Raw genomic sequence first — 56,569 nt, forward strand, 5'->3', positions numbered from 1 at the left:
CCGGGGCGGGGGGGGCGCGGGGGGGGGGGCCGCGGGGGGGGGGGCCCCCCCCGGCGCTCCCGGCTGTGCCGGCCCGGTGGGTGCGGCCGGCCCGGGCTCCCGTTGCGCGGGTCCTCGCCGTAGGGGCCCGGCGCAGAGGCCCCGGCGCAGAGGCCCCGCCGCAGAGGCCCCGCCGCAGGGTCCTCGCTACAGGCCGAGCGACTTCGCGACGATGCTGCGCATGACCTCGCTGGTGCCGCCGTAGATCCGGAACACCCGGTTGTCGGTGTAGAGGCGGGCGATCGGGTACTCCAGGATGTAGCCGTAACCACCGTGCAGCTGGAGGCACTTGTCGATCACGCCGGAGGCCGACTCGGTGCAGAACAGCTTGGTCGCCGCCGCGTCCGCGACCGTCAGCTCGCCGCTCTGGTACAGCTCCAGCGCGCGGTCGACCATCGACTGCTGGGCGACCACCTGGGCCTCGCAGTCGGCCAGCGTGAACTTGGTGTTCTGGAACTCGGCCACCGCCTTGCCGAACACCTTGCGGTCCTTGACGTACTGGACCGCGAACCGCACCGCCGCCGCGGAGGCCGCGTAGGCGCCGACCGCGATCGCCAGCCGCTCCTGGACCAGGTTGTGGGTCAGGTAGGAGAAGGCCTTGCCCTCCTCGCCGAGCAGGTTCTCCACCGGCACCTTGACGTCGCTGAAGGCCAGCTCGGCGGTGTCGGAGGTGCGCAGACCGATCTTCTGCAGCTTGCGGCCCACGGTGTAGCCCGCGGAGGCCGTGTCCACGCAGAGGATGGAGAGGCCGGCCCGGCGGTTCTCCGGGTCGTACGGCGCGGTCCGGCAGATCACCAGGACGAGGTCGGCGAGCACGCCGCCGGTGATGAAGGTCTTGGCGCCGTTGAGGACGTAGTGGGTGCCGTCCTCGGAGAGCCGGGCCGTGGTGGTGATGCCCGCGAGGTCGGAGCCGGCGCCCGGCTCGGTCATCGCGATGGCGGTCATGATGTCGCCGGAGACGAAACCGGGCAGCCAGCGCTGCTTCTGCTCCTCGGAGGCGTACTCCAGCAGGTACGGCAGCACCAGGCCGGTGTGCACGCCGGAGGAGCCGAAGCTGACGCCCGCCCGGGCGGTCTCCTCGGCCACCACGGCCTGGTACTTGAAGCCGCTCTCGCCCGCGCCGCCGTACTCCTCGGGGACCTCGATGCCGAAGACGCCGAGCGCGCCGAGCTGGCGGTAGAAGTCGCGCGGCGGGTGGCCCTCGGCCTCCCAGCCCTCGTAGACGGGAACGACCTCGTTGGCGATGAAGTCCCGGATGGTCTCCCGGAAGGCCTCGTGGTCCTCGGTGAACACGGTGCGGCGCACGACGGCGCTCCCTTCGGTGGTGCCAGGCGGTGCGGGCCGGCACGGGCGGCTGCGGGCCGGTGGACAGCTGATCGCCCCACAAGTTAATCCCGGGTAGCTTCGACTTGTCCAGGGTCGGCGCGGCGGTCTCCGTACCGTGACCGAGCCCGCTGTGACCGGCTCCGGCCCCCCACAAGTGAATCCTTGCTAGCCTACGGTCGGCGGGTGGCGCCCCGTAGTCCGCTCCGCTCCGCTCCGACCGCGGTGCGGGGCCGCGGCGCCGCGGACCTCGTGGGCCGGCACCCGGGCGAGGTGCCCGTCATACGGGCCGGCGAGGGCGAGGAGCGACGTCATGGTGGTACGACGGCCGCCCGCGCGATCCCGGCAGGCGCAGATCCTCGCCGTGGCCGCCGAGCGCTTCCACCGCAGCGGTTACCACCAGGTCTCCATGACGGAGGTCGCCGCCGGGGTCGGCATCACCGCGCCGGCCCTCTACCGGCACTTCCGGGGCAAGCCCGAACTGCTGGACCGCACCCTCCGGTTGGGGCTGGACGAGCTGTCCGGCGGACTGCGCGCGGCATCGACCACGGCTGACATCGGCGCCGCCCTGGCCGCCGTCGCGGTCGGGCACCGGCCGCTCGGCACGCTGGTGCAGCGGGACGCCCGGTTGCTGCCGCCGGTCCGACGGGCCGGACTGCGCCGCGAGCTGCGCGCGGACGTCGCGCTGATGGTTGGGGTGCTCCGGGCGGAGCGCCCGGAACTCGGTTTTGCCGAAGCCGAGTTGCTCTGCTGGTCGGCGCTCTCCGCCGGAGCCGGCCTCTCCTACCAGTCGGCCGTGCCGCAACCGCGCCGGGCCGAGCGGCTGCTGCGCGAGCTGGTGGCGGCGATCCTGGCGGTGCCGCTGGGCGACACCTCGCCCGATCCGCAGGACTGCCCGGCGGCCGCGCCGGTGGCCCGGGCGCAGTCCCGCCGGGAGGAACTGCTCGCGGCGGCGGTGCGGTTGTTCCACCGGCGCGGGTTCGACAACGTCAGCACCGACCAACTCGGCGCCGCCGTCGGCATTTCGGGGCCGAGCGTGTACCGGCACTTCGAGAGCAAGGCCCAGCTGCTGGCCGCCTCACTGGTGCGCAGCCGGGAACGGCTCTGGCACGAGGTCGAGGGCGCGATCGCCGTCGCCGACGAGCCCGGGCCGGCCCTGGAGGCCGCGCTGGCCGCCTACGTGGGCTTCGCCCGGCGCAACAGCGACTACCTGGGCGCGATGCTGAGCGAGACCGAGCGGCTGGCCGCGCCCGACCGGCGGGCCGCGGTGGACTTCCGCCGGGACTTCCTGCGGACCTGGGTCGAACTGCTCTGCCAGGTCCGCCCCCAGTACGACACGGCCCAGGCCAGGATCCGGGTGCACGCACTGTTCGCTCTGGTCAACGACGGGGTGCGGAACCGCCCGTACTGCGAACGGCCGGACCTCGGGGACTGCCTGCGGCGACTCGGCCGGGCCGTCCTGGGCCTCCCCGGGCCCGCATAGCGACGGCCGGGTGCCCGCCCCCGAGGACGGTGGGGGCGGGCACCCGGCCCGGCGTCGCGGCGCGGTGGATCCGGTCGGGCCGCGAGCGCCCTGGTGCGCGGTCCGGGTCCTCGCCGCCGGAGCGGAAGCGGCGGCGAGGAGGGCCGGGACTAGAAGAAGATGTGCGGGTGCACGTCGGCGGCGAGGTTGCCGTTGCCCTGGAGGGCGCCGACGTTGCCGGCGTTGCCGGCGACCGCGAGGCCGTTGTTCTGGTTGCCGGCGCCGGAGCCGGTGGCCGTCTGCTGGGTGCTGACCAGGTTGCCGGTCACGTTGCCGAGCACGTTGCCGGAGCCGTTGTTGTTCACGACGCTGCTGTTGGAGTGGTCGTTGGCACCGGCGCCGTTGTCGGCGTACGCCGTGGCGGACCCGAGACCGACCAGGAGGAAGGCCCCGAGGGCGGTGACGGCGGCGGCTGCGCGGATACGGGACACGCTGATCTCCCTGAGAGAGTGCGAAAAAGTGGCGCGTTCCGGGGTGGCCGCCCCGCAGCGCCGGTTCCTGACGTCGCACGACCAGCATTCACCAGCACCTGGGCGAACTCCACCGAATGGGTGGCAATTCGCCCGATGGTGTCATGAAGGCGACGAACCGGGAGAGCGGGGAGGAGCCGCGCGCGGTCGCGCGGAGAGCGTCAAGTTCCCTCGAAGGAGGGCGGATTGGGTCCGCCGGACGGCGGCTTCGACGGGACTGCACTGTCAATGCCGGGTTGACCGGTCCTCCGGTGTCAGCCCGGTGCCAGGCCAGTGTCAGGCAGAGCCCCGGTCGATCCCGAACCGATTCCGGGCCGGCCTCAGAAAGAAATGGTCGCCGGATAGTCGCACTGGCACACTGAGGACCCATGTCTGATGGTCTCCCGCCCGACCCCGTGCCCACCGAGGATCTGCGTACGACCGAGGTCGATCTCGGCGGACTGGTGAACGTCCTCGCCACCCACCTCTACTCCACCCCGCTGGTGGCCCTGCGCGAACTCGTCCAGAACGCCCACGACTCGCACACCCGGCGGCTCCTGGAGGACCCGGACGGCGGGCACCGCCCGCTGATCCGGGTACGCGCCGACGCCGTCCGGCGCACCGTCGGCATCGAGGACACCGGCGCGGGCCTCACCGAGCCGGAGATCCACGCCTACCTGGCCACCGTCGGCACCGGCTACACCCGGATGCTGCGCGAACTCACCGGCAACCAGGAGCTCATCGGCGCCTTCGGGCTCGGCTTCCTCTCCGCCTTCTCGGTGGCCGACGAGGTCACCGTCACCACCACCTCGCACCGCGAGCCGCTGCTCGGCCACCGCTACCGCAGCTTCGGCGGCGAGCAGTACAGCGTCGAGCGGGTGCCCGCCCGGCCGGCCCCCGGCACCCTGGTCGAGCTCGCGCTGAAGACCGAGCACGCCCACCTCGCCGACGAGAACGCGTTGCGCGAGGTGCTCGGCCGGTACTGCGTCCTGCTGCCGATCCCGGTCTACGTCGGCGACGACGAACAACCCGTCAACGCCGTTCCGGTGCCCTGGCGCCAGGCGGTCGACGGCGACCCGTACGCCGCCCGGATGCGGTTCGCCGGCGCCTTCGGCCGCCGCTTCGAACCGCTCACCGCGTTCCCCGTGCAGCCCGTCGAAGGCGGCAGCGACGCGGTCGGCCTGCTCTGGGTCCAGGACGGCGGCACCTACGGCAGCAGCGACAACCGCGACCTCGCCGTCTACCTGCGCGGCATGCTGCTCGCCGAGGACGCCCGCGACCTGCTGCCCAGCTGGGCCGGGTTCATCGGCGGCGTGGTCGAGTCCAGCCGGCTCACCCCCACCGCCAGCCGCGAGGACCTCCAGCGCGACGAGCACTACCGGGCGCTCCAGCAGGCCCTCACCGACGCCGTGGTGGAGGGCCTCTACGAGACCGCCCGGCTGCGCCCCGCCGTCTGGCGCCGCATCCTCGCCCGGCACGGCCAGGACCTGCTCGGCGCCGCGCTCTGCGACGACCGGCTCTTCACCCTGCTCGCCGACGACGTCCCGGTGCCCACCTCGCAGGGCGACCTGACGGCCGGTGCGCTGCGGGCCGCCGGCGGCGGCGCGGTGCACGTCGCGCTCGGCAGCGGCGGCGGCTTCGAGGAGATGCTGTACCGGGCGATGCAGGTGCCGATCGCGCGCGGCGACCGCTACGCGGTGCTGCCCTTCCTGCGCCGCTACGCCGCACTGCGCGACTGCCGGATCGTCGAACTCGGCAGCGAGAACGGGAACCGTGAGCTGTTCCGCGACCCGGAGCGGCCGCTGCCGGCCGAGGAGACCGCCTGGCTGACCGGCGCCCTGGCCGACCCCGGCGAGCAACTCGTCCCGGCCCGGTTCGACCCGCCGGGCCTGCCGCTCGTCCTCGTCCCGGACCGCGAGGCCGAGCTGAAGGCGCGGATCGAGGACGACCAGGCGGATGCCCGGATCCCGTCCGCCGCACTGCGTCTGGCCCGGGCCTTCACCGCGCGGTCCGGCGGCGAGGTGAAGGCCCGGCTCTACCTCAACCTGGCCTGCCCGGCCGTCCAGGACCTGCTCACCGCCTACCGCGGCGGGCACACCGGCAGCGCGACCGCGGCGGGGCTGCTCCGCTCGCTCAAGGTGATCATGGCGGCGGCCTCGGCCGGGTCCGCCGGGTCCGCCGGCTCGGGCTCGGGCGGTGGCGACCTGGGCGGCGCGCTGGCGGGCATCGGGACGGCGGTCTCCGCGCTGACCGCCGCCGTGCCGGCCGGGCTGGGCACGGTGCCGGACAGCCCCGGCGAGCTCGGGGAACCGGGCGGATCCGGTGACCCGGGGGGCCTTCGCGACCGGGGCTGAACGGCGCCGGCCCCCGAGGCCCGCCCGGGGGCCATGCCCCGCACCGCCCGTTCGGGACCCGGCCGGCGGGGACCTGTTCGTCCGGAACCTGTTCGTCCGGGACCCGCCCGTCCGAACCCGTCGGACGGATTGTCAGAGGTGGTCAGCACACTGTCCACCAGCACAGCGCACCACCCGCAGGGGGAGACGCAAGCAGTATGAGCACCGACATCTGGGCCTGGGTGCACGACACCCACCAGCAGCTGGCCGAGGCCGGCCACCGGCGGCTGGCCGACGCCATCTACGAACTCCCCGGCCACGCCAACGAGGGGCGCAACGACCAGCTCGACGCCGTCTACCCGGAGGCGGTCGCCGCCGCCCGGGCGCTCGGCCTGCCCTGGGTCGAGGTCTACCTGCGGCACTGGCGGATGCAGAACCTGCTGAACAAGCGGCACCAGGGCGAGCAGGCGCTGCCCGAGGCGGTCGACCTGCTGGAGTTCGCGCACCGCGAGGAGACGGCGGGCTGCCCGCAGTCCGTCTGCGTGGTGCAGGACTTCGCGATCTGCCACGCCCGGGTCGACGGTCCCGGCTACGTGCCCGAGCGGCTCGCCGTGCTGAGCGAGACGCTGGAGCGGATCGAGCCCGCCCGGGCCTGCTTCGACTGCCTCTCCCGGGAGTACTCGGACGCCCTGGAGGACGACGGCCGGCCGGCCGAGGCGCTCAGCCACCTCGACACCGCCGCCGCCCGGATGCAGTCCGCCGGCCAGCGGCTCTCGCTGCACTTCCACCACTCCCGGGCCGGCACCCTGCACCTGCTCGGCCGGCACGAGGACGTACTGGCCCTGCTCGACACCGCCGAGCAGGCCGAGCGCGGCCGGGGCCGTGAGATCGACGAGAGCGACCGGCGCTGGGGCGCCGTGCTGCGCGCCCGCGCGCTCGCCTCGCTCGGCCGCACCGACGAGGCGCTGGCCCTGCTGCCGAGCCTGGCGGACGCCGAGCGCCACGCCGACATCCGGGCCGCCTGGACGGCGACGGTCGAGCTGCTGGTCGCCGCGGGCGCCCGGGAGAACGACGCCGAGCTCGGCGCCGCGCTGGCCGGCTGGGTCGGGTACCTGGACGGCACCGGTTCGCACCGCCCCTGCGTCGACCTGCTGCTGGCCGCCGGCCGGCTGGCCGTCGCACGCGGCGCCCGGACGATCGCGCTCACCCTGGCGGCCTTCGGCGAACGGAAGCTGTCCCGGCTGCGCCGCACCGACGGCGTCGCCGAGCAGGTCGCCCGGCTGCGCGCGGACGCCGAGGCGCTGCCCGTCCCGGAGCTGCCCGTCCCGGCGGCCGAGCTGTCCGCGTTCCTCGGGGAGGCGCAGGTGCCCTACGAGGCCGGCGCCGACCTGCTCGCCGCCGCCCTGGACGAGTACCGGGGCGAGCCGGCCGGCGCCACCGGGCTGGCGCTCGACCTGGCCGCGGTGCTGGGCGGCCTCGGCCACTCCCGGGCCGCCGCGGACCTGCTCTGGGACCGGCTGGACGCCGACCCGGCGAGCGAGGGCCTGACCGCGATGCTCGGCAGCGCCCTGATCGACGCCGGGGACGACGAGGGCATCCGTCGGCTCGCCGACCGGATCACCGGGACCAACCCGTCCGGCGGCCACTGGATCCGGGCGCGCTGGGCCGCCGCTGAGAGCCGCTGGGCCGACGTGGTGGAGCAGTGCGAGGCGATCCTGGCCCTGCACCCGGACCGGATCAACACCCGCCGGCTGGCCGCCGCCGCGGCCACCGAGCTGGGCGACCACGCGGCCGCGCAGCGGTACTACCAGGAACTGCTGGAACACGCGCTGCCTGCCGAGGGCACTCCGGACGAGCAGCGGCACCGCACCGTCCAGGAGCCCGACCTCTGGCACCTGATCACCGCGGCCACCGTCAACCGGGACTGGGCGACGGTCCGCTCGACCGGCGCGCTGATAGGCATGGAGTTCGACGAGGCCGAGGGCCCGGTCGACGAGGAGTGGCACATCGTCACCGTCCGGGCCACCCGGACCAACGGCGCGACCGCGGACCTCCCGGCCGTCCGCACCGGCCCGGCCACCGCCCGCATCCTGCCGGTGCTCGGCGACGACCTCACGCTCAACCACGGCGACGTGGTGGTCTTCGCCCCGGCCCTGCTGGAGGAGCCGCCCGGCGAGGACGCCCCGGAGGAGGAGCGGCGCCGCCACCGCCCGGTGTTCGGACTGCTGACGCTGCTCGACCCGGCCGGCTACACCACCTTCTGGATCGACGGCGGCTGGCCCGGCGACGAGGCCTGGGCCCGGCTGCGCGAGGAGCTCGGTCAGGCCGGGTACGCGGTCTGGGCCTACAGCGGGGAGCAGTACAGCGTCACCGACCCGACCGACGAGGACGAGGTCCTGCCCGGGATCTACGCCGCCGTCGGGGTGCCGCCCACCGAGCGGGCCGCCGACGCCGACGCGCTGCTGCGCCGCCTCACCGCGGCCTGGCCGCACCCGCCGGCCTGGCTCGACCTGGCCCGGGCGGCGGGCACGGACACCGCCCGGCACGAGGAGATCATTGAGCGCTACGGGCTGTAGCGGGCCGCTGGTAGCGGGCCCGAGCCCGAGTTCCGACCCCGAGTTCCGACCCCGAGTAGCGGCCCGGAGTCTCGACCCCGAGTAGCGGCCCGGAGTACTGCCCCCGGCGCGGGGCAGGGACTCCCGGATCAAGAGGTTCTTGGCAAATGCTTTACTATTTCATTGCCAAGACTCGACCTCCAGGAGTGCCTGCCCCGTGACCAGCCTCGCCCTCGGCCCGTCCTGGCTCGATCCGACCACCCTGATCTCCACCTTCGGGCCGCTCGGCATCCTCGCCATCGTCTTCGCCGAGTCCGGTCTGCTGATCGGCTTCTTCCTGCCCGGCGACTCCCTGCTCTTCACCACCGGCCTGCTGATCGCCGACGGCACCTACCTGCACCTGCCGCTCTGGCTGATGTGCGTGCTGATCGTGGCCGCCGCCGTGGCCGGGGACCAGGTCGGCTACCTCTTCGGCCGCAAGGTCGGACCGGGCCTCTTCCGGCGGCCCGACTCCCGGGTGTTCAAGCAGGAGAACGTGGAGAAGGCGGCCGCCTTCTTCGACCGGCACGGACCGAAGGCGATCGTGCTGGCCCGCTTCGTGCCGATCGTGCGGACCTTCACCCCGATCGTCGCCGGGGTGAGCAGGATGAACTACCGCACCTTCGTCGTCTACAACGTCGTCGGTGGTGTGCTCTGGGGTGCCGGCGTCACGGTGCTCGGCTACTTCCTCGGCCAGATCCCCTTCGTCCGGGAGCACATCGAGGCGATCCTGGTCGGCATCGTGCTGGTCTCGGTGGTGCCGGTGGCGGTCGAACTGCTGCGGGCCCGCCGGTCCGGCCGGTCCGTCCCCGCCCGCCACCGCGCCGGGTAGGCACCCGCGCGGGCGGCCGCCCGCCGCGACGTACATGTGCGTCCGGCAGTTCGATCAGGCAAGGTGTAACCCGTGATCGAACGGCGCCGGGCCCACCCGGCGCCATCAGGGGCGGCAAGGAGCGGAAGTGCCTAAGCGGGGCCGACCGGGCGGAGGCAAGCGGGCCAGGGGCGGCAGGGTGGCCCGTCAGGCGCGACAGACACGCCCGGGTCCGGAGCCGCGTCCGCTCCACCCCTCCGAGGCCCCGCCCACCGAGGGCCTGCTCGGCCACCCCGCCCCGACCGTCGAACCCGCCACCGTGATCCCGCTGGTCACGCCGGTCCGGGAGACCAAGGGCCTGCTGAACCCGGAGCCGGCCGCCGAGCCCTCGGAGCCGGAGCTCTTGGAGGCGGAGCCCCAGCCGGGGCCGGTCGGTGCGGCGGGCGCGGTCGTCGCCGAGGGCGTCGTCGCCGGTGCCGCTGGTGCCGCTGGTGCCGCTGGTGCTGCCGCGGCCGCCGCGGCCGCCGGGGCCGCCGGGGGGCTGGACGCCGACAGCGTGCCCGGCAGCCGTCGGCGCTCGGTCGCCGAGGACACCCTCACCCCCGAGGAGTGGCGGGCCGCCGGCTACACCCCGCCCGACGGCATCGCCATCCCCACCCTGACGGCGGGCGCGCCCGGCGAGGCGCCCTGGCCGGACCGGATGCGCACCCTGCTGCGCACCCCGATGTCCGAGCGCCCGGCCTTCGAGCGGACCCCCCGTGAGCTGCACCCCTCCGCCGGCCGGAGCGTCCCGCGCATCCTCGACCTGACCCTGCGCATCGGCGAACTGCTGCTCGCCAGCGGCGAGGCCGCCGAGGACGTCGAGGCGGCCATGCTCGGCATCGCCCACGCCTACCGGCTGGACCACTGCGAGCCGCAGGTCACCTTCACCCTGATCGGGATCTCGCACCAGCCCTCGCTGGTCGAACCGCCGGTCACCGCGGACCGGGTGGTGCGCCGCCGCACCTCGGACTACACGCGGCTGAACGCGGTGTACGAGCTGGTCGCCGACATCACCGCCGAGACGGTCTCGGTCAACGACGCGTACCGCCGCCTCGCGCTGATCCGCCGCAACCGGCACCCGTACCCGACCTGGCTGCTCGCGCTGAACACCGGACTGCTGGCCGGCGCGGCGACCTTCCTGGTCGGCGGCCGGATCGACGACAAGGCCTGGCTGGTGTTCGCCAGCGCGTTCATCGCGGCCGTCCTCGGCGACCGGCTGGCCTCACTGATCGCCCGGCGCGGGCTGCCGGAGTTCTACCAGTTCGTGCTGGCCGCGATGCCGGCCGCGGCCTCCGGCATCATCCTCTCGTTCAACACCTTGGGCCTGCGCGGTTCGGTGGTGATCACCGGCGGGCTGTTCGCCCTGCTGCCCGGCCGCGCCCTGGTGGCCGCCGTCCAGGACGGCCTGACCGGTTTCTACATCACCGCCGCCGCCCGGCTGCTCGAAGTGATCTACCTGGTGTCGGGCATCGTCATCGGCGTGATGCTGATCCTCTACCTGGGGGTCGGCTTCGACCCCCAGCTCAAACCGGACGAGAGCCTGGCCGGGGCGAACTACCCACCGGTCCAGATGATCGCCGCCCTGGTGCTCACGCTGGCCTTCGCGATGCTGCTGCAGACCGACCGCCGCTCGCTCGCGCTGGTCACCCTGAACAGCGGCATCGGCTGGGCCAGCTACGGCGTGCTGGTCTACAACGCCGGGGTCTCCCCGATCGCCGCCACCGGAGTGGCGGCGGGCCTGGTCGGCCTCTTCGGCCAGCTGATGGCCCGTTACCGCAACGGCTCGGCGCTGCCCTACGTGACCGCTGCGATCGGCCCGCTGATGCCCGGTTCGGCGCTCTACCTCGGGATGCTCTCGTTCACCCAGGGGCACGCCAGCGCCGGTCTGGTGCAGATCACCCGGGCCGCCGCGATCGCCCTGGCGCTGGCGATCGGGGTGAACCTCGGGGGTGAGATCGCCCGGCTCTTCATGAAGCTCCCGGCCGGCGCGGAGCGGCCGGAACCGTACCTCGCCGCCCCCCGCCGGGCGGCCAAGCGCACCCGCGGCTTCTGACCGCCCGCACCGACGCGCACCCCGGCCTCCGGGCTCCGGCCCCCGGGTCTCCGGCCCCCGGGTCTCCGGCGCCGCGTCGGTGGGGGTGGTGGGCTCGTTGGGCCGGTGTTGGCCCCCGGGTCATGTCGTGGCAGGACGTACGCAGGACCAGGAACGAAGGTAAGACGCATGACCACACTGCTGGACGGCTACCGCGAGCACATTGTCGCCGCGCACAAGCAACCGCTGTTCCTGCTGTTGGTCGGATTCATCACCTCCTTCGTTCTGATCCGGTTCAGCGTCCGGATGATCCGAGCCAAGGTCCGCTGGTGGCCCGGCAATGTGACCCCCGGCGGCCTGCACATCCACCACATGGTCTTCGGTCTCGGCTTCCTGCTGACCGGCGGCATCGGGGTGTTCGCGACCTACGGCGGCCACCCGTGGATCGATGTGTTCGGACTGCTCTTCGGCATCGGCTGCGGCCTGGTGCTGGACGAGTTCGCGCTGATCCTGCACCTGGACGACGTCTACTGGAGCGAGCAGGGCCGCAAGTCGGTGGACGCGGTGATCTTCGGCATCCTCTGCACCTCACTGCTGCTCGTCGGGTACGTGCCGCTCGGCGTGGTACCCAGTCAGGAGACGAGGTGGGGACTGGTCACGGTGATCTCGGTGAACGCCCTGGTCTCGGTCATCACCCTGCTCAAGGGCAAGATGTGGACCGGACTGCTCGGCATCCTGGTGCCCGGCCTCTCCTGGATCGGTGCCATCCGGTTGGCCCGCCCGAGCAGCCCGTGGGCGCGCTGGCGCTACGCGACCCGTCCGCGGCGCCGGGCCCGCGCGCTCCGGCGTGAGCGACGACTGCACCGGCGTGCGGACATCGCCCGTACCTGGCTTTTCGACCTGATCGCGGGCGCCCCCGACAAGGTGCCGGCCGGCCACCCCGCCGCTCACCGGGTCGCTGAGCGGATGGCCGCCCGGGCCTCCGCCCACCTGGACGCGCACGCCGCCCGCGCGCTGGCCCGGCGTTCCGCCCGGCTGGCCGACCGCCGCTCGGCGGCGACGCCGGGGCCGGGGGGCAGGCAGCGCCCCGGCCCCGGCGGGCCCGCTCCCATCGGGCCCGAGCCCGGCCCCCGGCCGCTCGCGCAGCAACGCCGCCGCACCGTCCGGGCGGGCCGTAACCGCACCTACGCGGTGCGTCCGACCGGTCTGGAGCCCAGGCCCGACCGACACCCCCGACTGAGGCCGCACACCCCTCGGATCCATCGGTAGTTCGTATACCCTGAGCCCCTGGCTGATGGTGATTTCCGGTCAGATCATCTGATGGGTCACCCGGCCGGCGGTGCGGGCTTGGGGTGTGAAGGCCGTCCGGCTTGAGAATATGGCGATGAGTGACCGACTTGTCACGGGATGGAATATTTCGCCAGATTCGCTGGGTGGTCGGGGTGACCAGGTCCGCCTGGGGCTCTCCGAAGGCCCACGTCCGACACCTGAGAAGGGATGTCCCGTGGTGCGCAGGCTCCTGCCGACCCTCCTGTTGTCCCTCACCGCTCTGCTCGGGCTGCTTCCCGCCGCCGCGGCAGTCCCGGCGGACGCGGTCGATGACGCGGCGTCCGGGGCCGCAGCCGGTTCCGCGTCCGGGGCCGGTTCCGCGTCCGGTTCTGCAGCGGGGGCGCCGGCCGATGGGGCCTACCCCTCCGCCGACGGGGCCTACCCCTCCGCCGAGGAGGTCGACCGCTCCCGGGTCGAGGCCGACCGCCGGGCCGCCTCGGTCTCCACCATCGAAGCCGGGCTCACCGCGGCGACCGCCGAACTGGACCGGGCCGCCCGCACCGTCGAGCAGGCCGTCGAGGCCTACAACGGCGCGCAGGTCGCACTCACCCGCGCTCGCACCGAGGAGTCCGCCGCCGCCGGACGGGCCGCCACCGCCGAGGCGGCGCGGACCGAGGCCGCCGAGGACGCCGCCCGGCTGGCCGCCGAAACGTACCGTCAGGGCACCAGCGCCGAGCTCTCCGCCGTCAACGCCCTCATCGGCGCCCATGGGCCGCGCGAGGCCGGCGACCAGGTGGCGGTGGTCGGCGTCGCCAGTGACCGCACCCGGCAGATCCTGGACGCGGCCACCTCCACGGCAGCCGCCGCGGCCCGCGCCTCGGCCACCGCCCGCACCGCCGCCGAGGCCGCCGAGAAGGCCGCCGCCGAGGTCGGTGCGGCCCGGGGCCGGGCCGAGGCGCGGCTGGCCGCGCAACAGGCGCAGGTCACGGCGGTCGGCCTGCGCCGCGAACAACTGCTCGCCGATCTCGCCGCCGCCCGCCACACCACCGTCGAGCTGGAGCGGCAGCGGCGCGAGGCGCTGGAGGCGATCGCCGCCCGTGAGGCCGAGGCCGCGGCCCAGGCGGCCGCCGAGAAGGCCGCTGCCGAGAAGGCGGCGGCTGAACAGGCGGCAGCGGAGAAGGCCGCGGCGGAGAAGACGGCAGCCGAGGCGGCGGGCACCGCGATGGCGCCGGCTCCGAGCTCGCCCCCGGCTGCCCGCCCGTGGTCGGCCGAGGGCGCGGCCGCCGCCGTGGCCTTCGCCCGTTCCAAGATCGGCCTCCCCTACGTCTGGGGCGGCGAGGGCCCCGGCGGCTACGACTGCTCGGGGCTGACCATGATGGCCTGGCGCCAGGGCGGCAAGCAGCTGAACCACTTCGCCGCCGACCAGTACGCGCAGAGCACCCCGATCGGCTACCGCCAGCTCCGCCCCGGCGACCTGGTCTTCTGGACCGACACCGGCCGGGCCGCCGACATCCACCACGTCGGCCTCTACATCGGCGACGATCAGATGATCGAGGCCCCCCGCCAGGGCATGCCCGTCAAACAGGCCAGCCTCTGGATCATGGGCACCCCGGACTTCTACGCCCGCCCGTAGCGGATACGGCCCCGGGGGGAGGTGCCACTTCTCGCGGACGACGACGAGGTGACGCGCAGCGGTCTGCGCACGTTGCTCGCGGTGCAGCCGGGCATCGTCGTGGTCGGGGAGGCCGCCGACGGCGTCGAGGCGGTCGAGCAGGCGCGGCTGCTGCGGCCGGACGTGGTCCTGATGGACGTGCGGATGCCGCGTCGCAACGGAATCGAGGCGACCAGGCAGCTACTGGCCGACTCGGCCGATGCGCCGAAGGTCGTGGTCATCACCACCTTCGAGAACGACGGCTACGTCACCGCCGCGCTCAGCGCGGGGGCCAGCGGGTTCGTGCTCAAGCGGCTCCCGGTCCGGCAGATCGCCGAGGCGGTGCGGGTGGTGGCGGCGGGAGAGGCGATCCTCTTCCCGGCGGCCCTGCGCCGGATGGTCGCCGCCCGGCCGCTGGGTTCCGCCGAAGCGTTGCCGAGGGCGGCGCTGACCGGGCGGGAGGAGGAGGTGCTGCGGTTGATGGCCACCGGTCTGTCCAACCCGGAGATCGCGGACTCGCTCACGGTGAGCCAGGAGACGGTCAAGACGCACGTCGGAAACGTGCTGACCAAGCTCGGCGCACAGAACCGGACTCATGCGGTGGTGATCGCGTACGAGTCCGGCCTGGTGGTGCCGGGGTGCGCCGCCTGACGCACCGGCCCGAAAGGGCGGGCCGACAGCGCGGGGCCCGGCCGCGCACCGGCCCGCAGGGCCGATTTCGGGACGGGCGAAAATGAGGTGCCGTCGCCGGAGGGCGGTCGTACCGTGACGTCATGGGCAACGATGTGGACGGCGGCACCCGCGATCCGGGCAGCGCCCAGCAGACAGAAGGCATCGGCGGAGTCGAGATCCGTGCGATCGCCAAGGACGAGATCGAGGGCTGGGACCGGGCGCTCGCTCTCGGATTCCTCCGTTCACACGTGGACAGCGCGGCGGACTTCCGTCGCCAGCAGTGGGCGCCCGGCCGGGTGCTCGGCGCCCTGGACGCCGGCCGCTACGTCGCCACCTTCCGCAGCTTCGACGTCGAGCTGACCGTCCCCGGCGGAGCGGTCGTCGAGGCGGACGCCATCACCTCCGTCACCGTGACCGCCACCCACCGCCGGCGCGGCCTGCTCCGCCGGATGATGACGGAGGATCTGGCAGCCGCCCGGGAACGCGGTTCGGCCGTCGCCATCCTGGTCGCCGCCGAGTACAACATCTACGGGCGCTACGGCTTCGGCCCGGCCACCCGCGGCCACGGCTGGAACATCGACCTGCTGCGGGCCCGGGGTCTGCGCGAGGGCCTGCCGACCGTGCCCGGTGGGCGGATCGATCTCGTCCGCATGGAGGAGCTGCGCAAGGTCGGCTCCGAGCTGCACGACCGCTGGCGGCGCACCCAGCCCGGTGCGATCGCCCGCAACGAACTCTGGTGGAGGCGCCAGACCGGGGACGTCCAGGTACCGGGCTTCGAGTGGAAGGAGCCCTTCGCCGCCGTCCACCGCGACGCCGAGGGCACCGCCACCGGCCTGGTCGTCTACCGGGTCGACGACACCTGGGACGGCAGTTACCCGAACTGCGCCCTCACCGTCGTCGACTTCCTCGCACTGGACCGGGGCACCGCCGCCGAGCTGTGGCGGTTCGTCCTCTCCGTCGACTGGGTGCGCAAGGTCGTGGTGGAGAACATCGGACCGGACGACCCGCTGCCGCTGCTGCTGGCCGACCCGCGCGCCGCCACGCCCCACGCGGAGAACGCCGACTTCATGTGGCTCCGGGTGCTCGACGTCGAGGCCGCCTTCAACGCCCGGACGTACGGCGCGCCCGGCCGGGTCGTCCTGGAGGTCGAGGACCGGGACGGCTACGCGGCCGGCCGGTGGGCGGTCGAGGTCGCCGCCGACGGCAGCGGCCGCTGCACCCGCACCGACGACGAGGCCGACCTCGCGCTGGGCGTCTCCGCGCTCGGCTCGCTCTACCTGGGCGGCGAGACCGCCCCCCGACTGGCCGCGGCGGGCCTGGTCACCGAACTGCGCCCGGGCGCGGCCGCCGCCGCCGACCTGCTGCTGCGCACGCCCCTGCTCGCCTGGAACCCGGACAGCTTCTGAGTCGCGTGGGTGCGCCCACGCATCCGGGTGTTCACGGCCGCGTGTTCACGGCCGGGTGTTCCCGATATCGGGAGCGCCCGGCCGTCGCCTGTGTTCCAGGGCGGAGGCGGGCCCTATTTGACGGCGTTCTTTCCGATGGTGGGCAGGATGAAGTCCTGGATGAGACCCTTGGCGTCGCGGACGATCGGCCGGAACACCCGGTAGCGAGAGAGGTTGATCACCCGGGCCGCCATGGGGGTCGAGCGCCGGACGAACTCCCGGGTCCGCTCGGTGTCCTCGGTCCGGTCGAAGACCCAGTAGAGGACCACGACCATGAGGTGCAGCCAGAGCACGTCGGGCAGCAGCTCGACCAGCTCGGCGTCCAGCTTCGGCGCCAGGTCGGAGCCCTGCAGCACATCGCGGAACAGTTCCACAGCCGTGGCCCGGGCCGGGTGCGATTCGTCGGAGAACGGGCTCAGCGCACTGTTCGGGTCCGCCGCCGTCCGGAAGAACTGCGCCGCGAACTCGTGGTACGGCGCGGCCGTGTCGAGCCAGGAGGTCAGCGCGATCTCCAGTCGCTCGGAGAAATCCCGCGTCTTGGCCATGCGATTCCTGGCGTCCGCCGCATGGTCGTACGTCATCCGGTCGTAGAACCCCTGGATCAGGAATTCCTTCGCCGAGAAGTAGTAATACGCGTTGCCGACCGAGACACCGGCCTCGGAGGCGATGGCGCGCATGGTGGTCTTCTCGTAGCCCCGTTCCTGGAAGAGCCGCATCGCGGTCTCCAGGATCAGGGCCCTGGTCGCCTCGCTCTTGTCGGTCTTCGGCTGCGCGCGACTGCCGTGCACCTCGGCGGGTGGTGCCGCCGGGGTCGACGGCGTGCCGGGCGCGACCTCGGGGCCGTCCGTGCCGTTCGTGCCGCTCTTCTTGTTCGTACCGTTCGTCGCTGCCAGGTCGTCCACGGCCCCGAGCCTAGCCGGACCGCCCCTCGACGGCCGGTGTCGGTGCGTGCGGTACCGGATGCCCCCTCCACATCCGGTACCGACGCCCCGCCCCATGCATTTCGAACGCGTTCAAAAGCATGGGGAGACTGTAGGCGCAAAGTCCGATCATGATCAAGTCCGGCCGTGTGGGACGCTCGTCCCATGGACATCACCATCCGCCGCGGCACCGCGGACGACAGCGGGGCCGTCGCCGAGCTGCACGCCCTCAGCTGGCGGACCGCCTACACCGGCATCGTCCCGGCACGGGCGCTGGGCGACGGGCTGACCGCCGAGCGGCACGAGGTGTGGGCCCTGCGGCTGGCCGTCGACTACGGCGAACCGGCCAACACCCCGGAGCTGCTGATCGCCGAGCAGGCCGGGAGCACCGTCGGGTTCGCCTACGCGGTGCCGCAGCCCGACGGCCGGGTGCTGATCGACAACCTGCACGTCCGGCCCGGCCGCACCGGTGGCGGCATCGGCCGCGCGCTGCTCGACGCCGTACGCCTGCACGTCGCCGAGCGCCACCCCGGAGCCGACCTCTACCTGGAGGTGCTGCGCGACAACACCCGGGCGGTCGCCTTCTACGAGCGCGAGGGCGGTCACCGGACGGCGGAGCAGGAGGGCGTCTTCCCGGGCGGATACGTGCTGCCCGAGTACGAGTACACCTGGCCCGCCGCCACGCTGACGGCCGGATCGCGGAGGTAGCGAACCGGTGGTGGTCGGCTAGTCATGGTCGTAGACCGTCACCGGCACCCCCTGATCCACCAGGCGGGCCGTCACCAGCGGCTCGACCAGCTCCCAGCGCCCGCCCGCCAGGCCGCAGCCGATCCGGGGCATGTGGACGGAGGCGCCGAGCGCGAGTGCGTGTCCGGCCAGTGCCGCCAGTGCGGAGTCGATCGCCCCGTACCGCACCGGTGGGCCCGTCGACCGGCCCGTCCGGATGCCGCGCTGGCCGACCATGTTGGCCACCCGGATGTACGGCTCGACCTGGACCACCTGCACCGCGCCCAGGCCGAAGTCGTTCTCCGCGCGCTCCCGGTGCCAGCGGCGGAACGCCGCCTCCGGCTCCGGCCAGCGCCGTGAGAGCGCCAGGACGAAGCCCTTCCCCCAGCCGCCGAGGTCGTTGCAGACATGGGCGATCACCTTTACGCCCTTGCCCTGGGGCGCGGTGGCATCGCCACGGACGTATCGGATGGTCACCGGTTCCATGTCGAGCACGTTAGTGCGCGGCACTGACAATCCGTCCGGAACGCCGGGGTGCCGGGGGAGCGGCGGGCGCCCGCAGGTGGCGGCGGCCGGCCAGGGCGATCAGCAGGGCGAGCGAGGCGGCGCCGGCCGGCAGCCAGTAGCCGGTGCCGGGGGCGGTGTGCTCGGCGACCGCGCCGGCGAGCGCCGCCCCGGCCGAGATGCCGACCACGATGCCGGACACCGCCACCGCCATGCCCTCGTTCAACTGCCGCTCCGGCAGGAGCTCCTGGACGAGCGTCATACCGGTGACCATGGTCGGGGCGGTGCCCGTCCCGGCCACGAACAGCGCCGCGCCGAGCAGGACGAGCCCGGCCCCGCCGAGCCCGGCGGCCAGCGGCAGGAGCAGCAGCACGGCCATCGCCGTGACGCCGAACAGGAAGCGGACGCCCGCCGCCCGGCGGGGCCGGAGCAGGCCGAAGACCAGTCCGGCCACGCAGGAACCGCCCGCCACCAGCGCCAACAGCCCGCCCGCCAGCGGCTTGTGACCGAGCGTGTCGGCGTACGCCACGGTGGTGAGCTCCATCGAACCGAAGACCACGCCGGTGGCGAGGAAGGTCAGCAGCAGCACCCGCAGCCCGGGAGTCCGGAGCGGAGAGCCGTGCCGGTGCGGGCGATCGGCGGGGTCCGAGCACTCGGGGCGGGGGCCGGACCGGTCGGCCGTCGAGCCGGGGCGCCGGGCCGCGAGCGGGGGTTCGGTCCGGCGCTGGGCGGCGAACAGCAGGGCGCCGGCGCTGCCGAAAACCCCGGCGGCGAGCAGACCGGCCTCCGGTGCCACGGTGGTGCAGAGCACCATCGCGAGCACCGGACCCGCCATGAAGCAGAGCTCGTCCAACGACTGCTCGAAGGAGTTGGCCAGGTGCCGGGCCGCCGCGTCGTCCCGGTACAGGTGTGCCCAGCGGGCCCGCGCCATGCCGCCCAGGTTCGGTGCCGCCGCGCAGGCGGCCCAGCAGGCGTACAGCGTCCAGTCCGGCGCGTCGAACCGGACGCAGAGCAGCAGGCCGACGAGCGGGACGGCGTTGTACAGGGTGGCCGGGACGGTGACGCGGGCCTGCCCGTACCGGTCGACCAGCCGGCCGAGCAGCGGCATGCCGATCGCTCCGGTGGCCAGGCCGACCGCCGCGACGGTGCCCGCCAGCGCGTACGAGCCGCGCCGCTCCGAGAGCAGCACCACCAGGGCGACGCCGGTCATCGACATCGTGAGCCGGCCGAGCAGCCCGGCTAGGGTGAAGGCGGCGGTACCGGGCAGTGCGAACAGCCGGCGGTAGGAGGCGGGCATGGAACTCCTCGTGGAGGGGTGGGGGAGGGCTCCAGCCTCGAACAGCCGCCCGCTTCCGGTCCAACACCTGTTTCGCCGTACTCACATCAGGCTGTTGTTAATCTGCCGCCATGCCCCATGACCTGCACCCCCGGCTGCTCCGCGGCTTCGTCGCCGCGGCCGAGACGCTGCACTTCGGCCGGGCCGCCCAGCGGCTGCACGTCGCCCAGCAGGCGCTCAGCCGCGACGTCCGCACGCTGGAGAAGCTGCTCGGCGACGCGCTCTTCACCCGCACCACCCGCAGCGTCGACCTCACCCCGGCCGGGCGACGGTTGCTGCCGCAGGCCCGCCGGCTGCTGGCCCTGCACGACGAGATCGTCAACGGTGCCGAGCGGCGCCCACTGCTGCTCGACCTCAACAGCGACGTCTCCGGGCCGGACCTGACCACCGACCGGGTGCTCGAACGGGCCCGGGCCGCCTGGCCGGAGGGCGAGATCCTGGCCCGCTTCCTCGGCGGACTCGCTGCGGCCGCCGAGGAGTTGGCGGCGCACCGGCTGGATGCGGCGTTCGGGCGCTTCGCCGGTCTGCCGGCCGGCCTGCGTGCTCAACTGGCCCAGACGCCGGTCCGGCTGGAGCGGGTCTCGGTGATGATGGCGGTCGGCCACCCGCTCGCCGACCGGCCCGCGCTGCGGCTCGCGGACCTGGCCGGGCACCCGGTGGACGTCTGCGCGGGCAATCCGGCCACCACCGAGTGGGCCGACCTGGGGACCTGCCTGCTGCGCGACCACGGCCTCACGCCCGCCGCGCCGTACGCGCCGCCGGTCGGGGTGGACGAGACCGCCCGCTACCTCACGCGGCACGGCGACCCGATGCTGACCACCGTCGGGGGCCCGCTGATCCCGGGTGTGGTGAACGTGCCACTGGTCGATCCGGTGCCGTTGACGCTGGTGAGCCTGGTGCGCCGGCCGGACCTGCGGCACCCGGGCCTGTCCGCGCTGGAGTCGGCGGCCGCCGAACTCGGGGCGCGCGAGGGCTGGCTGAGCCGCCCGGCCGGCAGCTGGCTGGCGGAGGCGGACGCCGCGCTGCTCGCGGCGTAGGCGTCCGTAGCCGTGGGGCGGGGAGGCCTGGGGCGCGGCCTGGGGCGGGCGCGGTTCGCGGCATGAACCCGCCCCTGCCGTTCGGGGGTCGGCAGGGGCGGGTCGAACGCGGGGCCGTGACAGCGGTCGGCCGGGTCAGGCCGCCTTGACGGCGGAGATGTCGAAGCTGAGCTTGACCTTCTCGCCGATCAGCACGCCGCCGGTCTCCAGCGCGGCGTTGTAGCTGAGGCCCCAGTCGGTGCGGTCCAGCACGGCCGTCCCCTCGAAGCCGACTCGCTCGGCGCCGTAGGCGTCGGTGGCGCTGCCCGTGTAGTCGAGGTCCAGGACGATCGACCGGGTGGTGCCCTTGATGGTGAGGTCGCCCGTCATCCGGTACGAGTCGCCGCGCAGGCGCTCGGCGGAGGTGCTGCGGAAGCGGATCTCCGGGTGGGCCTCGGCCGCGAAGAAGTCGCCGGTGCGCAGGTGCTCGTCGCGCTGGGCCTGGTTGGTGTCGATGCTCGCCACCTTGATCACCAGCTCGGCGGTGGAGTTGTGCGGGAGGGCGCCGTCCAGGTGCAGCTTGCCGTCGTACTCGGTGAAGCGGCCCTTGACGTTGGTGACCATGGCGTGGCGCACCGAGAAGCCGACCTCGCTGTGGGTGGTGTCGATCGCCCAGTCACCGGTGAGGTGGGCGAGGTCCGGTCCGGCCGGGGTCTCGACCACGGCGGTGGCGGTGGCGGCGGTGGTCTTGGTGCGGTTGAAAAGGCCCATGGCTCCTCCTCGGGTCCGAAGCCATTTGTTTAGGCTTCAACTTGTTGGCTCCACCATAGGACGGTTTCGTTCAAAGTTCAACCATGGGCTCAGCGCGGCTCGCGGAACCGCTCGGACGGCGGAGCGGCGAGGGGGTGGCCGGGCGCCTGCCGCCCCCGGCGCGGCAGGCGCCCGGCGGTCGGTATCGTCACGTCCGGTCCGGCCGTGCGGCTTGACCCTCGACCTGATCGAGGCCGGAGAGTCCCGGGCATGGAGAGCGACCTGCGCAGCATCGGTGAACTGGCCCGCGACAGCGGCCTCGGCGTCAGCGCGCTGCGCTTCTACGACGGCGCCGACGTGCTCACCCCCGCCTGGGTCGACCCGCAGAGCGGCTACCGCTGGTACGCGCCCGCCCAGCTCGCCGACGCCCGGCTGCTCTGCCGCCTCCGCCGGGTGGGCCTGCCGCTGGCCGACATCCGGGCCGTGCTCGGTGCGGAAGCCGGTTCCGGCGCGGCCCACCGGGTGGTCGACGCGCACCTGCGCCGGCTGGAGGCCGGTCTCGCGGACGCCCGCCGGGAGCTCTCCCTGATCCGCACGCTGATCGACCAGAGGGAGAACCCCATGACCGCCACGCCTGCCGCCCGCACCGTCACCGTCCCCGCGCGCGAACTGGCCGAGGCCCTCGGTGCGGTCCGCTTCGCGGTCGGCGCGGACCCCGAACTCCCGGTGCTGTCCGGGGTGCTGTTCGACCTGGAGGGCGGACTGCTGCGGCTGGTCGCCACCGACCGGTACCGGATGGCGCTCGCCGAGGTGCGGCTGCCGGACGCGCCCGACCTGCCGGACGCACCTGACGAGGGCTGGGCCCCGGTCGCCGCGATCGCTCCGACCGCCCTGGTCGACGGTATCCGTGCGCTGCTGGGCTCCGGGGCCGAGGAGGCCGAACTGACCCTCGGCGCCGGCCTGGTCCGGGCCGAGACCGGCGGCCACCGGATCGAGGGCGCCGCCCTCGACCACGACTTCCCCGACTACCGTTCGCTGACCCGGCTGGACCCGGTCCACCGGATCGACCTGGCCGCCGCCGAGCTGCGCGACGCCGTCGAGTCCGGTGCCACCCGCAGCCTGCACTCGGGCCCGAACGGCGGAGTCTGCGAGGTCACCGTGCTCACCGTCGGCCGGGACGGGCGGCTCACCGTCGCCGCCGACGGCGACCCGGCCCCCGGGGACGTCCGGGTGGCCGTCAACCGCGACTTCCTCCTCGACGCCCTGCCGGCCGCCGGCCCCGAGCAGCTCGTCCTCGAACTCGCCGGTCCCATCGCCCCCCTGGCCATCCGCACCGCCGGCCGCGACGGCACCTTCTCCATCCTGATGCCGGTCCGGGTGGCGGACGCCGTCTGATCCGCCGAGGTCGGTCGGGGCGGCCCTGGTCGCGGGCCTCGACCGTCACGGGGGAGCACCGGCGGTATCGGCGAATCCTGGACGGCGCGCGCCTCTGCCACGCGGTCCGGAACCGGCCCCCGCCCTCGGCTCGACGGGCACCGGTCGGACTGCCTTCCGCCCGCCGGTCCGAGGGGCCCGGTGCCGTCGCTCCGCTGGTCGGGCCCGTCGGCCGGCGTGGAGCTTCGAGGAAGCCGGGCCGTCGGCCAGGTGCCGCCGAACGGCAACCCGGTCGACGGCACCGATCCGGTCGAACACCTCAGCTGCCGGGCAATCCCGTCGCGCCACGCGTAGAACGTCGCCACTCCGGAAGACTCCGTGTCACGGATCCTCCGTGTCACGGATCCTCCGTGTCACGGATGGACGAACGACCGCAGGGGTGGGTTCATGATCGTTCTGTTGCTCGGGATCCTGGCGCTCGCCATCGGCGGCTGCGTCTGCGTCGTGTGGGCCGATCGGGGCGGGCCCCGATGGGTCCGTGCGGTGGCGGCGGTGACCCTGGCGGCGGGCGAGCTGCTGCACATCGCGCGGCGGAACCGCCGCCGGAGCATCAAGCGGTCCAGCGGCGGCGACGAGTAGGCGGCCCGCCGGCCCGGGCGGGCCGGACGTGCCCACGGGCGCGCGGGCGGCAGCACCCGGCGCCGACGCGTTTGCTGTTGCTAGCACCGTGCTTGCATTTGCAAGCACGGTGGGGCAGGCTGGGCCCATGGCCTCACTGAACGTCGGCTCGCTGGGTGAGTACATCCGCGAGCAGCGGCGGAACGCGCAGTACTCGCTGAGGCAGCTCGCCGAGGCCGCCGGCGTGTCCAACCCCTACCTCAGCCAGATCGAGCGAGGGTTGCGCAAGCCGAGTGCGGAGATCCTGCAGCAGATCGCCAAGGCGCTGCGGATCTCGGCGGAGACGCTGTACGTCCAGGCCGGGATCCTGGAGGAGCGGCGGGGTGAGGGCCTGGAGCTGAGGGCCTCGATCCTGGCCGATCCACTGATCAACGAGCAGCAGAAGCAGGCGCTGCTCGCGGTCTACGACGCCTTCCTCAAGGAGAACGCCGCCCGCAAGGACACGGACGCGGCGCCGCACGACCCCGAGGCCGACGGCCCGACCGCCGTCGGCTCGGCAACCTAGACCACGGGAGGACCGGCATGCCGATCACGGACGAGATCAAGAAGACCCTGAGCGACCCGACCCCGCTCTACGCACTCGCCGGCGCGGGCGACCTCGCCTACGAGAAGCTGCGCGAGGTGCCCGGCAAGGTCGAGGCCCTGGCCGCGGACCGCAAGGGCACGCAGGACAAGGCCGCCGCCAGGCTCCAGGACGCGCAGGCCCGGCTGGTCGAGGCGCAGGCGAAGGTCGCGGGCACCGTGACCACCCTGCCCGCCGACCTCAAGGTGCTCCAGGAGAGGGCGCAGAGCTTCGCCCTCCAGCAGGTCGGCCGCGCGGTCGAGCTGGCGGTGAAGGCCAAGGAGGCCTACGACGAGCTGGCCGAGCGCGGCAAGGGCGTCGTCGAGCGGGGCGGCCCGGCCGACGCGGTCGAGCCGGTCGGGGCGGCGCAGTCCGCCGAGGGCCCCGAGCTGGTCGAGGCCGAGCTGGTCGAGGACGACGAGCCGGCCGTCGCCCCCGCCGAGGAGCCCGCACCGAAGAAGGCCCGGGCCAAGAAGGCCGCCGAGTAGCACCGGCACCGCCGCACTCCGGTGGGACCGGGCTGCCCGCAGGGCACATCCGGTGACCTCGGGACGTTGACACCGTGGCGAGCGGTCCGTCGTGCCAGGATGGACGACGGTCGACACGCCGGAGCCGAGACGCAGAGGAGACCGCGATGGGCGGAGTGGCTCAGATCCTGGGCTTGGACTACCTGAACCCGTTCTGGTGGCTGGCCGTCGCCCTTCTGGGCTTCAAGTTGTTCGCACTGATCGACGCGGCCACCCGCCCGGAGGACGCCTATCGGGCGACGGACAAGAAGACCAAGGGGTTCTGGCTGGCCGTCCTGGGCATCGCGTTCGGGCTGGACCTGCTGTTCGGGGCGAACTTCCTGACCAGCTTCCTGACCCTGGCGGGTCTCGTCGCCGCGATCGTCTACATGGTCGACGTGCGGCCGGCGATCCGGGAGCTGACCAACCGGGGCGGTGGCCGGGGCGACCAGCGCAACATGGGCCCTTACGGCCCCTGGTAGGACGCCGGGCACTTCAGCGACGAGCCCCGGTGCTCGCGGGACCGATCCGCGCGCACCGGGGCTCGCTGCTGTGCCGGTGCCCCGTGCCACCTCGACGCGGCCCCCTGGTAGCAGGGCCGGCCGCCTCGGCCGAGGAGCGTCAGCCGAGGATCAGCTGCACCGGGTTGCGCTCCAGCAGCAGGACGGCCACATCGTCCGTCAGCGCCCCGCCGTTGAGCTCCTCGACCTCGGCGATCGCGCTGTCGATCAGGCGGCCCCTGGTCAGCCCGGCGGCCTGGTGGTCGCCGACGAGATCGGCCAGCCCGTCCTGGCCGAGACGCCGGGAGCCGGCGCCGACCCGGCCCTCGATGAGCCCGTCGGTGTAGAGCAGCAGCCGCCAGCCGGGGCGGAGTTCGAGCGGGTGCGAGGGCCAGACGGCCAGGCCGTCGTCGCAGGGCAGCAGACCGAGCGCGGGGCCGGCCGGGTCGGACGGCAGCGTCACCGGCTTGTGGTCCGTGCCGAGCAGCAGCGGAGCGGGATGCCCGGCGAGGTACAGCTGCGCGTGCTCGACGGCGCCGAGTGAGCCGAGTTCGCCGGTCGCGTCGTTGGGTTCGATGACCAGCATGCAGAGCGTCGCGAAGATCTCGTCGCTGCGGCGCTCGTGCTCCAGGACGTGCTGGAGGGTGGTCAGCAGGGCCTCGCCGGTGAGGCCGGCGAAGACCAGGGTGCGCCACGCTATCCGGAGGGCGACCCCGAGGGCCGCCTCGTCCGGTCCGTGACCGCAGACATCGCCGATCACCACGTGGACGGTGCCGTCGTCGGTGCGGACGGCGTCGTAGAAGTCGCCGCCCAGCAGGGCGCGGCGGCGGCCGGGGCGGTAGCGCCGGGTGAAGGAGAGCCCGGCACCGTCCAGCAGGGGCGTGGGCAGCAGATGGCGCTGGAGGCGGGCGTTCTCCTGGCCGCGCAGCTCGGCCTCGACCAGTCGCCGCTGCGACTCGTCGGCGCGCTTGCGCTCGACGGCGTACCGCAGGGCGCGGGCCAGCAGCGGACCGTCCGTCTCGTGCTTGATCAGGAAGTCCTGTGCCCCGGCGGCCACCGCGGCGGCACCGAGTTCCGCGCCGGCGGCGTCGGTGAGCACCACGACGGCGGTGTGCGGGGCCCGCCGGAGCAGCTCGTGCAGACCTTCCAGGCCGTCGGAGGCGTCCGAGGGGTGCGGCAGGTCGGCGGGGGCGGCCAGGTCGAGCAGCACACAGCTGAAACCGGCGGCGCGCTGCCGTCCACGCCGGCCTCCCGAGGTGCCGGTCGCCAGCAGCTCGGAGGCCTGCTCCAGCCCGCGGGCCCAGTGGATCTCGATCGGAGCGCCGCTGTCGGCCACGGCGTCCTTGAGCAGCTGGGCGTCGGAGGCGTCGTCCTCGATCACCAGCAGCTTGAGCGGGGCGGCCGACGGAACGGCGGAGGAGGCGCCCCGGGAGGGGGCTCCGGCGGTGACCGACCGGGGGTGGGGTATCGGCGGAGTCGCCGTGGCCGGTCCGGCCGACTGCTCGGTGGCGGCGGGCCGAATGCGGGCGCGGTCGGTGAGGGTGCCGTCGAGGGCACCCCACAGGTCCGCGGCACCAGGTGCCCGCCCGTCTCCCGTAGCGGGCATCGACTGCTCCTCCTTTTCCCCGAGTGCGTAACGGTCGGAGCCCGTCCGCAGTGCCCGCCTGGCACTCTGCGCCGGGGAACTTCTCGCGACCATAACGTGACTCCGGGGATTTCTTCGGCCGCCCGGCGCTGTGGTGGCTCCTGCCACGCCGGTGGCGGTGCGGTGGGTACGGGGATGACGGGAACGACAGCGACAGCCGGAGCACGCGCCCGCGAGCTCCGGAACGGACGGTGGAGGTCGGACATGACGGTGACGCGGATCACCCTGGTCGAGGGTGACATCACGGAACAGCAGGTGGACGTGGTGGTGAACGCTGCCAACTCCTCCCTGCTGGGAGGCGGTGGCGTGGACGGTGCGATCCACCGCAAGGGCGGACCGCAGATCCTGGAGGAGTGCCGAAGGCTTCGGGCCTCGCAGTACGGCAAGGGGCTGCCCACCGGGTGCGCGGTGGCGACCGCGGCGGGACGGCTGCCGGCCCGCTGGGTGGTCCACACGGTGGGGCCGGTTCATCTGGCGGAGGAGTACGACAAGAGGGCCGAGCAGCTGGCCTCGTGCTACCGCGAGTCGCTCCGGGTGGCGGTGGGGCTCGGCGCGCGCACGGTGGCCTTTCCGGCGGTGTCGGCCGGGGTGTACGGGTGGCCGCTGGACGATGCGGCCCGGATCGCCCTCGGCACCGTCGCGGCCGCGAGGTCGGGGGCGGGGTCGGGGGCGGGGTCGGTGGGAGAGCTGGAGGAGGTGCGGTTCGTGCTGTTCGGGGCGGAGGCGTACCGGGCGTTCGAGCGGGAATGGCGGGCGCTGGGGCTCGACGGGGGCCGGTCGCACGGACAAGAGGCCGAGGAGGCCGAGGGGCGGGAGCCGGAGGAGCGGGCATGAGTCGTAGGGGCGTGGCGGAGCGGGAGCGGAGGGGCTGGGAGGAGGGGAAACGCCGGGTCGGAGGGGTGGCGCACGAGGTGCCGGCCGAGTGCCCCCATCGTGGCGTGACGAGGCGTCAACACGCCAGAGGTATTCGATAACTCGTTCGAGTGAATCCCCGGGTTCGCTCATCCGCGCACGCCCGAGGCCGGTCCGGCAGGCCGTCCGGTCAGGGACAGGCAGGCCGGCAGGCCGGCCGGTCCGGCCGTCCGGGCGGTCCGGCCCGCCCGCTACGGGGCGAGCGCCGTCCAGGGGACGGTGACCTCGCCCTGCCGCCACCGCCCGCGCGCGTCCACCAACGGCCAGCTGCCCGCCAGCGTCGTGCACGCGGCCACCCAGCGCTGCCGGGCGCCGAACGCCCCGTACGGCGCGGCGGCCGCCCAGGCGCGGTCGAAGTCGGCGAGGAAGGCGTGCACCGGCCGGCCCGGCACGTTGTGGTGGATCAGCGCCTTGGGCAGCCGCTCGGCCAGGTCGGAGGGGAGTCCGAGGCCGCCCAGCCGGGCCGCGAAGGTCACCGTGCGGGGGCCCTCCGGTCCGATCGCGACCCAGACGTGCCGGCGCCCGATCTCGTCGCAGGTCCCCTCGACCAGCAGCCCGTCCGGCGCCAGCCGGGCCCGGAGCCGGTCCCAGACGCCGGCCACCGCCGACTCGTCGTACTGCCGCAGCACGTTGGCGGCGCGGATCAGCTGGGCGGGCGCGCCGCCGTCCAGCGGCACCTCGAAGCCGCCGCGCCGGAAGGTGAGCAGCGGCGGTTCGGCGTACGGCAGCGCGGCGGCGACCCGCTCCGGCTCGATCTCGATCCCCACCACCCGGACGTCCGGCCGCACCGTCCGCAGCCGCCCGGAGAGCTCCACGGCCGTCCAGGGCGCGGCACCGTACCCGAGGTCGACGGCGACCGGCGGGCGGTCGGCGGAGCGCAGTGCCGGTCCCAGCGTGTGGGCGATCCAGCGGTCCATCCGGCGCAGCCGGTTGGTGTTGGTGGTCCCCCGGGTCACCGTCCCGACCGGGCGCCCCGTCCGTCCGCGGGCAGGCGCGGTCGCGGAGTCGAAGAAGGCGGCCATGCCGGAAATCGTACGGCCCGCCCGCGGCCGCCCGCGCCGCCCCGGCTCCGGCCGCCGCACGGGCTCGCCCCGCGGCAGACCCGGCCCGGACGGTCCGCGCCGGCCGCCCGACACACGCCCGCGCGGCGAGTCACGCGCCCCCGCCGCGCCTCCTGAAGCCTTCCGACGACCCCTGCGCTCCGCTCCGCCCCGGCGCGGCGGCCCGCCCGGCCGCCTCCCCGCACCACCCCGCACCCCCGCACCACCCCGCCTCCCCGCCTCCCCGCACCACCGACCGCCGCCCGGGTGCCTGGCCGTGGGCCATCTCATGGGCCGGGACGGGAATGCCGGTCGATGACCACGTGGTTGGCACACTGGTGGTGGTGTGCGCCCGGACGGGGCGGCACACCGCCGCGCCACATCCCGTGACGCGGCGGTACGGCGTGGGCGGCCGCGCACACACCGAACAGCAGGCAAGCAGGCTGCAGAGACGGGCAGCTCAGAGGAGGCTTCAGCCAGGTGATCCAGCACCCCGTCCGTCCGGTACGCCGTGCCCAGCCGACCCCGCCCGTGCGGAGCCGGCTCCAGTCGCTCGTCCCGGGCCGCCAGCGCCGTCCGCGCCGGATCGCCATGCTCAGCGTCCACACCTCCCCGCTGCACCAGCCCGGTACCGGTGACGCGGGCGGGATGAACGTCTACATCGTGGAGCTGGCCAAGCGCCTCGCCGAGCTCGACATCGAGGTGGAGGTCTTCACCCGGGCGATCTGCTCGGACGACGCGCCCACCGTCGAGCTGGCCCCCGGCGTCCTGGTGCGCCACGTCACCGCCGGCCCGTACGAGGGCCTGGTGAAGGAGGACCTGCCGGCCCAGCTCTGCGCCTTCACCCACGGCGTGCTGCGCACCGAGGCCGGCCACCGCCCCGGCCACTACGACCTGGTGCACTCGCACTACTGGCTGTCCGGTCAGGTCGGCTGGCTGGCCGCCCAGCGCTGGGGCGTGCCGCTGGTGCACACCATGCACACCATGGCGAAGGTCAAGAACGCCGCGCTGGCGGAGGGCGACACCCCCGAGCCGGCCGCCCGGGTGATCGGCGAGACGCAGGTGGTGGAGGCCGCCGACCGGCTGATCGCCAACACCACCGAGGAGGCCGCCGAGCTGGCGCTGCACTACGCGGCCCGGCCCGACCAGCTCGCCGTCGTCCACCCGGGCGTCAACCTGGACGTCTTCCGCCCCGGCGCCCCGGACGCGCGGGCCGCCGCGCGGGCCCGGCTGGGCCTGCCGCAGGACGCCGCCGTGCTGCTGTTCGCCGGTCGGATACAGCCGCTGAAGGCGCCGGACGTGCTGCTCCGGGCGGTCGCCGCGCTGCTGGAGGCGCGGCCCGAGCTGCGCGAGCGGCTGGTGGTCCCGGTGGTCGGCGGTCCGTCCGGCACCGGGCTGGCCAAGCCGGAGAGCCTGCACAAGCTCGCCGCCCAGCTGGGCATCGGCGACGTCGTCCGGTTCCACCGGCCGGTCGGCCAGGACCTGCTCGCCGAGTGGTACCGCGCGGCCACGGCGCTGGTGATGCCCTCGTACAGCGAGTCCTTCGGGCTGGTCGCGCTGGAGGCGCAGGCCTGTGGGACGCCGGTGGTCGCCGCGGCGGTCGGCGGCCTGCCGGTCGCCGTCCGCGACGGCGTGACGGGCACGCTGGTCCACGGCCACGATCCGCTCGCCTGGGCACACGCGCTGGAGCCGTACGTCACCGAACCGGCGCTGGTCGCCCGGCGCGGCGAGGCGGCGGCCCGGCACGCCGCCGGGTTCGGCTGGGACACCGCGGCGGCGACCACCGCCGAGGTGTACGCCGGCAGCCTGGCCCGCCCGGCCGGCCGGCTCACCGGATCCCGGCTGCGACTGGCCTGAGCCGGGGCGGCCGCCGGGGCCGGTCGGCGGAGGTACGGGGTCGGGGCCGAGCGGCTCCGAGCCGTTCCCGGCTCCCGGTCCGGGCCGGGAGTCAGGAGCCGCCGCAGCTGCGCTGCTGCGCGCCACCGGTACCGCCGAGTAACGTCACCCCCATGGCAATCCGCACCAAGGACGAGGCCCTCACCCTCCTGCGTACCGCCCTGGACGACGCCGGGGTCGGCTGGGAGCCGGCCACCACCGACCCGTACACCCTGGTGGCGACCCTCCCGGGAACTCGCAAGCTGAGCACCACCTGCGCCCTGCGGGTCGGCGACCACACGCTCTCGGTGAACGCCTTCGTGATCCGCCGGCCCGACGAGAACCACGAGGCCGTCTACCGCTGGCTGCTGGAGCGCAACACCCGGATGTACGGCGTCGCCTACGCGATCGACGCGCTCGGCGACGTCTACCTGGCCGGCCGGCTGCCGCTGGAGGCGCTCACCGGGGACTCCGTCGACCGGCTGCTCGGGACGGTGCTGGAGAGCGCCGACGAGCCGTTCAACACGCTGCTGGAGCTGGGCTTCGCCTCGGCGATCCGGCGCGAGTGGGAGTGGCGCACCAAGCGCGGGGAGTCCACCCGCAACCTGGCCGCCTTCGCCCACCTGGCCGCGCCGACGGCGCAGCAGTAGCGCCCCGGACGGGCGGGGCTCCGGCACGCTCCGCCTCAGCGGCCGACCGGGGCCTTCGTCGTCGCCGCCTTCGCGGTCGGCACCTTCGTCGACGCCACGTCGGCCGACGGCTCCACCCCCGACAGGTCGACCACAGGCACCTCGACCACAGGCACCTCGACCGCCGACACCTCGACCGCCGACGCCTCGACCACCGGCGTCCGCTCGGCCGGAGCGGCGGCCGGAGCGGCGCCCGGGCGCCGCCCGAGCAGGACGTACCCCGCCGCCGCGACGGTGCCGCAGGCCGCACAGGCGCCCCACATCGCCGTGCTGCCGGCCCGCTCCAGCAGCACCCCGCCGACCGCCGGGCCGAGGAACGAGGCGAGCGACCAGGACAGCGAGTAGACGCCCTGGTAGCGGCCCCGGGCGTGGGTCGGTGACAGCTCGGCGACCAGGCCCATCATGGTCGGCGCGTTCAGGATCTCGCCGATCGTCCAGACCGCCACCGTGAACGCGTAGAACCACGCGGAGGACCCGGCGAGCATGGTCAGCCCGAAGCCCCAGCCGATGAACAGCGCGCTGGCGACCAGGAGCGCCGTCCGGTTGCGTCCCTCCATCCACCGGGTGAGCGGGATCTGCAGCACCACGATCAGCAGGCCGTTGAGGCCGATGACCAGGCCGTACTGGGTCGAGGTGATGCCGTTGCGGCCCATGTCCACGGCGAGCGTGGTGCTGCCCTGCTGGGCGACCAGCGCGAGCAGCAGGTTGAGTCCCACGACCGCCATGAACCGGCTGTCCCGGAAGACCGTGCCGAGGCCGACCGCGGGCTGGTCGACCCGGGCGGCCGGGGTGTCCGGCTTGGTCTCGGGGATCCGGACGAAGATCACTACTGCGCAGACCAGCGTGGAGAGCGCGTCCAGCAGGAAGAGCGTGAGGTAGCCGTGCGTGGCGATCAGGCCGGCGGCGGCCGCGGAGAGGCCGAAGCCGATGTTGATCGCCCAGTAGTTCAGCGAGTAGGCCCGGACCCGGTCCGCGGCCGGCACGATGTCGGCGATGATCGCCGAGGTGGCCGGGCGGGTGGCGTTGTTGCAGAAGCCGACCAGGAAGGCGACCGCGGCGATCGCCACCTGGCCGTCGGTGAAGCCCAGCACCGCCGTGAACAGCGCGGTGCCGAGCTGTGCGGCGACCAGCGTCGGGCGCCGGCCGATCCGGTCGGTCAGCACGCCGGCGACGATCGAGGCGATGGCCGAGCCCAGGCCGAACAGCGAGGCGACCAGACCCGCGTACGCGGCCGAGTACCCTCGGTCGGTCGTCAGGTAGAGCGCCAGGAACGTGACGACGAACGCGCCGAGCTTGTTGATCAGGGTCGACGTCCAGAGCCACCAGAACTGCCGGGGCAGTCCGCCCACCGTTTCGCTCGCGACTCTTCGAATTCGGGCAGGAAGGGGCGAAGCGGGCATCTGAGGGCTCCCGGGCGGCAGGCGTTCCGCTGAGCGGACCGGCATGTCCGCGCTGCGGCGAGGTAAGTGTCACTAGCGCGAAGCAAACATTACACACGGGGGCGGGTCCCGACCAGCCGTTTAAACGCCTCCATTAAGCTGGGGGCCATGGCTGACACGACGTACCGACTCATCCTCCTCCGCCACGGCGAGAGCCAGTGGAACCAGAAGAACCTGTTCACCGGTTGGGTCGACGTCGACCTCAACGAGAAGGGCGAGAAGGAGGCCGCGCGTGGCGGCGAGCTCCTCGCCGCCGAGGGCCTGCTCCCCGACGTGCTGCACACCTCGCTGCTGCGCCGCGCGATCCGCACCTCGCAGATCGCCCTGGACAAGGCCGACCGCCACTGGATCCCGGTCAGCCGCAGCTGGCGTCTGAACGAGCGCCACTACGGCGCCCTCCAGGGCAAGGACAAGGCCCAGACCCTGGCCGAGTTCGGCGAGGAGCAGTTCCAGCTGTGGCGCCGCTCGTACGACACCCCGCCGCCGGCGCTGGCCGACGACGCCGAGTACTCGCAGGCCGGTGACGCCCGCTACGCCGACATCCCGAGCGAGCTGCGCCCGAACACGGAGTGCCTCAAGGACGTCGTCGACCGGATGCTCCCGTACTGGTACGACGCCATCGTCCCGGACCTCGCCGCCGGCAAGACCGTCCTGGTCACCGCCCACGGCAACAGCCTGCGCGCGCTGGTGAAGCACCTCGACGGCATCTCCGACGAGGACATCGCCGGCCTCAACATCCCGACCGGCATCCCCCTGGTCTACGAGCTGGACGCCGACTTCAAGCCGGTCGCCAAGGGTGGCCGCTACCTCGACGCGGACGCCGCCGCCGCCGCCATCGAGGCCGTCAAGAACCAGGGCAAGAAGTAACCCGCTTGCCGCTACGGCCCCGCCTCCCGCTCCGGGAGGCGGGGCCGTCGCCGTTTCGGCTTCGCGGCCAATCCTCCTGCGCGGCAAGGGGGTTCGGTGTGTGGCGAAGGTGGTTCAGACCATTGACGGTCGCCGTGGGGGCTCCTACCGTGTGAGCACTGTCCTGGCACAGGCATGCCAACGGATCTTCCGTGGCCGCCGCACCCCCAGGCGCGCGCGTCTGTGCCCGGCGCACTCTCCATCCACCCCCACGGAGGAGCACCATGCGCACACGTCATCTCGTGGGAGCGGCCGTCGCCGCGCTCGCGGTTCCGCTCACCGTCGCCCTGCCGGCGCAGTCGCACGGCTACATCTCCACCCCGCCCAGCCGGGCCGCGCTCTGCGGGGCGGGTACGGTCACCGACTGCGGTGCGATCCGCTGGGAGCCGCAGAGCGTCGAGGGGTCGAAGGGCTTCCCTGGCGCCGGGCCGGCCGACGGCACCATCTGCGCCGGCGGCAACAGCCGGTTCGCCGAGCTGGACGACCCGCGCGGCGGTGCCTGGCCCACCACCAAGGTGGCGGCGGGGCAGCGGCTCACCTTCACCTGGAAGTTCACCGCTCGGCACGCGACCGCCAACTTCAAGTACTACCTGACCAAGGCCGGCTACAACGCGGGCCAGAAGGTCACCCGGGCCGGTCTGGAGCTGACGCCGTTCCTGACCGTCCCGTACAACGGCACCCAGGTGCCGAGCACGCTCAGCCACACCGCGACGATCCCGAGCGGCCGGACCGGGCACCAGGTGGTCGTGGCGGTCTGGGAGATCGCCGACACCGGCAACGCCTTCTACTCCTGCACCGACGTCCTGTTCTGATCAGCGCGCGGCACGCTGGACGCCACGCGCCGCACGCCGCGAGCGAGCGGTCGGGCGGCCGGAGGACTCCGACCCGGTGACCGGGGTGCACGACCGTCTCCCACGGCGGCCGTGCACCACGGGGCTTCGCCGGGTGCGGCGGTTCTCAGTGGCCGCAGCAGCCGCCGCTGACCCCGCCGCACTGGCAGGGGGCGCCGGACTGGCAGCCGCAGCCGCAGCCCGGACCACAGCCGCAGCCGGCCGCGAGGACGGGCAGCAGCTTCGGGGCGGGCGGCTCGACGATCTCGTGGGCCGGTGCCGGTCGGGTCGGGTTTGCCTTCATCGCGCTGGAACCCTCCTTGTGACGGGCACACTTCGGTGCCTACGGCATCGAGTGAAACCGCCGATCGGACGGGGCGTCAACGGGCGCGCAGTGGTGGGCGATCCGAGAAGCCGTGCGCCCTCACCACCCCTGTTCGAGGTTTACTCACCCCGCGGAGTGAGCGCCGCCGGCCCGTCGGAGCCCCGGCCCGCCACCGGCGGAGCCGGTCCACCCACCCCGACCAGCGGCGACCCACCCGTCCGGGACAGGGCCGGCCCCCCGCCCGGAGCGGAGACCACGGTGCCCGGAGCGGACACGGCGCCGCCCCCGGCGGCGGGACCGACCCTGCCTCCGGGGGCGCCGTGCCGTACCGGGGTCACTCCCCGGCGGCCTCCGAGGAGGCCATGAACTCGCCCACGTGCTCGCCGGTCACCAGGTACACCACGCGCTTGGCCACCGAGACCGCGTGGTCCGCGAAGCGCTCGTAGTAGCGGCCGACCAGCGTGACGTCGACCGCGGTCTCGATCCCGTGCTGCCAGCGGTCGTCGATCAGGTGCGCGAACAGGTCGCGGTGCAGCGCGTCGATCGCGTCGTCGTCCTGCTCCAGCTCCAGCGCCTTGTCGACGTCCTTGGTGGCGATCACCAGGCCGGCCTTGGCCACCAGCCGCTGGGCGAGCTGGCCCATCTCCAGGACGGTCGCGTGCAGGTCGCGCGGCACCGCCGACTCGGGGTAGCGCAGCCGCGCGACCTTGGCCACGTGCCGGGCCAGGTCGCCGCAGCGCTCCAGGTCGGCGCTCATCCGCAGCGAGGTGACGACGATGCGCAGGTCGGTGGCGACCGGCTGCTGGCGGGCGAGCAGGTCGATCGCCCGGTTCTCCAGCTCGTGGTGCAGGTTGTTGATCCTCTCGTCGGCGGCGATCACGCTCTCCGCCAGCGCCAGGTCCGCGTCGAGGAGCGCGGTGGTGGCCCGGCCCAGGGCCGAGCCGACCAGCCGGGCCATCTCGATCAGGCTGTCGCCGATCGAGTCGAGTTCCTCGTGGTACGCGTCGCGCATGCTCTCTCCTCAGTAGCTGTGTCGGTGGCGGTGCCGACCGGTCATCCCGTACGACCGTCGGTAGGGCGTACGAATGACCGCTGCTGGTGGCGCGCATCGTACGCGCGCACCGGGGACGACGGACAGGCGTTCGATCCACCGTTCCTTCCCACACGGGCTGCGCGACCAACTCTGGGCCGCCCGGGCGACCACGCACGACCCGTGCGGTGAATCGGCAGCTACGTGGAGGTGAATTCTCGGCAACGGGCGGCCGATCCCTTGATCCGACCCTGGAGGAGTGGCCACGTCATGCGCTTAGGCTGGCGGTATGGACGTGAACGTGGCCGCCGCCGCTGCCTGCGCCATAGCCGGGCTCGGCGTCGGCCTCACGGCCTCCATCGCCTTCCGTTGGAGCGAGCGCGAACAGGCCAAGGGCAGGTACGGCGGCACCAACGGCAGAACCCGACAGCAGGGGCTCAACAACCCCACCCATGAACCTCCCCTTCCCCCGGGGGTCGACACCGTCCTCTCCGTGCTGCGCTCCTGCGCGATCGTGCTCGGCGAGGGCGACGAGGTGGTCAAGGCCAGCTCCGCGGCGTACGCGATGGGACTGGTGCGCGGCGGCGCGGTCGCCATCGACCAGATGCTCTCGCTGGCCCGGGCCACCCGCCGGGACGGTGAGATCCGCCAGGTCGAGCTGGAGGTGCCCCGCCCCGGTGCGGCGCGGGCCGCCGAGCCGCTCGCGGTGTCGGTCCGGGTCGCCCCGCTGGGCTCCCGGCTGGTCCTGGTCCTGGTCGAGGACCAGACCGACCGCCGCCGGGTCGAGGCGGTCCGCCGCGACTTCGTCGCCAACGTCAGCCACGAACTCAAGACCCCGGTCGGCGCGCTCTCGCTGCTCTCCGAGGCGGTCGCCGACGCGTCCGACGACCCGGAGGCGGTGCAGCGCTTCGCCGGCCGGATGCAGATCGAGGCGACCAGGCTGGCCAGCCTGGTCCAGGAGATCATCGACCTCTCCCGGGTCCAGGACGACCGGCTGATGGTCGACCCGGAGCCGGTCGCGGTGGACGAGCTGATCGCGGAGGCGATCGACCGCTGCCGCCAGCAGGCCGCCGCCAAGCAGATCCTGATCGCGGCCGGCGGCATCGCCGGCCTCTACCTGCACGGCCACCGCGGCCAGCTGGCCGCGGCGCTCGGCAACCTGGTCGAGAACGCCGTGAACTACAGCCCGCCGAGGACCAGGGTCGCGATCGCCACCCGCCGGATCTCCAGTGCCGCCGCCCTCGGCGAGGCCGACGGCGAGCTGATCGAGATCTCGGTGACCGACCAGGGCATCGGCATCTCCGAGAAGGACCGCGAGCGGGTGTTCGAACGGTTCTACCGGGTCGACCCGGCCCGGTCCCGGGCGACCGGCGGCACCGGCCTCGGCCTCTCCATCGTCAAGCACGTGGCCGCCTCGCACGGCGGCACCGTCTCGGTGTGGAGCGTCGAGGGCCAGGGTTCCACCTTCACCGTGCGCCTGCCCGCCGGGCAGGCCCCCGAGGACCACACGCTCCCCGCCGGGGAGTCCGCGCAACCCCTGTCAGACACAACCCCCCAGCTTGCCCCGGAGGCCTGATCGTGACCCGAGTACTGGTGGTCGAGGACGAGGAGTCGTTCAGCGACGCTCTCTCGTACATGCTCCGCAAGGAGGGCTTCGAGGTGGCCATCGCCGCCACCGGCCCCGACGCCCTGGAGCAGTTCGAACGGAACGGCGCCGATCTCGTCCTGCTCGACCTGATGCTGCCGGGCCTGCCCGGCACCGAGGTCTGCCGCCAGCTCCGGGTGCGCTCGAACGTCCCGGTGATCATGGTCACCGCCAAGGACAGCGAGATCGACAAGGTCGTCGGCCTGGAAATAGGTGCGGACGACTACGTGACCAAGCCCTACTCCACCCGTGAGCTGGTGGCCCGGATCCGTGCGGTGCTGCGCCGGCGCGGCGAGGCCGAGGGCCCCGGCGACGGTGGCGGCCCGGGCGCGCTGGAGGCGGGCCCGGTCCGGATGGACGTCGACCGCCACGTGGTGACCGTCGACGGCGCCAAGGTCGACCTCCCGCTCAAGGAGTTCGACCTGCTGGAGATGCTGCTGCGCAACGCGGGCCGGGTGCTCACCCGGATGCAGCTGATCGACCGGGTCTGGGGCGCCGACTACGTCGGGGACACCAAGACGCTCGACGTCCACGTGAAGCGCCTGCGGGCGAAGATCGAGCCGGACCCGGGCGCGCCGCGCTACCTGGTCACGGTCCGTGGCCTCGGCTACAAGTTCGAGCCGTAGACCGGACGACCGGGACCTCCGTGCCGGGGGGGGCGAGCGGCTCGACAGAGCCGCCCGCTCCGCCGGCGCGGACCGGGCGGACCCACGAAGGACCCCTCCGGGCAGCCGCCCGGAGGGGTCCTTCGCGTGCGCGACCGAGCCCGGCCGGCCCTCCGCGGGTCCGCCTCCGCGGTGCCCGGACCCGCGTTCGCGGGACCGGGCGCCGGAGGCGGCGGGTCAGTGGGAGCCGGCGGTCGGCGAGGAGGTGCCGGCCGGAGTGGCCGCACCGGTGCCGGCCGCGGTACCGGAGGGGGTGGCGGTGCCCGAGGGGGTGGCGGCACCGGCCGAGGCGCTGGGCGAGCCGGCGGCCTTGGACGGCACGGCGGCGGGGGAGGCGGTCGGGCCCCAGCCCTTGTACAGACCCTTGTTCGGGCTGACCGCGGCCTCGGTCGCGACCTTCTCGCCGTTCTTGAAGGCGAAGGCGGTGGGCACGAAGCCACCGACGTGGACGCTGGCCGAGGCGACCTTGGCGGAGGGGTTGCCTTCGCCGCCGATCAGCACGGCGCCGCCGGCCGGGACGACGATGCTGCCCAGCGGGGCGCCCTTCTGGTCGGCGAAGGCGGCGGCCCCGCCGTCGCCCACGACGATGGACTGGAGCTCGACGGGCTCCGTCCCGGTGTTGCTGATGTTCACCGACACGTTGGCCGGACCGGTGTGCTCGCCGGAGGACTCGTCCCCGGTGATGACAACGATGTTGTTCAGCCGGAGGTCGGTGCCGACCGTCGCGTAGGCGTTGTCGGGCTTGATCTCCAGAGTCTCCGCCTTGTTGCCGGCCGAGCAGGACGACAGCGAGGCGATGGCGAGGGCGGCGATGGCGGCGATGCTGCCGACTCGAATGCTGCGGCTCACGGCGGCGGCTTCTCCTAGGTCACATGTCGGGTGGTCAGGCCTCAGATTATCGACCTCGCTTATGCGCTCCTCACGGGGTGGTCCCCGTGTCGCGCTCCGGGAGTCCGCCCGGCGCCCGGACGGCGGCACCCCGCCACGCCCGGAGACGACCGGCGGGGCGGCGTCGGCGGGGCCTCGCGCCCGGCACCGGCAACGGCCCGGGCCCGGACGGCGGTACGGCTCCGACCTCGGCCGCGACCCGGCGCCGTACTCGTGGCAACACACCGGCGTGTCCTGGTCAAGTGTCGACCAAGATCGGATCACGATCGGGAAACGGCCCGATAAACGGTGAAATCTCAAGATCCAATCACGGTTTCAGGAGTGTTGCCGCAGGTTTCGGGAGGTACCGGAACCGCCTCCGACCTGCGGGAAGCCCGCGCCGAAGGCCGCCCGCAGCACGTCATGGGGGTCCTTGTCAAGCCCCGAGACCGGCCCTGACCTGCGAAAACGCCCTTCGGGTGCGCCGAAAAGCGTGTTATTCTGGAAAGCCACGGAAGGGGTCCTGTCACATGACGTTCAAGGTTGGCGACACGGTGGTCTACCCCCATCACGGGGCCGCGCTGATCGAGGCCATCGAAATTCGCCAGATCAAAGGTGTGGACAAGACCTACCTGGTCCTCAAGGTGCAGCAGGGAGACCTGACGCTCCGGGTGCCCGCCGAGAACGCGGAGTTCGTCGGCGTGCGCGATGTAGTCGGCCAGGAGGGTCTGGACCGGGTCTTCGAGGTGCTTCGCGCACCGTACACCGAAGAGCCGACCAACTGGTCCCGTCGCTACAAGGCAAACCTGGAGAAGCTCGCTTCGGGTGACGTTATCAAGGTCGCCGAGGTTGTGCGCGATCTCTGGCGTCGCGAGCGCGAGCGCGGTCTGTCCGCCGGTGAGAAGCGCATGCTCGCCAAGGCGCGCCAGATCCTCGTCAGCGAGCTCGCGCTGGCCGAGAACACCAACGAGGACAAGGCGGAGACGCTGCTCGACGAGGTGCTCGCCTCGTAGCGCAGTCGGGCTCGCGCCCACCGCTCACACGTTCACAGCGCCCGATGCCGGCGCGCCGCTCATCGGACGAACCGTCCTGGAGTGGTGCAGTGGCACTTCGGGCGCTGAGGCGTGTCCGGACGACGCCCCCGCACCCGAGCCGGTCGGCCCCGGGCCCGCATGACCGTTTCTGCGTGTTCTGTGGGCGGGAGACCGTGGAGCTTTTCGGAAGGGGTCCCGCGCGCCCGTCGTGCACGCCATGGCCATACCCACTTCGCCGAAGGAGTGAAACCTGAACGCCACAGGAGCAGTTGCAGCAGCGGTGGTGCCCGCCGCGGGACGCGGTGAGCGACTGGGGCCCGGAGCCCCGAAGGCCCTGCGGGAGCTGGGCGGGGTGCCGCTCCTGGTGCACGCCGTCAGGGCGCTGACCCGCAGCCGGGCGGTCGGGCTGGTCGTGGTCGCGGCGCCGGCCGACGGCGTGGCCGAGGTGGTCGGACTGCTCGACACCCACGGCCTGGACGGCAAGGACATCCGGGTCGTGCCGGGCGGGGCGACCCGCCAGGAGTCGGTCCGGCTGGGCCTCGCCGCGATCCCGGCCGAGGTGGAGATCGTCCTGGTGCACGACGCGGCGCGTCCGCTCGTGCCGGTCGAGGTGGTGGACGCCGTCGCGGCCGCCGTCCGCGGCGGGGCGGAGGCGGTGGTGCCCGCCGTGCCGCTCGCCGACACGGTGAAGCGGGTCGAGCCGCGGCCGGCTGGTCCCGAGCCGGTGCTCGACACGCCCGACCGTTCCACCCTGCGGGCCGTGCAGACTCCGCAGGGCTTCCGCCGGGAGACGCTGGCCGAGGTGCACGAGAAGGCGCTCGCCGAGGAGGCCGCCGCGGGGGCCGACGCCCTGCCGGCGGTCACCGACGACGCGGGCCTGGTGGAGCGCTTCGGCGGCCGGGTGGTGGTGGTGCCCGGCCACGAGGAGGCGTTCAAGGTGACCCGTCCGCTGGACCTCGTGCTCGCCGAGGCCGTTCTCGCCCGCCGGAGGGCCGCCGATGCCTACTGATCCCACGGCCTCCGGCCCGCGCGCCGAGGACGCGGCGCCGACCGCCCACGCCCCGGCGCCGCCCGCCGCGGACTCGCGGCCGCCGCTGATCCCCCGGGTGGGGATCGGCACCGATGTGCACGCCTTCGAGGCCGGGCGCCCGCTCTGGGTGGCCGGCCTGGAGTGGCCGGGCGCCGAGTACGGCCTGGCCGGGCACTCCGACGCCGACGTGGCCGCGCACGCCTCCTGCGACGCGCTGTTCTCGGCCGCCGGGATCGGGGACCTGGGCGCGCACTTCGGCACCGACCGGCCGGAGTGGTCGGGCGCGTCCGGCGTCCGGCTGCTCGGCGAGGCGGCCCGGCTGGTGCGCGAGGCCGGTTTCGAGATCGGCAACGTCTCCGTCCAGGTGATCGGTGTCCGGCCGAAGATCGGCAAGCGGCGCGCCGAGGCGCAGGCCGCGCTCTCGGCGGCGGTCGGCGCGCCGGTCTCGGTCTCCGGGACGACGACGGACGGCCTCGGCCTCACCGGCCGGGCCGAGGGGCTCGCGGCGATCGCCACCGCGCTGGTGTACGAGCGCCGCTGACCCCGGGGCGCACCAGGAGCGCCGGACAGCGGCAGGGGCGGCCCGGGGGCGGTAGGAGCGGTGGCGGCGGCCGGTAGGCCGTCCGGGTGGTCCGGGCCGGGAATACCCGGCCCGTGACGGGTGTTCAGGAGCCTTGGCCGGTGCCCGAGTCGCTACCGTTCGGAGCGGGCCGAGCGAGGCCCACCCGCTCACCGCGGGCCGTCCGACGCCGCTTGACGAGAAGAGGTCCCCGATGGCCGCACAGCTCTCCGACCGGGCCAAGGCCCTGATCGACGGCAAGAGCTTCGCCGTGGTCTCCACCATCCAGCCCGACGGCAGCCCCCAGTCCTCGGTGGTCTGGGTCAAGCGGGACGGCGACGACGTCCTCTTCTCCACGGTGGAGGGCCGCCGCAAGCACCTCAACCTGCTGAAGGACCCGCGGATCTCGCTGGTGGTCAACCCGCCGGAGAGCCCCTACTCCTACGTGGAGTTGCGCGGCGAGGCCACCCTCACCCGGGAGGGCGGCAAGGAGCTGATCGACGAGCTGGCGCGCAAGTACCGCGGCGAGGAGTCCTACGGCTACGACGGCCCGGAGGACGTCCGGGTGGTGGTCCGGCTCAGCCCGCGCAAGGTGGTCGGCAACCTCTGAGAGAGCCAGGCGGAGCGGGTGACTCCGGTAGGCCATGAAGAAGAAACGGCGTAGCCGCGGTATTGACATTCGAGAATGTCGCGGGGCACCCCCTCATGCCCACTACGCTTGACGCTGTGAGCATTCGCCTGTACGACACCAGCACCCGCCAGGTACGCGACTTCGTCCCGCTTGTACCGGGTTGTGTCTCGATCTACCTGTGCGGCGCTACCGTCCAGTCGGCGCCACACATCGGGCACATCCGGTCCGGGCTCAACTTCGACATCATGCAGCGGTGGTTCGCCTACCGCGGCTACCAGGTGACCTTCGCGCGCAACGTCACCGACATCGACGACAAGGTCATCGCCAAGGAGCGCCAGCTCGGTACGCCGTGGTGGCAGATCGCCTACGCCAACGAGCGGGCCTTCAACGACGGCTACGCGGCGCTCGGCTGCCTCCCGCCGACCGTCGAGCCGCGGGCCACCGGGCACATCCCCGAGATGATCGAGATGATGCGGACGCTCATCGCCAAGGGGCACGCCTACGCGTCGGACGGCAACGTCTACTTCGACGTGAAGTCCTTCCCCGGCTACCTCGAGCTCTCCAACCAGAAGCTGGAGAACCTGCGCCAGCCCGAGGGCGAGGGCGAGACCGGCAAGCGCGACCCGCGCGACTTCGCGATGTGGAAGTCCGCCAAGGCCGGTGAGCCGAGCTGGGAGACCCCGTGGGGCAGCGGCCGTCCCGGCTGGCACCTGGAGTGCTCCGCGATGGCGCACAAGTACCTGGGCCGGGCCTTCGACATCCACGGCGGCGGGATCGACCTGATCTTCCCGCACCACGAGAACGAGATCGCCCAGTCCAAGGCGTACGGCGACGACTTCGCGAACTTCTGGGTGCACAACGCCTGGGTCACCATGAGCGGCGAGAAGATGAGCAAGTCGCTCGGCAACTCGGTGCTGGTCTCCGAGATGGTCGAGCGCTGGCGTCCGATCGTGCTCCGGTACTACCTGGCGGCCCCGCACTACCGCTCGATGATCGAGTACAGCGAGGAGTCGCTGCGCGAGGCCGAGGCCGGGTTCGGCCGGATCGAGGGCTTCGTCCAGCGCGTGGTCGAGCGCTGCGGCGCGGTCGACGCGGCGCCCGAGGTGCCGCCGGCCTTCGCCGAGGCGATGGACGACGACCTGGGCGTTCCCCAGGCGCTGGCCATCGTGCACACCGCCGTCCGCCAGGGCAACAGCGCCCTCACCGCGGACGACAAGGAGAACGCGGTGGCGCGTCTGGCCGAGGTCCGTGCGATGCTCGGAGTACTGGGCCTCGACCCGCTGGACCCGCAGTGGACCGGGGCCGAGCACGGTGAGGACCTCCACGGGGTCGTCGACTCGCTGGTCAGGCTGGTCCTGGAGCAGCGGCAGGCGGCCCGGACCCGCAAGGACTTCGCCACCGCGGATGCCATCCGTGACCAGCTCGGCGAGGCCGGGCTGGCGATCGAGGACACCCCGTCCGGCCCGCGCTGGACGATCAACAACCAGTAACTCCATCCGAGCGATGGGGTGAGGGTGGGCCGTACCGAACCGGTGCGGCCCTCCCGCATGACGTAGCGCATGTCGTCGGCCGGCACCGGGTTCACGGTGCGGCCGGGCATGCCGGACAGACAGGAAGTACAGCCATGGCCGGCAACAGTGCACGCAGGAACCGCCGCAACCCCGGGTCGAAGAAGGGCGCGAGTGTCGGTACCGGCGGCCACAGCCGGAAGGCGCTCCAGGGCAAGGGCCCGACGCCCCCCGGCGCGGAGCGCAAGGGGCACCCGAAGCAGCGCGCGGCCAACGCCGCGGTCAAGCGCGAGCGGGACGCCAAGGCCCGGGCCGGCATGCGCCGGGCCGGCGGTGGCGGCAAGGGCGGCCGTGGCGGTGCCGGCGCGGCGGAGCTGGTCTTCGGCCGCAACTCGGTGGTCGAGGCCCTGCAGGGCGGGGTGCCGGCCACCGCGCTCTACGTCCTGCAGTTCATCGACACCGACGACCGGGTGCGCGACGCCTTCCAGGCCGCCAACGACCGGGGCATCCCGCTGATGGAGGCCCCGCGCCCGCAGCTGGACCAGATGACCGGCAACATGAACCACCAGGGCCTGGTGCTGCAGGTCCCGCCGTACGAGTACGCGCACCCCGAGGACCTGCTGGCGCAGGCCGCGGACAACGGCGAGGACGCGCTGATCATGGCGCTCGACGGGGTCACCGACTCGCGCAACCTCGGCGCCGTGGTCCGCTCCGCCGCCGCCTTCGGCGCGCACGGCGTGGTCATCCCCGAGCGCCGGGCGGCGGGCATGACCGCCGGTGCCTGGAAGACCTCCTCCGGTGCCGCGGCGCGGCTGCCCGTCGCCCGGGCCACCAACCTGACCCGGACGCTGGAGGCCTACCAGAAGGCCGGCGTGATGGTGGTCGGCCTGGCCGCCGACGGCGAGGCCGAGATCGGTGACCTGGAGGCGCTGGCCGGTCCGGTCGTGATCGTCGCGGGCAGCGAGGGCAAGGGCCTGTCCCGGCTGGTCTCGGAGACCTGTGACATCCGCGTGCGGATCCCGATGCCGGGTGCCACCGAGTCGCTGAACGCCGGCGTCGCCGCGGGCATCGTGCTGTACGAGGCCGCGCGCCTGCGCAGCAAGGTCGGCTGACCCCTCCCGACGCGCGGCCCGGCCGGGCCGTCGTACCGCGGCGGGCCCGACCGGGCCGGTGGGCGGTACGGCGGTCCGGCCGGGCCGTTTCCGCGCCCGGGTGAGCCGTTTCGCCGCAGCACAGCGGGGTCGGGCGGCGCAGGAGATCTTCCGGATTCTCCGCAGTCCGCCCGCAATTCGGGTGAAAGCGATCGGGCCCGACCGGGCCCGATCGCTTTTCTCATGATCACTTCAAGTGGGCGCCGGACATCCACTCGGGAGAGTGTCCTAACCGGGTGTCACCCGGTTAGACGGGTGTGGACACCAGAACACCTCGGCGCCCCCTCCTGGGCAACGGCAGCACCGGGATAGACGCGGGCCCCGGCCTCAATACCGTCAAGGTGCCGTCCGACCCCGCGCGCCTCAGCGTCACCCAGGCCAGCTTCCGGCTGCGGCTCGGCACCCCGGTGGCGCCGCTGATCGACGCCCCGGCCGGAGCGCTCTCCACCGGGGCCGCGTTCGGCGACCCGTACGCCGGCCAGGGCCTGATCCGCCGTCCGCTGGTCACCCCGCAGGTGGTCGTGCCCGCCTCGGCCGTACCGGCGCTCGCCGGGGCCGGCGGTGCCGGCGCGCCGCGGCGCAAGGGCCGGGTCACCGCCGTCACCTGGAGCGGCCAGGCGCCCCCCGGGGACCAGGCGGCCACCCGGCTGCTGGAGGCCGTCCGGCTGACCGGCGTGCCCGCGCCGGCCGGGGTCGGCGGGCGCGCCCCGGGCGGCACCACGGCCGACGACGACACCCGGGTGATCCCGTCGTACGCGGGTGCCCGGACGGTCCCGCGCCAGCCGCGCGAGGGCGCCGGTACCGCCACCGAGGCGGGCGTCGGCCCGGTCGGCGCGCCCCAGGGCTGGACGCCCAGCGGCGAGCTGCCCGAGGTCTCCGCCACCGCCGGTGAGGGCAAGCCGCCGTGGTACCCCGGCCGCCGGGTGGACCTCGGCCTGGTGCTGCTGCCGTTGCGCGCGGTGCTGGGCTCGCTCTCGGTCTACGCCGGGTTCAGCAAGCTCTGCGACCCGGTGTACTTCGACGGCGGCGAGCGCGGCTCGATGATGCGCTGGCTCTCCTCGCTGCACCCCTGGAAGGTCGCCGAACCGCTGCTGTCGTTCGCGATGGCGCACCCGGTGGGCTCGGGGCTGGTGGTCTCGTTCACCGAGATCGTGGTGGGCGTCCTGACCGTCCTGGGCCTCTGGCAGCGGCTCGCGGCCGGAGCGGCGATGCTGCTCTCCGCCGCCCTGCTGTTCACCGTCAGCTGGCGGGCCGTGCCGGTCTACGACACGCCCGACCTGATCTTCCTGGCGGCCTGGAGCCCGCTGCTGATCGCCGGAGCGCCGTTCGCCTCGTTGGACGGGCGGCTCAACCTGGAGGCGTGGCGCCGCCACGGCCCGGGTGCGCCGGCGGCACTGCGTCGGCGGGTGCTGCGGCGCGGTGCGGTGGTCACCGCGGTCGTGGTCGGCCTGACCCTGCTGCTCGGGTCGATGCTGGGTGCGGCGGTCCGCACCGGTGGCCGTCCGCACCCCGGGCCGTCCCGGCCGGCGACGGACTACGGCACGCCGGTCTGGCCGAGTGGCGGGCCCTCCGCGACCCCCGGTGGGCAGGGGCCGTCCACCTCGCCCGCGCCCGCGCGGCCGGCCTCGCCGGCGGCCGGCTCGTCCGCGCCGTCGTCCTCGGCGCCGGCCCAGGGCGCGGCCTCGCCGAAGGCCGGGACGCCCACGCCGAGCGGCAAGGCGCGGTCCACCAAGCCGGAGAGCGGTCCGAGTTCGGCCCCGGCGGCGCCGCAGACCGCGGCCCCGGCCGCCTCGGCGCCCGCGTCGCGCAGCACCCCGGCGCCGGGCAACGGTTCGGGGGCGGCGCCCAAGCCGAGCCCGAGCAGCAGCTCCGGCTCGGGGCTGCTCGGCGGCGTGCTGGGCAGCGGGCCGCTGGCCGAGCTGTCCGGCGGCGGGGCCCGGAGCTCCCGGCCGGGGTCGCCGACGGCGACCTGACGGGTCGTCGGGCCCTTCGGGGACGACAGGTGGCCGGGTGCTCCGTGGGGGAGCACCCGGCCACCTGCTCGTGGTCCCGGGGCCGGGGCCCGTGGGGCCGCCGCCGGGGTGGGTTACCGGGGTGTGTGGCCGGCTCCGGCGGCGAGTTCCTTGGCCGCCTCGGTGAGGTCCTTCGCGGTGTCGATGGCGCGCCAGTAGACGCCCTGCGGCAGCTGGTACCCCGCCAGGCGCTTGCCGCGCGCGAGCTGGGGGAACGTGGTCCGCTCGTGGTCCCCGACGTCCGGCAGCAGCTCGGCGAACTCCGGGCTGAAGACGTACAGGCCGGCGTTGATCAGGAAGGGCGAGGGCGGCGCCTCGATGAAGTCCAGCACGTTGCCGAACTGGTCCGTCTCCACCGCGCCCCACGGGATGCGCGGACGGGCCAGGGCGAGCGTCGCTACGGCGTCCCGCTCGTGGTGGAAGGCGGCCATGTCGCGCAGGCTGAAGCGGGTCCAGATGTCGCCGTTGGTGGCGTACCAGGGCTCGTCCGGCCGGGGCAGCGCCTTGGCGGCGTACTTCAGCCCGCCGCCGCGGCCCAGCGGTTCGGCCTCGACGACGGTGCGGACCTTCAGTGGCAGGTCGGTCCGGTCGAGCCATTCCTCCAGCACACCGGCCAGGTGACCGCACGAGATGACCACGTCGGTGACGCCCTCGGAGGCGAGCCAGGAGAGCTGGTGTCCGAGGATCGGCGTCCCCGTGCCGGGGATCTCGACCAGCGGCTTCGGCCGGTCGTCCGTGTAGGGCCGCAGCCGGGAGCCCTGGCCGCCGGCCAGGATGACGGCCTGGGTGACGGCCGTCGTGCCGGGCGGGGCCGCCGACGCCTGTGGTGCCTGAGCCGTCTGCGGAGCCTGCGGTGCCTGCTGTGCCTGGGCGGACGTGAGGTCGGCGGCGGGGCCGGAGTCAGCGGTCATGCCTGCACAATAGGGCGGCCGCCGGGGCGTGGCACCCCTAGGCGGCGACCCCGGAGGCGAACGAGCCGTCACAGACCGGCCGGGCGAAGGACCGGGCGCGCTGGACGTCCCCCTGGTACTTGCGCACGGCCGCCTTGCCGAGCTCACCGGCGAGCGAGGTGCAGTACGGCGTCAGGGCCGGCTGCTCGCGCATCGAGCGCTCCAGCAGGTCCAGCGCGCTGCCCGGGTTGTGCGCGCGCAACTCCTCCAGCAGGGCCACGCGCAGGGCGTCCTGCGGAGCCAGGCCCTCCGGGGCCTTGGCCGCGGGCACCCGGCCGATGCCGGCGCCGTCCTCGCTGGAGGCTGCCACGACCTGCTGGTCCAGCCCGGTCGGCGGAGCCCACGGCACCCTGGTCACGGCGAGGGTGCCGGTGGTCACCAGGACCACGGGCAGGGTCAGGGCGATGGTCTGGCCGATTCGGCGAACTAGCTGCTTCACGCTCAGGAGAGTAGCGCTGGGTGGGGCCCGGATCGCCCTCCGTTACACCATCGAGTGACGTGGTGTCCGGGTTCGTCCCCTCACCGTGTTGACGCGGGTGGTGCGGACGGCCGAACGACGGCCGAACGACGGCGGAGCCCCGCCGGACCGCGTGGTCCGGCGGGGCTCCGCCCGGGTCGTTCGTCGCCGCGAGCGTCAGTTGCTCAGGCGGGCACCGCTGCTGGTGGAGAACACGTGGGTCTCGTTGGCGATCGGCACGACGTGGATGGTCTCGCCGCGCTGCGGGATCTGGCGGCCGTGCACGCGCACGACCAGGTCCTTGTCCTCGCCGCCGAGCTTGGTGGTGCCGTAGACGAAGCCGTCCGAGCCGAGTTCCTCGACCACGTTGACGGTCACGGCGACGCCCTCGATGCCGCCGGCCGGGACGATCTCGAAGTGCTCCGGGCGGACGCCGACGGTCACCGACTTGTCGGTGCCGGCGCCGGAGAGGTCCTCGCGGGAGATGTTGACGATCGAGCCGCCGAACTTCACCCCGCCGTCCACCAGCGGCACGTCGATCAGGTTCATCGCGGGCGAGCCGATGAAGCCGGCCACGAAGAGGTTGGCGGGCCGGTCGTACATGTTGCGCGGGGTGTCGACCTGCTGCAGCACGCCGCCCTTGAGCACCGCGACGCGGTCGCCCATGGTGAGCGCCTCGGTCTGGTCGTGGGTGACGTACACGGTGGTGATGCCCAGGCGGCGCTGCAGGCCCGCGATCTGGGTGCGGGTGGAGACGCGGAGCTTGGCGTCGAGGTTCGACAGCGGCTCGTCCATCAGGAAGACCTGCGGCTCGCGGACGATCGCGCGGCCCATGGCGACACGCTGGCGCTGACCGCCGGAGAGCGCCTTCGGCTTGCGGTCCAGGTACTCGGTGAGGTCGAGGATCTTCGCGGCCTCTTCGACCTTGGTGCGGATCTCGGTCTTGTTGACGCCCGCGATCTTGAGCGCGAAGCCCATGTTCTCCGCGACGGTCATGTGCGGGTAGAGCGCGTAGTTCTGGAACACCATGGCGATGTCCCGGTCCTTCGGCGGCAGGTGCGTGACGTCGCGGTCACCGATGCGGATCGCGCCGGCGTTCACGTCCTCCAGGCCGGCCAGCATCCGGAGGCTGGTGGACTTGCCACAGCCGGAGGGGCCGACGAGGACGAGGAACTCGCCGTCCGCGATCTCCAGGTCCAGCGCGTCCACGGAGGGCTTGTCGGACCCGGGGTAGACACGGGTCGCCTTGTCGTACGTCACAGAAGCCATGGCTGTGCTCTCCTTCACCGGCAGGAACGTGCCGGACGATCCGAGTAAAGGTGGATGTCGTGCGCGGGCCCGCTCCTGGTCCGAACCACGGCGCGGGTCAACTCCGGGCGACGCTACCTGCGCCTACGCCGCTTGTCAGCCCCCGGACCCCTGGAATTCGGCATCGGTTCCGTCACGCCCGCCCCACCCGCGATCCCCCGGATATGCCACCACCGCCCCACGGCCGCCCGGTATACTGCCCCCGGTGCCGCCGTGACCTCGTCGCGGACGGTCACCATGCCTCCTTAGCTCAGCTGGCCAGAGCACCGCTCTTGTAAAGCGGGGGTCGTCGGTTCGAACCCGACAGGGGGCTCGGTGCTCGAAGGGCCGGTCGGGCCGGGGTGATCCCGGGCAGGCCGGCCCTTCGTCGTCGTGGGGCGGGAGGTGCGGCCGCCCCGGCCGTCAGGCGCCCAGCTCCTCCCCATGGCCCCGCCGTCCCCGGCCGGGTTGCCTGACGCCTGGTCAGCTTGCTTGTGGCGCAATGGCCGTGAACGCCGCCGGTCGGCCATGGGGCGGTCGCGGGTCGCGGGCGAGGAGGGGCTCCCGGGCCCCTCGCGCGAGGTGGCGAATGCGTCGCGGAGCGTGGCCGGCCGGGCCCGGAGGGGCACCCGCGGTCGTGCGGCGGGCACGGGTGCCGGAGCGGTCGTACGGTGGAGGGGCGGGGGCGAACGGAGGAGGTTGGCCATGCCCGGTTCTCTCACCATCAGCCACCACGAGGCGGCGGTCGCCCTCGATCACGCGGATGCCAAGCGCCTCGCCACGGTGCTGGAGGAGCTCGCGTACCTGCTGGAGATCCCGGGGCCGAACCGGATCAACGAAGCGCAGCTCGACGCCCTGTGCGAGGGCCGGGCGGCCGACCGGAGCGAGCTGTCCCGGTGGTCGCGCGGGATCGCCGCCGAGCTGAAGGGGCGGCTCTAGGGACGGTCCGGCCACGCCGGGCGGACCCGCCGTACGATGGCGAGCGGGGCGGGTGGTCCTCGCGCGCCCCGCGGGTACCGGCGTGGCCGGTGGCCGGCCCGGCGGAGGAGGGCGGGGGCCCGAGCGTGCCGCAGTCCGTGTCACAGCCCACGGCGATGTCCTGGATGACGGTGGAGACGCCGCTGCCGAGCGGTCCGATGCACATCGCGGTGACGCCGCTGGGAGTGGCGGCCGCGGGCTACCTGGGGCAGCCGGGCGAGCGGCCGCCGTGCACCGACCGGTCGAAGATCGACGCGGTCACCGGGCGGATAGCCGAGTACCTGGCGGGCGGGCGGCGGGAGTTGGGGCTGCCCATCGACTGGAGCCTGAGCACCGGACCGCATCGCGCGGTGCTGCGGACGCTCTGGCACGAGGTGCCGTTCGGGCGGACCATCACCTACGGCGAACTGGCGGCCCGCAGCGGGGTGTTCGAGGGTGTCACGGAGCCGGGGCTGGCGGCCAGGACGGTCGGGCAGATGATGGCGGCCAATCCCGTCGCGCTGCTGGTGCCGTGCCACCGCGTGGTGGCGGCGGACGGCATCGGCGGTTTCGGCGGCGGCCGGGTCGGGATCGACGTCAAGCGCTGGCTGCTCACCCTGGAGGGCGTGCTGGAGCCGACGCTGGACTGGGACGGCCCGCTGTAGCGGGGCCGGGCGGAGCACGGGCGGCGACCGGGGCGGTGGCCGCCGACGGGGTGGCGCCGGCGGCGGTTCGCGGGTGTCGGTACGGGTGTCAGTGCACGAGTTCGACCGCGGCCGGACCGCGGTCGAACGAACCCTGGCGCGGCAGGACCGGCTGGATCCCGGAGACCAGGGTGTAGTCGATCCCGGCCGGATCCCCGGTGGGCACGGTGTCCGGCCGCTCGCCGAGCGCCAGCTGCACCGCGTTCCACGGCAGGTTGAGGCCGCACAGGCGCAGCTGGTGCAGGCCGCCGGAGGGGCGGGTGTTGACGTCGATGACCACCGGCTCCCCGGCCAGGTGGCGGAACTGCACGTTGGACAGGAAGGACATCCCGACGGACTCGATCAGCCGGCGGGTGGGCTCCAGGTACCGCGGTGCGGTGGTGAAGCTCCGGCGGCGCCGGTGCTTGCTGCGGCCGACCGCGGCGAGCAGGGTGCCGTCGCGGTCGCCGAGGCAGTCGACCGATATCTCGGGGCCCTCCAGGTAGGGCATCACCAGCAGGTCGGCCGGCTCGTCGGCGGCCGCCAGCGCGGCGGCCACCTGGTCGACCTGGACCCGGCTGTCCCAGCCGGCCAGCCGGTGCAGGCCGAAGGGCTCGCGGGTGAGCATCCGGAAGCCCTCGCCGCCGGCGCCGGAAGCGGGTTTGAGGCAGGCGGTGAGCCCGGCGGACTCGATCCGGTCGACGGCGGCGAGCAGGTCGTCGGCGCTCCGGACCAGCCACCACGGCGGGGTGGGCAGCCCGGCGGCGGCGATCGCCGCGTAGCCGTCGGCCTTGCTGTCGAAGGCCGCGATGGCGGTGGCGGGCGGGCAGACGAGGGCGGTGCCGATCGCCTCGAACTCCTGGTGGTGCAGCGAGATCGCGAGCTGGTTGAGCCGGGGCAGGAAGACGTCGATCGCGTGGCGGGCGCAGTAGTCGAGCGCGTAGGCGACGTAGGCGTCCGGGGGGAGGTCGCCCGGTTCCAGGGTGGCGTGGTCGGCGGCGGCGAGCACCGGGGAGTCGGCGTCGACGTGGGTCGCGTGGATCCGGACGGGGCGCGGCGCGGCGCGCAGCTGTTCGATGAAGAAGACGTTCTCGGCGTAGGTGCGGTTGAGCCAGACACGTACGGGGGCACTCATGAAGGCCTCCCAGGGCAGGGGTGAACGAGGGGGAGGGCATCCGGTGCGGCCACTCGTTCGTCACTGGCCCCGTGGCCCTTGAGGCGCACCTTAGCGGCCCGGCTCGCCGGGGTGGACGGCGGGTGGGCCGGTGGCCGGGACGGGGTCCGGTCGGGTCCGGTCGGGGGTCGGCCGCGGGTGGCGTCGGGGTGCGGCCGGGGTCCGGGAGGAGGGGTTCGACCGCGTTCGAATAAGGATCGAACTGAAATAGATCAGGTGATCTAGTGGTCCTATTTGTTCGGTTATTCCGACCACTCGAAAGAGTGATTGTGGAAGCCTTCGAATGGGCCCATCATGATTCTTGCAAGGCGACACTTCATCGGGTATGCGAAAGGCTCCCTATGTCGACCGAAACCAACGTCGGTATTCCTGCGCCGGGCGGTACGCCGCAATCCGGTTCGCAGCAGAGCCTCGGTACGGCCGGCGCGAGGAACCTCGCGACGACCACCAAGTCCGCGCCGCAGATGCAGGGCATCAGCCCGCGCTGGCTGCTCAGGATGCTGCCGTGGGTGCAGGTCTCCGGCGGTACCTACCGGGTCAACCGGCGCCTGCGGTACGCGGTCGGCCGCGGCCGGGTGAGTGTCGTCCAGACGGGCTCCGAGGTGCGGATCGTCCCGCCCACCCTGCGCGAGGTGCCGGTGCTGCGCGGGTTCGAGGACGACGCGGTGCTGGAGGCGCTGGCCGGTCGCTTCGTCCAACGCGATTTCTCCGCCGGTGAGGTCCTGGTCACGGCGGGGACGCCGATCGACGAGGTCCTCATCATCACGCACGGCAAGCTCGACCGGTGGGGAACGGGCAAGTACGGCGAGGAGGTGGTGCTCGGCTCCCTCGCCGACGGCGACCACCTGGGCGACGAGGTGCTCCAGCGCGAGGACGGCAGCTGGCCGTACGCGGTGAAGGCCGCCACCGCGGGCACGCTGCTGGCGCTCTCCTGGCCGTCGTTCCAGGAGCTCGCGGAGCGTTCCGAGGCACTGCAGCTGCAGATCATGGACTACCTGGCGGGCTTCCAGCAGGCGCAGAACAAGCACGGCGAGGCGGCGATCGAGCTCTCCGCCGGGCACCACGGCGAGTACGAGCTGCCCGGCGCCTTCGTGGACTACGAGCTGAAGCCGCGCGAGTACGAGCTGAGCGTCGCCCAGACGGTGCTGAAGGTGCACAGCCGGGTCGCCGACCTCTACAACCAGCCGATGAACCAGACCGAGCACCAGCTCCGGCTGACCATCGAGGCGCTGCGCGAGCGCCAGGAGGCCGAGTTGATCAACAACCCGGAGTTCGGGCTCCTGCGGAACGCCGCGTACGAGCAGCGGATCCAGACCCACTCCGGCCCGCCCACCCCGGACGACATGGACGAGCTGCTGAGCCGGCGCCGCGGCACCAAGATGTTCCTCGCCCACCCCAAGGCGATCGCCGCCATCGGCCGGGAGTGCAACCGCCGCGGCCTCTACCCGGACACCGTCGAGGTCCAGGGCAAGCCGGTGTTCGCCTGGCGGGGGGTGCCGGTCTTCCCGTGCAACAAGATCCCGGTCGTCGGCGGTCACACCAGCTCGATCCTCGCGCTGCGCACCGGCGAGGACAACCAGGGTGTCATCGGGCTGCACCAGACCGGAATTCCCGATGAATACCAGCCGAGCCTCTCGGTGCGGTTCATGGGGATCAGCGAGAAGGCCGTCATTTCCTATCTCGTCAGCGCCTACTACTCCGCCGCCATTCTGGTGCCCGACGCGGTGGGCGTGCTGGAGAACGTCGACGTCGCGCATCACCACGACTGACCGGGGTCGATCGGCACCGTGCCGTCCGGCCGGTCGCGGGGGTCCCGGCGGCCGGCCGGACGGCGCCCACCATCAGGGGGAGGAACCCATGGGAAGTTTCACGTTGGAGCGGGAGCACCGGGAGGGCCACGAGGCGGAGGACGTGCTCGCCCGCACCCGTGGTCTGGTCGATCCGGTCCTGCGCGCCGCGGTCGACTCGCTGCCCGGCTCGATGCGCAAGGTGGCCGGCTACCACTTCGGCTGGTGGGAGGCCGACGGCTCACCGGCCGCCGCACCCTCCGGCAAGGCGATCAGGCCGGCCATGGTCCTGGCCGCCACCCAGGCGCTCGGCGGCACCACGGTGACCGCGACCGCGGCGGCGGCGGCCGTCGAGCTCGTCCACAACTTCACCCTGCTCCACGACGACGTCATCGACCGTGACGAGACCAGGCGCCACCGCCCCACCGCCTGGCGGGTGTTCGGCACCACCGAGGCCATCCTGGCGGGCGACGCCATGCACTCGCTGGCGCTGCGCCTCCTCGCGGAGGACACCCACCCGGCCGCGCAGGGCGCGATCCGCCGGCTCACCGACTGCGTGGTCGAACTCTGCGAGGGCCAGCAGATCGACTGCGCCTTCGAGCAGCGCAGTGACGTTTCGCTCGCCGAGTGCCTGGCGATGGCGGAGGCGAAGACGGGTGCGCTGCTCGGTGCCGCCTGCGCGATGGGCGCCCAGTACGCGGGTGCCTCGGAGGAGGCGGCGCAGGCGATGGACGGCTTCGGCCGGGAGATCGGGCTGGCGTTCCAGCTCATCGACGATCTGATCGGGATCTGGGGGGATCCCGCCGTCACCGGCAAGCCGGTCGGGGCGGACTTGGTGGCACGCAAGAAGTCCCTACCGGTGGTGGCGGCGCTGGGCTCCGACACGCCGGACGGACGGGCGCTGGCCGAGCTGTACGCGCTCGCGCGTCCGCTCAGCCCGGAGGAGTTGAGCCGTTGCGCGGCCGCGGTGGAGGGTGCGGGCGGTCGGGGCTGGGCGCAGGGGGAGTCGTGCGAGCGGATGGCCGCCGCGCTCGGCCAGTTGGCGACGGCGGTGCCCGAGCCGTCCGCGGCCGACGAACTGCTGGCGCTCGCCGAGTTGGTCACCCGGCGGACGCACTGACCGGGGGTCCGGCGGCCGCGGCGCACGGTCCGGTCCGCGCCGCCCGGCGCGCGTGCCGGTTCCTGCCGCTCGGGCGTGCGCACTGATCGCGTCGGTCCGGTGACCACAGCCCCGGTCTCCTGGCCCGCCCGGGCCCGACGGACCCGCCTGGCTCGCCGCCTCGGTAGGGCGGCGAGCCAGCCAGCGTCGGTCGCAGGACGCGGCCCGCATCGCGCTACGCGAGGGCGGCGAGCAGGCGCTGCTCCTTGGCGGGGACCATGCCGGCCTTCTGAGCGGCACCCTTGCGGCCCTTGAGTCCGTCGGCGTCGGTGTCCTCGGCCGGGCCGCGCGCGCGGAGCCAGGCCCAGGTGTCCCGGGCGGTGTCGGCGAACGGCCGACACCGCAGGCCGGCCGCCTGCGCCCGGGCGGTGTCGGCGAGCCAGACGCCCGCCAGCTCCGGCACGTCGGGTGCCCAGAGCGGGAGTTCGCTCCAGGGCTGGACGCTGTCCGGACCTTCGGCGAGCAGCGGGCCGTCCTCGACCCAGACGAGCTCCGCCGGCGGGTGGGCGGCGCCGTCTCCGTCGACGGTCTCGCCGACCACCTCGACGCAGGTCGCCAGGAACTCCCCGAAGGTGACGTTCCCGGCCGGGGCGGTGGTGAGGTAGCGCCCGGTACGACCGGCCTCCAGCGCGGTCACGCCGAACACCGCGAAGTCGCGGACGTCGATGACCTGCATCGCCCGGGTCGGGTCACCCGGAGCCAGTACCCGGCCGCCGCGGGCCATCCGCTCCAGCCACCACGGCAGGCGGCCGCCGTTCTCGTGAGGGCCGATCAGCAGGCCGCTGTTGAGGATCAGCGTGCGGTCGGCCCCGAACCCCTCCAGCACCGCGCGTTCGCAGCCGGCCTTGAGGGGGTTGCCGGGGGGCTGGTCGGGCGGGGTGTCGGCGGGGCAGGGGTGCAGGGGCGCGGTCTCGTCCACCGCCCGGGCCGGCCAGTCGGCGAAGGCGTGCACGGAGGAGACGAAGGTGTAGTGGTCCGCGTGCGCGCGCAGCAGCCGGGCGGAGAGCGCGGCCTGGGCGGGCTGCTGCGCCGAGGTGTCGACGACGGCGTCCCACCGCCGTCCCTCGACCAGCCGGGCCAGGTCGTCGGCGGAGTCGCGCTCGCCCCGGACGGTCTCGACGCCGGGCAGGTCGCTGCCGGAGCGGCCGCGGTTGAAGGTGGTCACGTCGTGGCCCCGGTCGAGGGCCTGCGAAGCGTAGGCCCGTCCGAGGAAGGACGAACCGCCGAGCAAGAGGATCTTCATGTCGCCAGCCTCTCCCGGTCGGACC

The 56,569-nt window shown here is 73.7% G+C and carries 51 protein-coding genes and 1 tRNA gene; 35 read left to right on the forward strand and 17 right to left on the reverse strand.

Annotated elements, in window-relative coordinates:
• Positions 1-186 precede the first annotated feature (186 nt).
• Positions 187-1,344: an acyl-CoA dehydrogenase family protein gene (locus ABT263_RS00005; RefSeq protein WP_352286047.1), complete on the reverse strand. Its 1,158-nt coding sequence runs from the start codon at positions 1,342-1,344 to the stop codon at positions 187-189.
• A gap of 331 nt (positions 1,345-1,675) precedes the next feature.
• Here ABT263_RS00005 and ABT263_RS00010 point away from each other — a divergent pair, with 331 nt between their 5' ends.
• On the forward strand, positions 1,676-2,845 hold the full coding sequence (locus tag ABT263_RS00010; protein WP_352286049.1) for a TetR/AcrR family transcriptional regulator: 1,170 nt from the start codon (positions 1,676-1,678) through the stop codon (positions 2,843-2,845).
• A gap of 149 nt (positions 2,846-2,994) precedes the next feature.
• Here the strand turns inward: ABT263_RS00010 and ABT263_RS00015 are convergent, their stop codons facing one another.
• Entirely contained in the window at positions 2,995-3,315 is a 321-nt protein-coding gene (locus ABT263_RS00015; RefSeq protein WP_352286051.1) for a hypothetical protein, read from the reverse strand.
• Positions 3,316-3,722: 407 nt separating this feature from the next.
• On the opposite strand from ABT263_RS00015, the gene ABT263_RS00020 reads away from it, so the two are divergent.
• From ABT263_RS00020 to ABT263_RS00055, 8 genes are all read left to right on the forward strand, one after another.
• Positions 3,723-5,687: an ATP-binding protein gene (locus tag ABT263_RS00020; protein WP_352286053.1), complete on the forward strand. Its 1,965-nt coding sequence runs from the start codon at positions 3,723-3,725 to the stop codon at positions 5,685-5,687.
• A 197-nt stretch (positions 5,688-5,884) separates the two neighbouring features.
• Positions 5,885-8,242, forward strand: coding sequence for a hypothetical protein (locus ABT263_RS00025; RefSeq protein WP_352286055.1), 2,358 nt, complete (start codon positions 5,885-5,887; stop codon positions 8,240-8,242).
• Positions 8,243-8,438: 196 nt separating this feature from the next.
• Complete coding sequence (locus ABT263_RS00030) at positions 8,439-9,092, forward strand: DedA family protein (protein WP_352286057.1); 654 nt, start codon at positions 8,439-8,441, stop codon at positions 9,090-9,092.
• A gap of 178 nt (positions 9,093-9,270) precedes the next feature.
• Positions 9,271-11,166 carry a threonine/serine exporter family protein gene (locus ABT263_RS00035; RefSeq protein WP_352286059.1) on the forward strand — a complete coding sequence of 632 codons (1,896 nt, stop codon included), beginning with the start codon at positions 9,271-9,273 and terminating at the stop codon, positions 11,164-11,166.
• A 168-nt stretch (positions 11,167-11,334) separates the two neighbouring features.
• Positions 11,335-12,414, forward strand: a complete 1,080-nt coding sequence (locus ABT263_RS00040; RefSeq protein ID WP_352286061.1) for a hypothetical protein — start codon at positions 11,335-11,337, stop codon at positions 12,412-12,414.
• Between the two features lie 235 nt (positions 12,415-12,649).
• Positions 12,650-14,047, forward strand: a complete 1,398-nt coding sequence (locus ABT263_RS00045; RefSeq protein WP_352286063.1) for a C40 family peptidase — start codon at positions 12,650-12,652, stop codon at positions 14,045-14,047.
• Between the two features lie 21 nt (positions 14,048-14,068).
• Entirely contained in the window at positions 14,069-14,716 is a 648-nt protein-coding gene (locus ABT263_RS00050) for a response regulator transcription factor (RefSeq protein WP_352286065.1), read from the forward strand.
• 122 nt (positions 14,717-14,838) lie between these two features.
• Entirely contained in the window at positions 14,839-16,143 is a 1,305-nt protein-coding gene (locus tag ABT263_RS00055; protein WP_352286067.1) for a GNAT family N-acetyltransferase, read from the forward strand.
• Positions 16,144-16,256: 113 nt separating this feature from the next.
• On the opposite strand, the gene ABT263_RS00060 is transcribed toward ABT263_RS00055, so the two are convergent.
• Positions 16,257-17,084, reverse strand: coding sequence for a TetR/AcrR family transcriptional regulator (locus ABT263_RS00060; protein WP_352286069.1), 828 nt, complete (start codon positions 17,082-17,084; stop codon positions 16,257-16,259).
• A gap of 183 nt (positions 17,085-17,267) precedes the next feature.
• Between ABT263_RS00060 and ABT263_RS00065 the strand changes: the two genes are divergently transcribed.
• Positions 17,268-17,810 carry a GNAT family N-acetyltransferase gene (locus tag ABT263_RS00065; RefSeq protein ID WP_352286071.1) on the forward strand — a complete coding sequence of 181 codons (543 nt, stop codon included), beginning with the start codon at positions 17,268-17,270 and terminating at the stop codon, positions 17,808-17,810.
• 18 nt (positions 17,811-17,828) lie between these two features.
• On the opposite strand, the gene ABT263_RS00070 is transcribed toward ABT263_RS00065, so the two are convergent.
• Both ABT263_RS00070 and ABT263_RS00075 read right to left on the reverse strand, forming a co-directional pair.
• Positions 17,829-18,314, reverse strand: coding sequence for a macro domain-containing protein (locus ABT263_RS00070; protein WP_352286073.1), 486 nt, complete (start codon positions 18,312-18,314; stop codon positions 17,829-17,831).
• Between the two features lie 10 nt (positions 18,315-18,324).
• Complete coding sequence (locus tag ABT263_RS00075) at positions 18,325-19,629, reverse strand: MFS transporter (protein WP_352286075.1); 1,305 nt, start codon at positions 19,627-19,629, stop codon at positions 18,325-18,327.
• A 110-nt stretch (positions 19,630-19,739) separates the two neighbouring features.
• On the opposite strand from ABT263_RS00075, the gene ABT263_RS00080 reads away from it, so the two are divergent.
• A complete protein-coding gene (locus tag ABT263_RS00080; protein ID WP_352286076.1) occupies positions 19,740-20,705 on the forward strand; it encodes a LysR family transcriptional regulator in 966 nt (321 codons plus the stop codon).
• A gap of 135 nt (positions 20,706-20,840) precedes the next feature.
• On the opposite strand, the gene ABT263_RS00085 is transcribed toward ABT263_RS00080, so the two are convergent.
• A complete protein-coding gene (locus tag ABT263_RS00085) occupies positions 20,841-21,455 on the reverse strand; it encodes a YceI family protein (RefSeq protein WP_352286078.1) in 615 nt (204 codons plus the stop codon).
• Positions 21,456-21,704: 249 nt separating this feature from the next.
• Here ABT263_RS00085 and ABT263_RS00090 point away from each other — a divergent pair, with 249 nt between their 5' ends.
• From ABT263_RS00090 to ABT263_RS00110, 5 genes are all read left to right on the forward strand, one after another.
• On the forward strand, positions 21,705-22,829 hold the full coding sequence (locus ABT263_RS00090; RefSeq protein ID WP_352286080.1) for a DNA polymerase III subunit beta family protein: 1,125 nt from the start codon (positions 21,705-21,707) through the stop codon (positions 22,827-22,829).
• 426 nt (positions 22,830-23,255) lie between these two features.
• Positions 23,256-23,447: a hypothetical protein gene (locus ABT263_RS00095; protein WP_329488403.1), complete on the forward strand. Its 192-nt coding sequence runs from the start codon at positions 23,256-23,258 to the stop codon at positions 23,445-23,447.
• Between the two features lie 127 nt (positions 23,448-23,574).
• Positions 23,575-23,991, forward strand: a complete 417-nt coding sequence (locus ABT263_RS00100) for a helix-turn-helix domain-containing protein (protein ID WP_329488401.1) — start codon at positions 23,575-23,577, stop codon at positions 23,989-23,991.
• A 17-nt stretch (positions 23,992-24,008) separates the two neighbouring features.
• Positions 24,009-24,536, forward strand: a complete 528-nt coding sequence (locus ABT263_RS00105; protein WP_352286082.1) for a hypothetical protein — start codon at positions 24,009-24,011, stop codon at positions 24,534-24,536.
• A 146-nt stretch (positions 24,537-24,682) separates the two neighbouring features.
• The gene (locus ABT263_RS00110) at positions 24,683-25,036 is read left to right on the forward strand and encodes a DUF2516 family protein (protein WP_352286084.1); all 354 of its coding nucleotides are present in this window, start codon (positions 24,683-24,685) and stop codon (positions 25,034-25,036) included.
• 139 nt (positions 25,037-25,175) lie between these two features.
• On the opposite strand, the gene ABT263_RS00115 is transcribed toward ABT263_RS00110, so the two are convergent.
• Positions 25,176-26,660: a PP2C family protein-serine/threonine phosphatase gene (locus ABT263_RS00115; RefSeq protein ID WP_352286086.1), complete on the reverse strand. Its 1,485-nt coding sequence runs from the start codon at positions 26,658-26,660 to the stop codon at positions 25,176-25,178.
• A gap of 243 nt (positions 26,661-26,903) precedes the next feature.
• On the opposite strand from ABT263_RS00115, the gene ABT263_RS00120 reads away from it, so the two are divergent.
• A complete protein-coding gene (locus ABT263_RS00120) occupies positions 26,904-27,533 on the forward strand; it encodes an O-acetyl-ADP-ribose deacetylase (RefSeq protein ID WP_352286088.1) in 630 nt (209 codons plus the stop codon).
• 269 nt (positions 27,534-27,802) lie between these two features.
• Here the strand turns inward: ABT263_RS00120 and ABT263_RS00125 are convergent, their stop codons facing one another.
• Positions 27,803-28,633, reverse strand: a complete 831-nt coding sequence (locus ABT263_RS00125) for a class I SAM-dependent methyltransferase (RefSeq protein ID WP_352286090.1) — start codon at positions 28,631-28,633, stop codon at positions 27,803-27,805.
• Between the two features lie 498 nt (positions 28,634-29,131).
• Between ABT263_RS00125 and mshA the strand changes: the two genes are divergently transcribed.
• Together mshA and ABT263_RS00135 are read left to right on the forward strand one after the other, a co-directional pair.
• Positions 29,132-30,508 (forward strand): D-inositol-3-phosphate glycosyltransferase, encoded by a 1,377-nt coding sequence (gene mshA / locus ABT263_RS00130; RefSeq protein WP_380383288.1) that lies wholly within the window; start codon positions 29,132-29,134, stop codon positions 30,506-30,508.
• A 152-nt stretch (positions 30,509-30,660) separates the two neighbouring features.
• Positions 30,661-31,176, forward strand: a complete 516-nt coding sequence (locus ABT263_RS00135; protein WP_329488395.1) for a type III secretion system chaperone family protein — start codon at positions 30,661-30,663, stop codon at positions 31,174-31,176.
• A gap of 35 nt (positions 31,177-31,211) precedes the next feature.
• Here ABT263_RS00135 and ABT263_RS00140 read toward each other — a convergent pair whose 3' ends face one another.
• Positions 31,212-32,615: an MDR family MFS transporter gene (locus tag ABT263_RS00140; RefSeq protein WP_352286091.1), complete on the reverse strand. Its 1,404-nt coding sequence runs from the start codon at positions 32,613-32,615 to the stop codon at positions 31,212-31,214.
• Between the two features lie 147 nt (positions 32,616-32,762).
• Between ABT263_RS00140 and ABT263_RS00145 the strand changes: the two genes are divergently transcribed.
• Both ABT263_RS00145 and ABT263_RS00150 read left to right on the forward strand, forming a co-directional pair.
• Complete coding sequence (locus ABT263_RS00145; protein WP_329488392.1) at positions 32,763-33,521, forward strand: phosphoglyceromutase; 759 nt, start codon at positions 32,763-32,765, stop codon at positions 33,519-33,521.
• Between the two features lie 263 nt (positions 33,522-33,784).
• On the forward strand, positions 33,785-34,372 hold the full coding sequence (locus tag ABT263_RS00150; protein ID WP_352286093.1) for a lytic polysaccharide monooxygenase: 588 nt from the start codon (positions 33,785-33,787) through the stop codon (positions 34,370-34,372).
• 145 nt (positions 34,373-34,517) lie between these two features.
• Here the strand turns inward: ABT263_RS00150 and ABT263_RS00155 are convergent, their stop codons facing one another.
• Both ABT263_RS00155 and phoU read right to left on the reverse strand, forming a co-directional pair.
• Positions 34,518-34,694, reverse strand: coding sequence for a hypothetical protein (locus ABT263_RS00155; protein ID WP_329488390.1), 177 nt, complete (start codon positions 34,692-34,694; stop codon positions 34,518-34,520).
• Between the two features lie 355 nt (positions 34,695-35,049).
• Positions 35,050-35,727, reverse strand: a complete 678-nt coding sequence (gene phoU / locus ABT263_RS00160; protein WP_352286095.1) for a phosphate signaling complex protein PhoU — start codon at positions 35,725-35,727, stop codon at positions 35,050-35,052.
• Positions 35,728-36,034: 307 nt separating this feature from the next.
• Between phoU and ABT263_RS00165 the strand changes: the two genes are divergently transcribed.
• Both ABT263_RS00165 and phoP read left to right on the forward strand, forming a co-directional pair.
• Positions 36,035-37,321, forward strand: a complete 1,287-nt coding sequence (locus ABT263_RS00165) for a sensor histidine kinase (protein ID WP_329488388.1) — start codon at positions 36,035-36,037, stop codon at positions 37,319-37,321.
• 2 nt (positions 37,322-37,323) lie between these two features.
• The gene (phoP, locus tag ABT263_RS00170) at positions 37,324-38,016 is read left to right on the forward strand and encodes a two-component system response regulator PhoP (RefSeq protein WP_238863613.1); all 693 of its coding nucleotides are present in this window, start codon (positions 37,324-37,326) and stop codon (positions 38,014-38,016) included.
• Positions 38,017-38,232: 216 nt separating this feature from the next.
• Here phoP and ABT263_RS00175 read toward each other — a convergent pair whose 3' ends face one another.
• Positions 38,233-38,904, reverse strand: coding sequence for a DUF461 domain-containing protein (locus tag ABT263_RS00175; protein ID WP_352286096.1), 672 nt, complete (start codon positions 38,902-38,904; stop codon positions 38,233-38,235).
• A 548-nt stretch (positions 38,905-39,452) separates the two neighbouring features.
• Here ABT263_RS00175 and ABT263_RS00180 point away from each other — a divergent pair.
• The 7 genes from ABT263_RS00180 (at position 39,453) to ABT263_RS00210 (ending at position 46,808) form a co-directional block, all read left to right on the forward strand.
• Complete coding sequence (locus ABT263_RS00180; protein ID WP_030244332.1) at positions 39,453-39,935, forward strand: CarD family transcriptional regulator; 483 nt, start codon at positions 39,453-39,455, stop codon at positions 39,933-39,935.
• A gap of 271 nt (positions 39,936-40,206) precedes the next feature.
• Positions 40,207-40,965: a 2-C-methyl-D-erythritol 4-phosphate cytidylyltransferase gene (gene ispD, locus ABT263_RS00185; protein WP_352286383.1), complete on the forward strand. Its 759-nt coding sequence runs from the start codon at positions 40,207-40,209 to the stop codon at positions 40,963-40,965.
• Positions 40,955-41,527, forward strand: coding sequence for a 2-C-methyl-D-erythritol 2,4-cyclodiphosphate synthase (gene ispF, locus ABT263_RS00190; RefSeq protein ID WP_329488384.1), 573 nt, complete (start codon positions 40,955-40,957; stop codon positions 41,525-41,527). The genes ispD and ispF overlap by 11 nt, the downstream gene beginning before the upstream one ends.
• Before the next feature lie 232 nt (positions 41,528-41,759).
• Positions 41,760-42,155 carry a PPOX class F420-dependent oxidoreductase gene (locus ABT263_RS00195; RefSeq protein ID WP_329488383.1) on the forward strand — a complete coding sequence of 132 codons (396 nt, stop codon included), beginning with the start codon at positions 41,760-41,762 and terminating at the stop codon, positions 42,153-42,155.
• A 116-nt stretch (positions 42,156-42,271) separates the two neighbouring features.
• Entirely contained in the window at positions 42,272-43,666 is a 1,395-nt protein-coding gene (cysS, locus tag ABT263_RS00200) for a cysteine--tRNA ligase (RefSeq protein WP_352286098.1), read from the forward strand.
• 134 nt (positions 43,667-43,800) lie between these two features.
• Positions 43,801-44,796 (forward strand): 23S rRNA (guanosine(2251)-2'-O)-methyltransferase RlmB, encoded by a 996-nt coding sequence (gene rlmB, locus ABT263_RS00205; RefSeq protein ID WP_352286100.1) that lies wholly within the window; start codon positions 43,801-43,803, stop codon positions 44,794-44,796.
• A 380-nt stretch (positions 44,797-45,176) separates the two neighbouring features.
• On the forward strand, positions 45,177-46,808 hold the full coding sequence (locus tag ABT263_RS00210) for a DoxX family membrane protein (protein ID WP_352286102.1): 1,632 nt from the start codon (positions 45,177-45,179) through the stop codon (positions 46,806-46,808).
• Between the two features lie 113 nt (positions 46,809-46,921).
• On the opposite strand, the gene ABT263_RS00215 is transcribed toward ABT263_RS00210, so the two are convergent.
• The 3 genes from ABT263_RS00215 to ABT263_RS00225 all read right to left on the reverse strand — a co-directional run bounded on the left by ABT263_RS00215 (position 46,922) and on the right by ABT263_RS00225 (position 49,523).
• Entirely contained in the window at positions 46,922-47,758 is an 837-nt protein-coding gene (locus ABT263_RS00215) for a nucleotidyltransferase family protein (protein ID WP_352286104.1), read from the reverse strand.
• 37 nt (positions 47,759-47,795) lie between these two features.
• Positions 47,796-48,236, reverse strand: a complete 441-nt coding sequence (locus ABT263_RS00220) for a hypothetical protein (RefSeq protein ID WP_329488377.1) — start codon at positions 48,234-48,236, stop codon at positions 47,796-47,798.
• 195 nt (positions 48,237-48,431) lie between these two features.
• Entirely contained in the window at positions 48,432-49,523 is a 1,092-nt protein-coding gene (locus ABT263_RS00225; protein ID WP_329488376.1) for an ABC transporter ATP-binding protein, read from the reverse strand.
• A gap of 278 nt (positions 49,524-49,801) precedes the next feature.
• On the opposite strand from ABT263_RS00225, the gene ABT263_RS00230 reads away from it, so the two are divergent.
• The 3 genes from ABT263_RS00230 to ABT263_RS00240 all read left to right on the forward strand — a co-directional run bounded on the left by ABT263_RS00230 (position 49,802) and on the right by ABT263_RS00240 (position 51,163).
• Positions 49,802-49,875 (forward strand) — tRNA-Thr (locus ABT263_RS00230).
• A 371-nt stretch (positions 49,876-50,246) separates the two neighbouring features.
• Positions 50,247-50,480 (forward strand): hypothetical protein, encoded by a 234-nt coding sequence (locus tag ABT263_RS00235; RefSeq protein WP_352286106.1) that lies wholly within the window; start codon positions 50,247-50,249, stop codon positions 50,478-50,480.
• A 137-nt stretch (positions 50,481-50,617) separates the two neighbouring features.
• A complete protein-coding gene (locus ABT263_RS00240) occupies positions 50,618-51,163 on the forward strand; it encodes a methylated-DNA--[protein]-cysteine S-methyltransferase (RefSeq protein ID WP_329488373.1) in 546 nt (181 codons plus the stop codon).
• Between the two features lie 88 nt (positions 51,164-51,251).
• On the opposite strand, the gene ABT263_RS00245 is transcribed toward ABT263_RS00240, so the two are convergent.
• Positions 51,252-52,316 carry an ATP-grasp domain-containing protein gene (locus ABT263_RS00245; RefSeq protein WP_329488372.1) on the reverse strand — a complete coding sequence of 355 codons (1,065 nt, stop codon included), beginning with the start codon at positions 52,314-52,316 and terminating at the stop codon, positions 51,252-51,254.
• A 380-nt stretch (positions 52,317-52,696) separates the two neighbouring features.
• Between ABT263_RS00245 and ABT263_RS00250 the strand changes: the two genes are divergently transcribed.
• Positions 52,697-54,124 carry a family 2B encapsulin nanocompartment shell protein gene (locus ABT263_RS00250; RefSeq protein ID WP_352286108.1) on the forward strand — a complete coding sequence of 476 codons (1,428 nt, stop codon included), beginning with the start codon at positions 52,697-52,699 and terminating at the stop codon, positions 54,122-54,124.
• 88 nt (positions 54,125-54,212) lie between these two features.
• Entirely contained in the window at positions 54,213-55,262 is a 1,050-nt protein-coding gene (locus tag ABT263_RS00255; RefSeq protein WP_352286110.1) for a family 2 encapsulin nanocompartment cargo protein polyprenyl transferase, read from the forward strand.
• A gap of 214 nt (positions 55,263-55,476) precedes the next feature.
• Here ABT263_RS00255 and ABT263_RS00260 read toward each other — a convergent pair whose 3' ends face one another.
• Positions 55,477-56,544, reverse strand: coding sequence for an NAD-dependent epimerase/dehydratase family protein (locus ABT263_RS00260; protein WP_352286112.1), 1,068 nt, complete (start codon positions 56,542-56,544; stop codon positions 55,477-55,479).
• Between the last annotated feature and the right edge of the window lie 25 nt (positions 56,545-56,569).

Source organism: Kitasatospora sp. NPDC001603 (assembly GCF_040298365.1).
Lineage (GTDB): Bacteria > Actinomycetota > Actinomycetes > Streptomycetales > Streptomycetaceae > Kitasatospora.

Bases quoted from the DNA above. Each gene is read 5' to 3' on its own strand.
- ABT263_RS00010 (WP_352286049.1), top strand. From the start codon at position 1,676: ATGGTGGTACGACGGCCGCCCGCGCGATCCCGGCAGGCGCAGATCCTC.
- phoU (WP_352286095.1), bottom strand. From the start codon at position 35,727: ATGCGCGACGCGTACCACGAGGAACTCGACTCGATCGGCGACAGCCTG.
- ABT263_RS00225 (WP_329488376.1), bottom strand. From the start codon at position 49,523: ATGGCTTCTGTGACGTACGACAAGGCGACCCGTGTCTACCCCGGGTCC.
- ABT263_RS00235 (WP_352286106.1), top strand. From the start codon at position 50,247: ATGCCCGGTTCTCTCACCATCAGCCACCACGAGGCGGCGGTCGCCCTC.
- ABT263_RS00260 (WP_352286112.1), bottom strand. From the start codon at position 56,544: ATGAAGATCCTCTTGCTCGGCGGTTCGTCCTTCCTCGGACGGGCCTAC.
- ABT263_RS00055 (WP_352286067.1), top strand. From the start codon at position 14,839: ATGGGCAACGATGTGGACGGCGGCACCCGCGATCCGGGCAGCGCCCAG.
- ABT263_RS00020 (WP_352286053.1), top strand. From the start codon at position 3,723: ATGTCTGATGGTCTCCCGCCCGACCCCGTGCCCACCGAGGATCTGCGT.
- ABT263_RS00135 (WP_329488395.1), top strand. From the start codon at position 30,661: ATGGCAATCCGCACCAAGGACGAGGCCCTCACCCTCCTGCGTACCGCC.
- ABT263_RS00080 (WP_352286076.1), top strand. From the start codon at position 19,740: ATGCCCCATGACCTGCACCCCCGGCTGCTCCGCGGCTTCGTCGCCGCG.
- ABT263_RS00245 (WP_329488372.1), bottom strand. From the start codon at position 52,316: ATGAGTGCCCCCGTACGTGTCTGGCTCAACCGCACCTACGCCGAGAAC.
- ABT263_RS00145 (WP_329488392.1), top strand. From the start codon at position 32,763: ATGGCTGACACGACGTACCGACTCATCCTCCTCCGCCACGGCGAGAGC.
- ispF (WP_329488384.1), top strand. From the start codon at position 40,955: ATGCCTACTGATCCCACGGCCTCCGGCCCGCGCGCCGAGGACGCGGCG.
- ABT263_RS00075 (WP_352286075.1), bottom strand. From the start codon at position 19,629: ATGCCCGCCTCCTACCGCCGGCTGTTCGCACTGCCCGGTACCGCCGCC.
- ABT263_RS00040 (WP_352286061.1), top strand. From the start codon at position 11,335: ATGACCACACTGCTGGACGGCTACCGCGAGCACATTGTCGCCGCGCAC.
- ABT263_RS00065 (WP_352286071.1), top strand. From the start codon at position 17,268: ATGGACATCACCATCCGCCGCGGCACCGCGGACGACAGCGGGGCCGTC.
- ABT263_RS00180 (WP_030244332.1), top strand. From the start codon at position 39,453: ATGACGTTCAAGGTTGGCGACACGGTGGTCTACCCCCATCACGGGGCC.
- rlmB (WP_352286100.1), top strand. From the start codon at position 43,801: ATGGCCGGCAACAGTGCACGCAGGAACCGCCGCAACCCCGGGTCGAAG.
- ABT263_RS00150 (WP_352286093.1), top strand. From the start codon at position 33,785: ATGCGCACACGTCATCTCGTGGGAGCGGCCGTCGCCGCGCTCGCGGTT.
- ABT263_RS00155 (WP_329488390.1), bottom strand. From the start codon at position 34,694: ATGAAGGCAAACCCGACCCGACCGGCACCGGCCCACGAGATCGTCGAG.
- ABT263_RS00085 (WP_352286078.1), bottom strand. From the start codon at position 21,455: ATGGGCCTTTTCAACCGCACCAAGACCACCGCCGCCACCGCCACCGCC.
- ABT263_RS00140 (WP_352286091.1), bottom strand. From the start codon at position 32,615: ATGCCCGCTTCGCCCCTTCCTGCCCGAATTCGAAGAGTCGCGAGCGAA.
- ABT263_RS00095 (WP_329488403.1), top strand. From the start codon at position 23,256: ATGATCGTTCTGTTGCTCGGGATCCTGGCGCTCGCCATCGGCGGCTGC.
- ABT263_RS00165 (WP_329488388.1), top strand. From the start codon at position 36,035: ATGGACGTGAACGTGGCCGCCGCCGCTGCCTGCGCCATAGCCGGGCTC.
- ABT263_RS00215 (WP_352286104.1), bottom strand. From the start codon at position 47,758: ATGACCGCTGACTCCGGCCCCGCCGCCGACCTCACGTCCGCCCAGGCA.
- ABT263_RS00105 (WP_352286082.1), top strand. From the start codon at position 24,009: ATGCCGATCACGGACGAGATCAAGAAGACCCTGAGCGACCCGACCCCG.
- ABT263_RS00070 (WP_352286073.1), bottom strand. From the start codon at position 18,314: ATGGAACCGGTGACCATCCGATACGTCCGTGGCGATGCCACCGCGCCC.
- ABT263_RS00090 (WP_352286080.1), top strand. From the start codon at position 21,705: ATGGAGAGCGACCTGCGCAGCATCGGTGAACTGGCCCGCGACAGCGGC.
- ABT263_RS00255 (WP_352286110.1), top strand. From the start codon at position 54,213: ATGGGAAGTTTCACGTTGGAGCGGGAGCACCGGGAGGGCCACGAGGCG.
- ABT263_RS00115 (WP_352286086.1), bottom strand. From the start codon at position 26,660: ATGCCCGCTACGGGAGACGGGCGGGCACCTGGTGCCGCGGACCTGTGG.
- ABT263_RS00100 (WP_329488401.1), top strand. From the start codon at position 23,575: ATGGCCTCACTGAACGTCGGCTCGCTGGGTGAGTACATCCGCGAGCAG.
- ABT263_RS00110 (WP_352286084.1), top strand. From the start codon at position 24,683: ATGGGCGGAGTGGCTCAGATCCTGGGCTTGGACTACCTGAACCCGTTC.
- ABT263_RS00125 (WP_352286090.1), bottom strand. From the start codon at position 28,633: ATGGCCGCCTTCTTCGACTCCGCGACCGCGCCTGCCCGCGGACGGACG.
- ABT263_RS00250 (WP_352286108.1), top strand. From the start codon at position 52,697: ATGTCGACCGAAACCAACGTCGGTATTCCTGCGCCGGGCGGTACGCCG.
- ABT263_RS00120 (WP_352286088.1), top strand. From the start codon at position 26,904: ATGACGGTGACGCGGATCACCCTGGTCGAGGGTGACATCACGGAACAG.
- ABT263_RS00025 (WP_352286055.1), top strand. From the start codon at position 5,885: ATGAGCACCGACATCTGGGCCTGGGTGCACGACACCCACCAGCAGCTG.
- ABT263_RS00195 (WP_329488383.1), top strand. From the start codon at position 41,760: ATGGCCGCACAGCTCTCCGACCGGGCCAAGGCCCTGATCGACGGCAAG.